This window comes from Bacteroides clarus, from assembly GCF_015555825.1.
GTDB lineage: Bacteria > Bacteroidota > Bacteroidia > Bacteroidales > Bacteroidaceae > Bacteroides > Bacteroides clarus.
In genome coordinates this window covers 173,015-230,685 of the sequence record NZ_JADNLF010000007.1, presented here as the reverse complement: position 1 = coordinate 230,685, position 57,671 = coordinate 173,015, and the positions used below count along the sequence as shown (strand labels likewise).

The 57,671-nt window shown below is 45.5% G+C and carries 44 protein-coding genes (2 of these 44 running past the window's edge); 26 read left to right on the top strand and 18 right to left on the bottom strand.

Annotation, left to right across the window (positions count from 1 at the left end):
* Nucleotides 1-808, top strand: partial view of a chromosomal replication initiator protein DnaA gene (gene dnaA, locus I2F54_RS09980; RefSeq protein WP_022219016.1) — the 3' portion only. It extends 587 nt beyond the left edge of the window; only the last 808 of its 1,395 coding nucleotides appear in the window; its start codon lies off the left edge, out of view; it ends in the stop codon at nucleotides 806-808.
* Between the two features lie 207 nt (nucleotides 809-1,015).
* Here dnaA and I2F54_RS09975 read toward each other — a convergent pair whose 3' ends face one another.
* Nucleotides 1,016-1,750 (bottom strand): NADPH-dependent oxidoreductase, encoded by a 735-nt coding sequence (locus I2F54_RS09975; RefSeq protein ID WP_195501088.1) that lies wholly within the window; start codon nucleotides 1,748-1,750, stop codon nucleotides 1,016-1,018.
* 341 nt (nucleotides 1,751-2,091) lie between these two features.
* On the opposite strand from I2F54_RS09975, the gene I2F54_RS09970 reads away from it, so the two are divergent.
* Together I2F54_RS09970 and I2F54_RS09965 are read left to right on the top strand one after the other, a co-directional pair.
* Nucleotides 2,092-4,629 carry an adenosylcobalamin-dependent ribonucleoside-diphosphate reductase gene (locus I2F54_RS09970; RefSeq protein WP_009123084.1) on the top strand — a complete coding sequence of 846 codons (2,538 nt, stop codon included), beginning with the start codon at nucleotides 2,092-2,094 and terminating at the stop codon, nucleotides 4,627-4,629.
* A 130-nt stretch (nucleotides 4,630-4,759) separates the two neighbouring features.
* Nucleotides 4,760-7,450, top strand: a complete 2,691-nt coding sequence (locus I2F54_RS09965) for a 4-alpha-glucanotransferase (protein WP_195501087.1) — start codon at nucleotides 4,760-4,762, stop codon at nucleotides 7,448-7,450.
* 174 nt (nucleotides 7,451-7,624) lie between these two features.
* On the opposite strand, the gene I2F54_RS09960 is transcribed toward I2F54_RS09965, so the two are convergent.
* The gene (locus I2F54_RS09960; RefSeq protein WP_009123082.1) at nucleotides 7,625-8,401 is read right to left on the bottom strand and encodes a class I SAM-dependent methyltransferase; all 777 of its coding nucleotides are present in this window, start codon (nucleotides 8,399-8,401) and stop codon (nucleotides 7,625-7,627) included.
* A 335-nt stretch (nucleotides 8,402-8,736) separates the two neighbouring features.
* Between I2F54_RS09960 and folB the strand changes: the two genes are divergently transcribed.
* Nucleotides 8,737-9,096, top strand: a complete 360-nt coding sequence (folB, locus tag I2F54_RS09955; protein ID WP_118046236.1) for a dihydroneopterin aldolase — start codon at nucleotides 8,737-8,739, stop codon at nucleotides 9,094-9,096.
* Between the two features lie 8 nt (nucleotides 9,097-9,104).
* Here folB and I2F54_RS09950 read toward each other — a convergent pair whose 3' ends face one another.
* From I2F54_RS09950 to mtaB, 4 genes are read right to left on the bottom strand one after another with little or no spacing between them, the layout of a single operon-like run.
* A complete protein-coding gene (locus I2F54_RS09950) occupies nucleotides 9,105-9,623 on the bottom strand; it encodes a methylglyoxal synthase (RefSeq protein ID WP_009123080.1) in 519 nt (172 codons plus the stop codon).
* A gap of 47 nt (nucleotides 9,624-9,670) precedes the next feature.
* Nucleotides 9,671-10,687, bottom strand: a complete 1,017-nt coding sequence (locus I2F54_RS09945; RefSeq protein ID WP_195501086.1) for a glycosyltransferase family 2 protein — start codon at nucleotides 10,685-10,687, stop codon at nucleotides 9,671-9,673.
* A complete protein-coding gene (locus I2F54_RS09940; RefSeq protein WP_022219025.1) occupies nucleotides 10,680-11,579 on the bottom strand; it encodes a lysophospholipid acyltransferase family protein in 900 nt (299 codons plus the stop codon). Before I2F54_RS09940 ends, I2F54_RS09945 begins: the two co-directional genes overlap by 8 nt.
* A 22-nt stretch (nucleotides 11,580-11,601) precedes the next feature.
* Nucleotides 11,602-12,939: a tRNA (N(6)-L-threonylcarbamoyladenosine(37)-C(2))-methylthiotransferase MtaB gene (gene mtaB / locus I2F54_RS09935; protein WP_195501085.1), complete on the bottom strand. Its 1,338-nt coding sequence runs from the start codon at nucleotides 12,937-12,939 to the stop codon at nucleotides 11,602-11,604.
* Nucleotides 12,940-13,023: 84 nt separating this feature from the next.
* Here mtaB and I2F54_RS09930 point away from each other — a divergent pair, with 84 nt between their 5' ends.
* Nucleotides 13,024-14,697, top strand: a complete 1,674-nt coding sequence (locus I2F54_RS09930) for a long-chain fatty acid--CoA ligase (protein ID WP_148360186.1) — start codon at nucleotides 13,024-13,026, stop codon at nucleotides 14,695-14,697.
* 157 nt (nucleotides 14,698-14,854) lie between these two features.
* Complete coding sequence (locus I2F54_RS09925) at nucleotides 14,855-15,061, top strand: hypothetical protein (RefSeq protein ID WP_009123074.1); 207 nt, start codon at nucleotides 14,855-14,857, stop codon at nucleotides 15,059-15,061.
* A gap of 236 nt (nucleotides 15,062-15,297) precedes the next feature.
* On the opposite strand, the gene rplI is transcribed toward I2F54_RS09925, so the two are convergent.
* Genes rplI through rpsF form a run of 3 tightly spaced genes read right to left on the bottom strand, consistent with a single transcriptional unit; the run spans nucleotide 15,298 to nucleotide 16,382 of the window.
* A complete protein-coding gene (rplI, locus tag I2F54_RS09920) occupies nucleotides 15,298-15,747 on the bottom strand; it encodes a 50S ribosomal protein L9 (RefSeq protein ID WP_009123073.1) in 450 nt (149 codons plus the stop codon).
* Between the two features lie 15 nt (nucleotides 15,748-15,762).
* A complete protein-coding gene (rpsR, locus tag I2F54_RS09915) occupies nucleotides 15,763-16,035 on the bottom strand; it encodes a 30S ribosomal protein S18 (RefSeq protein ID WP_004288442.1) in 273 nt (90 codons plus the stop codon).
* A 2-nt stretch (nucleotides 16,036-16,037) separates the two neighbouring features.
* A complete protein-coding gene (rpsF, locus tag I2F54_RS09910) occupies nucleotides 16,038-16,382 on the bottom strand; it encodes a 30S ribosomal protein S6 (RefSeq protein ID WP_004288441.1) in 345 nt (114 codons plus the stop codon).
* A gap of 148 nt (nucleotides 16,383-16,530) precedes the next feature.
* Between rpsF and I2F54_RS09905 the strand changes: the two genes are divergently transcribed.
* Together I2F54_RS09905 and I2F54_RS09900 are read left to right on the top strand one after the other, a co-directional pair.
* Complete coding sequence (locus I2F54_RS09905) at nucleotides 16,531-16,977, top strand: MarR family winged helix-turn-helix transcriptional regulator (RefSeq protein ID WP_009123072.1); 447 nt, start codon at nucleotides 16,531-16,533, stop codon at nucleotides 16,975-16,977.
* Between the two features lie 247 nt (nucleotides 16,978-17,224).
* A complete protein-coding gene (locus I2F54_RS09900; RefSeq protein WP_005657360.1) occupies nucleotides 17,225-17,401 on the top strand; it encodes a hypothetical protein in 177 nt (58 codons plus the stop codon).
* An 82-nt stretch (nucleotides 17,402-17,483) separates the two neighbouring features.
* On the opposite strand, the gene rprY is transcribed toward I2F54_RS09900, so the two are convergent.
* The 6 genes from rprY to I2F54_RS09870 all read right to left on the bottom strand — a co-directional run bounded on the left by rprY (nucleotide 17,484) and on the right by I2F54_RS09870 (nucleotide 25,832).
* Nucleotides 17,484-18,185, bottom strand: coding sequence for a response regulator transcription factor RprY (gene rprY, locus I2F54_RS09895; RefSeq protein WP_009123069.1), 702 nt, complete (start codon nucleotides 18,183-18,185; stop codon nucleotides 17,484-17,486).
* A gap of 5 nt (nucleotides 18,186-18,190) precedes the next feature.
* The gene (locus tag I2F54_RS09890) at nucleotides 18,191-19,732 is read right to left on the bottom strand and encodes a sensor histidine kinase (RefSeq protein ID WP_009123068.1); all 1,542 of its coding nucleotides are present in this window, start codon (nucleotides 19,730-19,732) and stop codon (nucleotides 18,191-18,193) included.
* A gap of 261 nt (nucleotides 19,733-19,993) precedes the next feature.
* Nucleotides 19,994-22,150: an elongation factor G gene (locus I2F54_RS09885; RefSeq protein ID WP_009123067.1), complete on the bottom strand. Its 2,157-nt coding sequence runs from the start codon at nucleotides 22,148-22,150 to the stop codon at nucleotides 19,994-19,996.
* A 639-nt stretch (nucleotides 22,151-22,789) separates the two neighbouring features.
* Nucleotides 22,790-23,602: a glucosamine-6-phosphate deaminase gene (nagB, locus tag I2F54_RS09880; protein WP_009123066.1), complete on the bottom strand. Its 813-nt coding sequence runs from the start codon at nucleotides 23,600-23,602 to the stop codon at nucleotides 22,790-22,792.
* Between the two features lie 40 nt (nucleotides 23,603-23,642).
* The gene (locus I2F54_RS09875) at nucleotides 23,643-24,842 is read right to left on the bottom strand and encodes an FprA family A-type flavoprotein (RefSeq protein WP_195501084.1); all 1,200 of its coding nucleotides are present in this window, start codon (nucleotides 24,840-24,842) and stop codon (nucleotides 23,643-23,645) included.
* A gap of 63 nt (nucleotides 24,843-24,905) precedes the next feature.
* Entirely contained in the window at nucleotides 24,906-25,832 is a 927-nt protein-coding gene (locus I2F54_RS09870) for a TIGR01212 family radical SAM protein (protein WP_195501083.1), read from the bottom strand.
* Nucleotides 25,833-26,167: 335 nt separating this feature from the next.
* Here I2F54_RS09870 and I2F54_RS09865 point away from each other — a divergent pair, with 335 nt between their 5' ends.
* From I2F54_RS09865 to I2F54_RS09840, 6 genes are all read left to right on the top strand, one after another.
* The gene (locus I2F54_RS09865; RefSeq protein WP_009123062.1) at nucleotides 26,168-27,127 is read left to right on the top strand and encodes an ROK family protein; all 960 of its coding nucleotides are present in this window, start codon (nucleotides 26,168-26,170) and stop codon (nucleotides 27,125-27,127) included.
* Nucleotides 27,120-28,271 carry an MFS transporter gene (locus I2F54_RS09860; protein ID WP_087412320.1) on the top strand — a complete coding sequence of 384 codons (1,152 nt, stop codon included), beginning with the start codon at nucleotides 27,120-27,122 and terminating at the stop codon, nucleotides 28,269-28,271. Before I2F54_RS09865 ends, I2F54_RS09860 begins: the two co-directional genes overlap by 8 nt.
* A 23-nt stretch (nucleotides 28,272-28,294) precedes the next feature.
* Nucleotides 28,295-29,056: a sugar isomerase domain-containing protein gene (locus I2F54_RS09855; protein ID WP_009123060.1), complete on the top strand. Its 762-nt coding sequence runs from the start codon at nucleotides 28,295-28,297 to the stop codon at nucleotides 29,054-29,056.
* A 185-nt stretch (nucleotides 29,057-29,241) separates the two neighbouring features.
* Complete coding sequence (locus I2F54_RS09850) at nucleotides 29,242-31,458, top strand: S9 family peptidase (RefSeq protein WP_022218186.1); 2,217 nt, start codon at nucleotides 29,242-29,244, stop codon at nucleotides 31,456-31,458.
* A complete protein-coding gene (lipA, locus tag I2F54_RS09845; protein ID WP_195501082.1) occupies nucleotides 31,459-32,328 on the top strand; it encodes a lipoyl synthase in 870 nt (289 codons plus the stop codon).
* Between the two features lie 54 nt (nucleotides 32,329-32,382).
* The gene (locus tag I2F54_RS09840; RefSeq protein WP_195501081.1) at nucleotides 32,383-33,501 is read left to right on the top strand and encodes a hypothetical protein; all 1,119 of its coding nucleotides are present in this window, start codon (nucleotides 32,383-32,385) and stop codon (nucleotides 33,499-33,501) included.
* Here the strand turns inward: I2F54_RS09840 and I2F54_RS09835 are convergent.
* A complete protein-coding gene (locus I2F54_RS09835; protein ID WP_087412324.1) occupies nucleotides 33,467-34,171 on the bottom strand; it encodes an SAM-dependent methyltransferase in 705 nt (234 codons plus the stop codon). The genes I2F54_RS09840 and I2F54_RS09835 overlap by 35 nt on opposite strands.
* Nucleotides 34,172-34,308: 137 nt before the next feature.
* Nucleotides 34,309-35,166 carry an enoyl-ACP reductase FabI gene (locus I2F54_RS09830; protein WP_022218190.1) on the bottom strand — a complete coding sequence of 286 codons (858 nt, stop codon included), beginning with the start codon at nucleotides 35,164-35,166 and terminating at the stop codon, nucleotides 34,309-34,311.
* Between the two features lie 334 nt (nucleotides 35,167-35,500).
* On the opposite strand from I2F54_RS09830, the gene I2F54_RS09825 reads away from it, so the two are divergent.
* From I2F54_RS09825 to I2F54_RS09780, 10 genes are all read left to right on the top strand, one after another.
* Entirely contained in the window at nucleotides 35,501-37,102 is a 1,602-nt protein-coding gene (locus tag I2F54_RS09825) for a glycoside hydrolase family 28 protein (RefSeq protein WP_195501080.1), read from the top strand.
* A gap of 108 nt (nucleotides 37,103-37,210) precedes the next feature.
* A complete protein-coding gene (locus I2F54_RS09820; protein ID WP_195501079.1) occupies nucleotides 37,211-38,440 on the top strand; it encodes a DUF4861 domain-containing protein in 1,230 nt (409 codons plus the stop codon).
* A gap of 23 nt (nucleotides 38,441-38,463) precedes the next feature.
* Nucleotides 38,464-40,140 carry a glycoside hydrolase family 43 protein gene (locus I2F54_RS09815; protein WP_195501078.1) on the top strand — a complete coding sequence of 559 codons (1,677 nt, stop codon included), beginning with the start codon at nucleotides 38,464-38,466 and terminating at the stop codon, nucleotides 40,138-40,140.
* 54 nt (nucleotides 40,141-40,194) lie between these two features.
* Nucleotides 40,195-40,845, top strand: coding sequence for an HAD family hydrolase (locus tag I2F54_RS09810; protein ID WP_195501077.1), 651 nt, complete (start codon nucleotides 40,195-40,197; stop codon nucleotides 40,843-40,845).
* A gap of 8 nt (nucleotides 40,846-40,853) precedes the next feature.
* A complete protein-coding gene (locus I2F54_RS09805) occupies nucleotides 40,854-43,334 on the top strand; it encodes a glycoside hydrolase family 95 protein (protein WP_195501076.1) in 2,481 nt (826 codons plus the stop codon).
* 194 nt (nucleotides 43,335-43,528) lie between these two features.
* Complete coding sequence (locus tag I2F54_RS09800) at nucleotides 43,529-45,001, top strand: pectate lyase (RefSeq protein ID WP_410518265.1); 1,473 nt, start codon at nucleotides 43,529-43,531, stop codon at nucleotides 44,999-45,001.
* Nucleotides 45,002-45,035: 34 nt separating this feature from the next.
* The gene (locus tag I2F54_RS09795; RefSeq protein ID WP_229097158.1) at nucleotides 45,036-46,703 is read left to right on the top strand and encodes a pectate lyase; all 1,668 of its coding nucleotides are present in this window, start codon (nucleotides 45,036-45,038) and stop codon (nucleotides 46,701-46,703) included.
* Between the two features lie 270 nt (nucleotides 46,704-46,973).
* Nucleotides 46,974-50,207, top strand: a complete 3,234-nt coding sequence (locus I2F54_RS09790; RefSeq protein ID WP_195501075.1) for a SusC/RagA family TonB-linked outer membrane protein — start codon at nucleotides 46,974-46,976, stop codon at nucleotides 50,205-50,207.
* A gap of 17 nt (nucleotides 50,208-50,224) precedes the next feature.
* Nucleotides 50,225-52,084, top strand: coding sequence for a RagB/SusD family nutrient uptake outer membrane protein (locus I2F54_RS09785; RefSeq protein ID WP_195501074.1), 1,860 nt, complete (start codon nucleotides 50,225-50,227; stop codon nucleotides 52,082-52,084).
* Between the two features lie 20 nt (nucleotides 52,085-52,104).
* Nucleotides 52,105-53,667, top strand: coding sequence for a DUF5123 domain-containing protein (locus I2F54_RS09780; RefSeq protein WP_022218201.1), 1,563 nt, complete (start codon nucleotides 52,105-52,107; stop codon nucleotides 53,665-53,667).
* A gap of 316 nt (nucleotides 53,668-53,983) precedes the next feature.
* Here the strand turns inward: I2F54_RS09780 and I2F54_RS09775 are convergent, their stop codons facing one another.
* Nucleotides 53,984-54,622 carry an HU family DNA-binding protein gene (locus I2F54_RS09775; RefSeq protein WP_022218202.1) on the bottom strand — a complete coding sequence of 213 codons (639 nt, stop codon included), beginning with the start codon at nucleotides 54,620-54,622 and terminating at the stop codon, nucleotides 53,984-53,986.
* Between the two features lie 329 nt (nucleotides 54,623-54,951).
* Between I2F54_RS09775 and I2F54_RS09770 the strand changes: the two genes are divergently transcribed.
* Together I2F54_RS09770 and I2F54_RS09765 are read left to right on the top strand one after the other, a co-directional pair.
* Nucleotides 54,952-56,172: a VapE domain-containing protein gene (locus I2F54_RS09770; protein WP_009123043.1), complete on the top strand. Its 1,221-nt coding sequence runs from the start codon at nucleotides 54,952-54,954 to the stop codon at nucleotides 56,170-56,172.
* Nucleotides 56,173-56,481: 309 nt separating this feature from the next.
* On the top strand, nucleotides 56,482-57,671 hold the beginning of the coding sequence (locus I2F54_RS09765) for a SusC/RagA family TonB-linked outer membrane protein (RefSeq protein WP_229097161.1). The gene runs 1,969 nt beyond the window's last position; the window shows 1,190 of its 3,159 coding nt (coding positions 1-1,190); the start codon lies at nucleotides 56,482-56,484; the stop codon falls past the right edge of the window.

Below are 57,671 nucleotides of genomic sequence, written 5' to 3'. Positions count from 1 at the left end.
ATCTGCGCATCTATTCCAGGTGCAATACACCGATTCCGTACGCAACAACACAACCAACGACTTCATCAACTTCTACCAGACAATCGACATTTTGATTATTGACGATATCCAAGAATTTGCAGGCGTTACCAAAACGCAGAACACGTTCTTTCACATCTTCAATCATCTGCATCAAAACGGCAAACAACTCATCCTTACTTCCGACCGTGCTCCCGTACTGCTTCAAGGTATGGAAGAACGCCTGATTACACGTTTCAAATGGGGAATGGTAGCGGAACTGGAAAAGCCCACGGTGGAATTGCGCAAAAACATTCTGCGGAATAAGATACATCGTGACGGTTTACAATTTCCGCCGGAAGTTATTGACTATATAGCCGAGAATGTAGGCAACAGTGTGCGTGATTTGGAAGGTATCGTCATCTCCATCATGGCTCATTCCACCATATATAACAAGGAAATCGACCTGGAATTGGCGCAACGCATTGTACGCAAAGTCGTGAACAGCGAAAGCAAGGCCATAACCATCGATGATATAATCACCACCGTATGTAAGCACTTCGGTTTGGAAAATGCCGCCATACATACAAAATCGCGCAAACGCGAAGTGGTGCAGGCCCGCCAAATAGCCATGTATTTAGCCAAAAATCATACGGACTTCTCTACTGCAAAAATAGGTACGTTAATCGGGAACAAAGACCATGCTACCGTACTGCACGCTTGCAAAACAATCAAGCAGCTGAAAGAAGTCGATAAATCATTCCGTGCTGAAATCGAAGAGATTCAGACCGCACTGAAAAAAGGAAACTGAAATACTGAAATTAAATATAAGGTATAAACGCATAAGTAAATATTAAAAATTACTATCTGTCATTCAGAGCGAAGCGAAGAATCTCTTCTCTTTATGTATTTAAAAAGGGAGTAGGTTCTTCGCTTCGCTCTGAATGACAGGTAGCATAAGCCGATTATGTGTATTTACTTATGAAAAACGCAACATACGATTATATTTCATACTTCATCAAAACCCTTGCGCTTTCATCGCTTTCCAAAGCGTTTCGGACATGGCTTCGCTGTCTTTCTTCGTATAGCGCACATCTGTAAAGACCTGAGCCAGCGTTTCTTTATTATTTTCGACAATAAACCGTTTATTTTCGGGTAAAGATTCCTTGTATGCATAAAGGCGGTCGATATCCTCGGAAGTATAGTCATGGTAAGTTTCTTCATGGACAATGGCCTCCAAAGGCAGGCGGTCTACTTGCGCAGGCGTTTCCGCAGGCCAGCCCACGGTAACGGTGGTGATAGGAAAAACCAATTCGGGCAATTCCAACGCTTCAATAATCATTTGGGGATTGTAGGTGGTAGTACCCAAATAACAGATGCCCAGACCTTTTTTTTCGGCTGCCACACAGAATGTTTGCGCTGCCAATAAGGCATCCACAGACCCGGTAACAAACCATTCAAAATTGTTATATCCCGGCTCCGCCTTCCGCAGCTCACACCATTTGCTAAAACGACGCAGGTCAATGCAAAAAGTAAGGACTACCGGCGCTGTCTGTACCATAGGCTGATTGAAATGCGCCAGCGCCAACTTGGCCTTACGCTCAGCGTCACGAGTTACAACCACACTATAAACCTGCATGTTTCCAACCGTAGAAGCACGAAAAGAGGTTTCAAGCAAATCATTTAACAAATCAGAAGAAATATCTTTCTGCTGATATTTACGGATTGTTCTCCTTTGTTTTAAGCTTTCCATTCTTTCTTTTTTCTGCAAATATATAAAAAGAAATACAGAATATCATTTAATACCCCCGAATATGTGCACCCATATTTTCTAAAAAGAGCAAGCCACCTACGCAGCAATCATCTGCACAATTTTCTTTTTGGAAAACTTTTTGTTCATTTTAAAAAGTTATTTTTATGTAAATCAAACTATTAACTAATAAAAACGGAAAACTTATACTCCGTTGATAAAAACATCTCTTTTTATTTTGCAATAACAAAAAACATTCATAGATTTGCAATCACATTTGTTAGCTGTAAGTACGACTTCTACACTTTTACTTATTTACAATTAAATCTAAGAGATATTGCATCGTGGAAAAGAAAATTTATTCTTATGACGAAGCCTACGAAGAATCTTTACGATACTTCCAAGGCGACGAACTGGCTGCAAGAGTTTGGGTGAACAAATATGCAGTCAAAGACTCTTTCGGAAATATTTACGAAAAGTCTCCGGAAGACATGCATTGGAGAATAGCCAATGAAGTAGCCCGTATTGAGGCCAAGTACCCTAACGCACTGACTTCCGAAGAGCTCTTCGACCTGCTGAACCACTTTAAATACATCGTTCCGCAAGGAAGTCCGATGACCGGAATCGGAAACAACTATCAGGTAGCTTCCCTCTCCAACTGCTTTGTAATAGGCGTGGATGGTGAAGCCGACTCTTACGGTGCAATCTTCAAAGTAGACGAAGAACAAGTACAGTTAATGAAACGCCGCGGCGGTGTGGGACACGACTTGTCTCATATCCGTCCGAAAGGTTCTCCCGTAAAGAACTCCGCTTTAACTTCAACCGGACTGGTTCCTTTCATGGAACGTTACTCCAACTCTACCCGCGAAGTGGCTCAAGACGGCCGTCGGGGCGCGTTGATGCTAAGCGTATCTATCAAGCATCCGGATTCGGAAGCCTTCATAGACGCAAAGATGACAGAAGGAAAAGTTACGGGCGCCAATGTTTCCGTTAAGCTGACCGACGCATTTATGCAAGCCGCCATCGATGGTACGCCATTCGTACAGCAATATCCCATTGACGCTACGGAGCCTGTATTCAAGAAAGAAATCAGCGCAGCCGATTTGTGGAAGAAAATTGTGCACAACGCATGGAAGTCCGCCGAACCCGGCGTACTCTTTTGGGACACTATCCTGAAAGAATCCGTACCCGATTGCTATGCAGATTTGGGCTACCGTACGGTATCCACCAATCCTTGCGGTGAAATACCGTTGTGCCCCTACGACTCTTGCCGTTTGCTGGCCATCAACCTATATTCATACGTGGTCAATCCGTTCAAGCCGGACGCTTACTTCGACTTCGACCTGTTCAAGAAACACGTTGCACTGGCTCAACGCATCATGGACGACATCATCGACCTGGAGCTGGAGAAGATAGAGCGCATCATGGCCAAGATTGATTCCGACCCGGAAAACGAAGATGTAAAACATACTGAAAGCGTTTTGTGGCAGAAGATATACAAGAAGAGCGGTCAAGGCCGTCGTACCGGTGTGGGCATCACCGCCGAAGGCGATATGCTGGCAGCGTTAGGATTGCGTTACGGCACCGAAGAAGCAACCGAATTTGCTGAAAAAGTACATAAGACGGTAGCGCTGAGCGCCTACCGTTCTTCCGTGGAAATGGCAAAAGAGCGTGGCGCTTTCGAAGTGTACGACAGCGAACGCGAGAAGAACAACCCGTTCATCAACCGCCTGCGTGAAGCCGATCCCGAGTTGTACGAGGAAATGAAGAAATACGGACGTCGCAACATCGCCTGCCTCACCATTGCGCCGACAGGTACGACAAGCCTGATGACGCAGACCACCTCCGGCATCGAGCCCGTATTCCTGCCCGTCTACAAACGCCGCCGCAAAGTCAATCCGAACGACGCCAACGTACATATCGATTTCGTTGACGAAACCGGAGACGCTTTCGAAGAATACATCGTATTCCATCCCAAGTTCGTTACATGGATGGAAGCGGAAGGCTACGATCCCGCCAAACGCTATACACAAGACGAGATAGATGCGCTCGTTGAAAAGTCACCTTATTATAAAGCAACTTCCAACGACGTAGACTGGCTGATGAAAGTCAAGATGCAGGGACGTATCCAGAAATGGGTAGACCACTCTATCAGCGTTACCATCAACCTGCCGAACGATGTGGACGAAGAACTGGTAAACCGCCTGTACATCGAAGCGTGGAAATCCGGTTGCAAGGGCTGTACGGTTTATCGCGACGGTTCGCGTTCCGGCGTGCTGATTTCCGCCAAGAGCGAAAAGAAAGAAGAGCTTCCGCCGTGCAAGCCGCCTACGGTTGTCGAAACCCGTCCTAAGGTATTGGAAGCGGATGTGGTGCGCTTCCAGAACAACAAGGAAAAATGGGTGGCATTCGTCGGTTTGCTGGACGGACATCCTTACGAAATATTCACCGGTCTTCAAGACGACGATGAAGGTATCATCCTTCCGAAGAATGTTTCAACAGGACACATCATCAAGAACGTCGATGAAAACGGAAACAAACGTTACGACTTCCAGTTCGAGAACAAACGCGGCTACAAAGTCACCATCGAGGGACTGTCCGAGAAGTTCAACAAAGAGTACTGGAACTACGCCAAACTCATCTCCGGCGTATTGCGCTACCGCATGCCTATTGAGCAGGTAATGAAGCTGGTAAGCTCACTGCAACTGGACAGCGAGAACATCAATACCTGGAAGAACGGTGTGGAACGCGCACTGAAGAAATACGTAACGGACGGAACGGAAGCCAAAGGCAAGAAATGCCCGAACTGCGGCAACGAAACGCTGGTGTATCAGGAAGGCTGCCTTATCTGTACCACTTGCGGCGCATCCCGTTGCGGATAAGTCTCAGGCAAACACAAACGTTTGCATAGGAATTTAAATGAGATAGCTGACAATAGCTGCATGATTATGAGGAATATTTTTTATACTTGCATAATCATTGCAGCTATTGTTATTTCTAAATCTAATATATATGACTTTATCATTTAATATCGAGTACAGAACCAATTGGGGTGAAGAAGTCAGAGTTTCAGGCTCCATACCTGAACTCGGAAACGAACATCCCGACCAAGCATTACCGTTACAAACCGTAGACGGTATTCACTGGACTGCGGAAGTCGACATCGCATTGCCGGAAAACGGATTTGTCCAATACAGCTACTATATCTTCCGCGACGGCCGGCCTACACGCGCAGAGTGGAACAGCCTGCCCCGCACACTTTACCTTTCCGGCACCTCCAAGAAAGTCTACCGGATACAGGATTGCTGGAAAAACCTGCCGGAACAGCAGTATTTCTATACTTCCGCCTTTACGGAATCTCTCCTGGCACACCGCGAACGCAGCGCGGCACCCAAAGGCCACAAGAAGGGATTGTTGATAAAGGCGTATTCCCCCTGCATCGACAGCGACCACTGTCTGGGCATCTGCGGAAACCAACCGATGTTCGGAGACTGGAATCCGGACAAAGCCGTGCTTATGAGCGACGCCAATTTCCCGGAATGGCAGATAGAGGTAGATGCCGCCAAAATCAGCTTCCCGCTGGAATATAAATTCATTCTGTATAATAAGAAAGAACGCCGTGCCGTTTGCTGGGAAAACAACCCGAACCGCTATATGGCGGATCCGCAAACAGGTGCAAACGAGACGGTTGTCATCGGCGATCGCTACGTATATTTCAACCTTCCCGCCTGGAAAGGCGCAGGCGTTGCCGTACCCGTATTCTCGCTCCGTTCCGAGAAGAGCTTCGGCGTAGGTGACTTCGGCGATCTGAAACGCATGATTGACTGGGCAGTAAGTACCAAGCAGAAAGCCGTACAGATTCTGCCCATCAACGACACCACCATGACGCATACGTGGACGGACTCCTATCCTTATAACAGTATCTCCATCTACGCTTTCCACCCGATGTACACCGATTTGAAACAACTGGGTACATTGAAGGACAAAAAAGCCATGGCGGAATTCAACAAACGGCAGAAAGAGTTGAACGCCCTGCCCGCCGTCGATTACGAGGCAGTCAACAAAACCAAATGGGAATACTTCCACCTCATCTTCAAGCAAGAGGGAGAAAAGGTACTGGCCTCGGCGGCTTTCCGTAAATTCTTTGAAACAAACAAAGAATGGTTACAGCCTTATGCCGTTTTCAGCTACCTGCGCGACGCTTACAAAACGCCCGACTTCCGCGAGTGGCCCAAGTACGGCAGCTACGACGCCGCAGAAATTGAGAAGCTCTGCCAACCGGAATCTGCCGATTACCCGCACATCGCCATCTACTATTACATCCAGTTCAACCTGCATCTGCAATTGCTCGCCGCCACCGGACACGCGCGTGCCAACGGTGTCGTGCTGAAAGGCGATATACCTATCGGCATCAGCCGCAACAGCGTAGAGGCATGGACAGAGCCCCACTATTTCAACCTGAACGGACAAGCCGGCGCTCCGCCCGATGATTTCTCCGTCAACGGACAGAACTGGGGCTTCCCCACCTACAACTGGGATATCATGGAGAAAGACGGCTATGCATGGTGGATGAAGCGTTTCCGCAAAATGGCGGAATACTTCGACGCCTATCGCATCGACCACATCCTCGGTTTCTTCCGTATCTGGGAAATTCCCATGCATGCCGTACATGGCTTGCTGGGACAATTCGTGCCCGCCCTGCCCATGACACGTGAGGAAATAGAGAGCTACGGCCTCTCCTTCCGCGAAGAATTCCTGAAACCGTACATACACGAGTATTTCCTGGGACAGATGTTCGGCCCGCATACCGACTACGTAAAGCAGACCTTCATCGAACCGACGGACACCTGGGAAATCTACCGGATGCGTCCCGAATTCGACACCCAGCGCAAGGTAGAAGCCTACTTTGCCGGTAAGACGGATGAGGACAGCATTTGGATACGCGACGGTTTGTACGCGCTTATCAGCGACGTACTGTTTGTACCCGACCGCAACGACCCGTACAAGTACCACCCGCGCATCGGCGTGCAGCACGACTACATCTACCGTTCCTTGAACGATTGGGAGAAAGCCGCTTTCAACCGCCTGTACGATCAGTATTACTACCACCGCCACAACGAATTCTGGCGTGAGCAGGCCATGAACAAGTTACCGCAACTGACGCAATCCACCCGGATGCTGGTATGCGGTGAAGACCTGGGCATGATTCCCGATTGCGTGGCATGGGTGATGAACGATTTGCGCATCCTTTCTTTGGAGATACAGCGTATGCCCAAAGACCCGGCACAAGAGTTCGGACATCCGGACTGGTATCCGTACCGTTCCGTTTGCACCATATCCACACACGATATGTCCACGCTGCGCGGCTGGTGGGAAGAAGACTTCCTGCAAACGCAACGTTACTACAATACCATGCTCGGACATTACGGCGCCGCTCCGGCGGTGGCCACGCCCGAACTTTGCGAAGAGGTTGTACGCAAACACCTGTACAGCAACTCCATCCTCTGCATACTCTCCTTGCAGGACTGGATGTCGATGGACGGTAAATGGCGCAACCCGAATGTACAGGAAGAGCGCATCAATGTTCCCGCCAACCCGCGTCACTATTGGCGCTGGCGCATGCACCTGACGCTGGAACAACTGATGAAAGCCGAAAGCCTGAACGAAAAGATTAAAGAACTTATCGCGCAAACCGGACGATAAGCCAATCACAACAAGACAAGTAAAATCATCTCGTGAGATAAAATTATTCATCCCGCGAGATGATTTTTTTCGTCTCACGGGATGAATCTATCCGTTTCGCAAGACAAATATATTTGTCTTACGGAACGATTTTGCCCTGTGCCTGCATCCGGTCACGGATATCTCAGGCAATCATCAATCCACTCTCTTTGCGATGAAGAATGTATAGCCGTAGAATCTTTTATATTTTCCGTACAGTTCTTCCTCATCGGCCTGAAGCGCACTGAACTCCTCGGCAATCTTATTCCCGGCATATTTGGAAAGAAAAACTTCCTGAGCCGCACGCTTGGGAATGAAGTAATGTTCCGTCCAGCAATTTTCCGGCAAAACAAACGTAGCGACAGGCAGATACCCTGCTCCGTGCACCTTAGCCACCTGATTAGGAATCGTATCTATTTCGGGATACGCATCCATCCAATAATCGTTAATCTCTGCAGGACGTTCGTCCGTAAACCACGAGCTCTCGGATACGGCGATATAGCCGCCCGGCTTCAGATACTTACGCCACTCGTTCAGCCCACGCTCAAAACCGATATTGTAGATAGCTCCTTCCGACCAAATCAAGTCCAGCTCCCCTTCTTGGAAAGGAAGATTATCCATCGAGCCGACAATCCCTTTCACCCGGTCTTGCAGAGCGGCCTGCCTTGCGTTGCGATTGAAGATATCGACAAAACCGGGGAGAAAATCAAGTCCCGTAATCTTCCCGGGCGCATGCTCTGCCAGTACCATTGTCTGGCCGCCTGTTCCGCAACCGAGGTCGGCAATGAGAGACTTATCCGTAAGATTATCGATAAAGCTCAATGCTTTCAGCGTTACTTCGGGACTTCCGGGCCCCTGACGTTTCATGGTGGAAAAGAAATCGCAGATTAAGTTAAGTTCGAAATCATGAATTGTTTTATTTTCATTACTCATTTTCGTAATATATTTCGCATACACGGAAAGCCTTGCAATGCTCCCGGCACCGTATGCAGATTAAACTTGAATTATAATCATAGGAAAACACTCCCGAAAGGAAATCATCCGAGAGTAAACGAAAGGACAATCCGCATCGATGATACAGATTGTTTACTACACCAAATCCGATTTAAACATTGTTGTCATGCCGCAAAGATACACAATATTCCGGCGTACGGAAATATATAATGGACAAAAAGAAGATTTTCGTAAAGACAGACGGTTATTGCACTTCTGCAATTACAGAAGAAAGATTTTACCTATATTTGCACTCTAAAATATACCCATTGCGCATGACCAGCTACATATTCTTGAATCAGGTACACTTCTTTGCCCATCATGGTGTCGGCGGGCAAGAAACCATAGCAGGCAATGATTTTATCATTGATTTACGATTAAAGACCGACATCGCCCGTGCCGCAGAGACGGACGATGTGGCCAATACGGTGAGTTACGCCGATGTGCATGAAGCGGTAAAGGAAGAGATGGCCATCCCTTCCAAATTATTGGAGCACGTGTGCGGACGCATAGTTAAGCGTTTGTTTCACGACTTTCCTGCCGTTGAAAGTATAGACTTGAAACTATCCAAACGCAATCCGCCTATGGGTGCCGATTTGGACGCGGCAGGCGTGGAAGTGCATTGCGACAGATAGGCTTCCCGTCATTTCTTTTTCTTCCGTCTCTTTGCCGATTCAACAGCTTCGGCAACCACCTGCTTGTTCTCGAACCTCTTGGCGTAGTTGCTGTAATCGGGAACGGTACGTTCGTAAGCAGGATCAAGGAAGAGCGGGCTCGAAATGATATGGTCTGCCGTGCTGCGGTTACAACAGAAAACGATGTTCTCCACACCGGCAAGACGGGTCAAAGCTTTGACGTCCGTGTCGTGCGGCTGCAGAGTCATGGGATCCGTAAAGAAGAAAAGATAATCAATCTCTCCGTCCACAATGCGCGAACCCATCTGCTGGTCGCCACCCAAAGGACCGGACTTGAGGATGGTAAAATCCCATTCCACATCGGGATGCTTCTCTTTCAGCGCCGCAAGAATAAGGGTTCCCGTAGTGCCCGTACAATAGAATTTATGTCCCATAAGCAGTTCCGAATTCCAAAGCACCCACTCGATGAGGTCTTTCTTCATGGCATCATGCGCCACCAAGCCAATCTTTCTAACCAACTTTTCCATAAGCTAATAACTTTAACAAATAAACAATCGGAAACAGATAACAGTTCTTACAATTGAGAGAAACGTTTCTTCCCGCGCAGATAAAACTGTACCAAGATACTGCTTTTTGTCCGTTCGGGAATCACCGGAAGGGATGTTTTTTTCAGGTTCTCCCTACGGGCGTCCGCAAACGAGGGACGAAGCAAACGGAATGCACGGCGTGCGCGAATCACCGCCCACATATTGGGAAACTGCCCTTTCAGCAGAAAACTCAGGGCTGCCACATAATCAAGAACCGCACGCGCACGCATCACAAAGGCCAACTCTTCCTGCGGCAGATTCTTATAGAGCATTACAAGATTGTTACGAAAATTGAGAAAGGTCTTATGAGGGTTCTCTTTCTTCAAGGTTGCACCGCCTACATGATAGACGGTACTTTGGGGCACGCAAACCAGCATCCGTCCGCGGGCGCGAAGCCGCCAGCACAAGTCAATCTCCTCCATGTGGGCAAAGAAACGGCCATCCAGTCCGCCGGCATCCCGATAGTCTTTCTGACGGATAAACAGGGCGGCTCCTGTAACCCAAAACACCGGAATGACAGTATCATACTGCCCGTTGTCCTCCTCCACTACACCCATTATCCGTCCCCGGCAGAAGGGATAACCGTAGCGGTCTATAAATCCGCCGGCTGCTCCTGCATATTCAAACAGTTCTTTTTGACGCCAACTCCGGATTTTAGGTTGGCACGCCGCAACCTCAGGATGGGCGTCCATATAGTTTATGAGTGGCGCCAACCAGTGTTCGGTCACTTCCACATCGGAATTAAGCAACACCACATATTCGGCGGATACTTGTTGCAAGGCAAGATTATATCCCTCAGCAAAACCGAGATTTTCTTTTAATATAATAAGGTGTACGGACGGGAATTCTTGTCGGAGCATATCGACGGAAGCATCCGTCGAACCGTTATCCGCCACATAAATTTCCGCGCCTTCCGTTTTGGAACAGCCTATTACGGAAGGAAGAAACGAACGAAGCATTTCACATCCGTTCCAGTTTAATATGACAACGGCTGTCTTATCCATGTTGTATGGCATCTTCACGCTTTAGTTTCCAACGCTTATGCGACCAGAACCAATAGGGCGGTTCCCTACGAATTGTCTGCTCCAAACGGCGGGCAAAACATTCCGTTATCTCACCGTCGGCAGTTGCCTTCGGCGTTTCGGTTATCAAGTCAAACCGGACACGGCAATAGCCCCTCCCCTGCTTCTTCAATTCGCAATAGAATACGGGGAAATCCATGAGTTTCGCTATACGCTCGGCACCGTCCATAAAACCGGTATCCTGATTCAGGAAGGTTGTCCAATGATGCGCCTCGTTAGGATTGGGAGACTGATCGGTTATCATTCCCACCGCCACACGTTTATTGTCACGACGCAGTTTGATAATTTCACGCGCCGTAGAATGTTTGGGCACATTGTAACCGCCGAAGCGGGCACGGATGCGTTTAAACATCGCATCCATATATTTATTGTGCAGCGGTTTATAGATTTGTACCGGTATATCTCCCTCTTGCATAATACTGCTCATTCCCGTAATCCACTCGAAATTAGCGTAATGCGGTATGAGCAACACAATGCCGCCATGTTTCTCGATCATGGCAAGGTACTCTTCCTTATTGTCATATTCCATGCGCCGGCAGAGTTCCTTGAAAGACATGCGCAGCATCTTCACCTCCTCCAGCATATAATCGCAGATATAACGATAGAACCCGCGTTCTATATCCCGCAGTTCCGTCTCGGACTTTTCGGGAAATGCATGGCGCAAATTAGTGCGTACCACTCTGCGCCGATAGTGCACGACGTGATGCATCAAAAAGCAAAGCCCGTCGGATAGTGCATAAAGCGCCTTAAAAGGCAATAAGGCCAACAGCCACATGCCTGCATAAGTCAACCAATAAATCAATCTCGATTTCACCTTGTCAATTCCTTATTACTGATTACTTATCTGCCAATCCCTTATCGCCAAGCACTCCCAAAAGAGCCGTGCCTTCTTCATTAAAATCACCCATACGCGCCGGAATTACCTGATTATCCAACGCATCATCATGCGGTACTTCCACCCGGATATAATTCGGAGTAAAGCCGTGCATAGGTGTTCCCGGTTTAGAGCGCTCCAACAGAACCGGCATTGTCTGCCCGATATGGCGGGCGTAAAACGCGCGTGTCTTTTCGTCCGACAATTCCAGCAGAAGCTGGCTGCGTCTGTGCTTTTCCTCGGAGGATACCACATGGTCTATCTTCAAGGCCTGCGTGCCCGGACGTTCGGAATAGCTGAACACATGAAGCTGCGTCACATCCAGGCCTTGAATAAACCGGTAGGCCTGTTCAAAGTATTCTTCCGTTTCTCCACGGGTACCCACAATTACGTCCACGCCGATAAAGGCATCAGGCATCACTTCCTTTATCCGCCTCACTTTAGAAGCAAATAAAACCGTATCATATCGCCTGCGCATCAGTTTCAACACTTCATCACTACCCGATTGCAACGGGATATGGAAATGAGGCATGAACCGCTTGGAACGGGATACGAACTCAATGATTTCGTCCGTCAGCAAGTTAGGCTCGATAGAAGATATACGATAGCGTTCGATGCCTTCCACTTCGTCCAGCGCTTTCACCAAATCAAAAAAAGTTTCCCCTGTCGACTTGCCGAAATCACCGATGTTTACTCCTGTCAAGACAATCTCCTTACCGCCTTCGGCCGCCACCTGACGAGCCTGCTCCACAAGAGAGGCAATACTTCCGTTACGACTGCGTCCGCGGGCAAAAGGAATGGTGCAATAAGAGCAGTAATAATCGCAACCGTCTTGCACTTTCAAGAAGAAACGGGTACGGTCGCCGCGCGAGCACGACGGAGCGAACGAACGGATATCTTTCAAAGCGGAGGTATAAGCCTCACCGCTTTCATGCTTTTTCAAGTCACCCAGATATTGAAGCAGGTCTTTCTTCTGCTCCGCCCCCAGCACCACGTCCACGCCTTCTATCTTTGCCACGGCATCCGGCTTCAACTGGGCATAACACCCCGTTACCACCACAAAAGCTCCCGGATGCTGCTTCACCAAACGATGAATGGCCTGGCGGCACTTCTTATCCGCCACCTCGGTAACCGAACAGGTGTTTACCACACATATATCCGCTTTCTCTCCCTTGCGCGCCGTACGCACGCCTGCCTCCCGCAAAATCTTACCGATAGTCGAGGTCTCCGAGAAATTCAGCTTGCACCCCAACGTATAGTAAACCGCTGTCTTATCTTGAAATATATTGGTATCTATCATGAGCCTAAATCACATTTTCACGACAAAGGTACACATTATTATTATATTTTTCCTACTTTTGCACAATTCATCAAAAAACGTGCAATGATACAAGAAAACTTTATCAAGCTATACGAGCATAGTTTCCGCGAGAATTGGGACCTCCCCTGTTATACCGATTATGGAGAAAACGAAAGTTATACCTACGGAGAAGTTGCGCAAGAAATTGCCAAATTACACCTGTTATTCAAGCATTGCAGCCTGCGCCGCGGCGATAAGATAGCGGTTATCGGCAAGAATAATGCCCGCTGGTGCATCGCTTATATGGCGGTTATCACTTATGGCGGTATCGTAGTTCCTATCCTGCAGGATTTCAACCCCAATGATGTACATCACATCGTTAATCATTCCGAATCTGTATTCCTCTTCACCAGCGATGCCATTTGGGAGCATCTGGAAGAAGAACGGCTTACCGGCTTGCGCGGAGTATTCTCTCTCAACGATTTCCGCTGCCTGTATCAGCGTGACGGAGAGACTATCCAACGTTTCCTCAAACATCTGGGTGATAAAATGGAAGAAACCTATCCGAATGGTTTCACACGGGAAAATGTGACTTATACCGACCTTTCCAATGACAAAATAATGTTGTTGAACTATACTTCGGGTACGACGGGTTTCAGCAAAGGCGTTATGCTGACCGGAAACAACCTGGCAGGTAACGTTACTTTCGGCATCCGTACCGAATTGCTGAAGAAAGGTGATAAAGTGCTCTCTTTCCTGCCGTTGGCACATGCTTACGGTTGCGCTTTCGATTTCCTGACCGCTACGGCTGTGGGCACTCATGTCACATTGTTGGGTAAAATTCCTTCTCCCAAAATCCTGATGAAGGCATTTGAAGAAGTAAAACCCAATCTGATTATAACCGTCCCCCTTGTGATTGAAAAGATATACAAGAATGTCATTCAGCCTATTATCAACAAAAAGTCCATGAAATGGGCGCTCAGCATTCCTTTGCTGGACGGACAGATATACGGGCAAATCCGCAAGAAACTGGTAGATGCGCTGGGTGGCCGGTTCAAGGAAGTCATCATCGGCGGCGCCGCCATGAATCCGGAAGTGGAGGAATTCTTTCATCGCATCAAATTCCCTTTCACCATCGGTTACGGCATGACGGAATGTGCCCCGCTTATCAGCTACGCCCCATGGAACGAATTCGTAACGACCTCTTCCGGACGGGTACTCGACATCATGGAAGCCCGCATCTATAAAGAAAATCCGGATGACCGACTGGGCGAGATACAGGTACGCGGTGAAAACGTAATGGTTGGTTATTATAAGAATCCGGAAGCCACCAAAGAAGTTTTTACCGAGGACGGCTGGCTGCGTACCGGTGACTTAGGTACTTTGGACGACAACAACAACCTTTATATCCGCGGACGCAGCAAAACCATGATTCTAAGCTCCAGCGGACAGAATATCTTTCCGGAAGAAATAGAGGCCCGCCTCAACAACATGCCGTTTGTCCTGGAAAGCCTTGTGATTGAACGTAATAAGAAATTGGTAGCTTTGGTTTATGCCGACTACGAAGCATTGGATTCCTTAGGATTGAATAATCCGGAAAACCTGAAGACCATTATGGACGAAAATCTCAAAAGCCTGAATAACAGCGTTGCCGCTTACGAAAAAGTCAGCCAGATACAGCTTTATCCTACAGAATTTGAGAAAACTCCCAAAAGAAGCATCAAAAGGTATTTATATAACAGTATCGCAGAAGATTAATATGTTATAGAACATGCTTAAAGCGGGAAAAACGGGCATTCCTCAAAAAAAATTATAAAAAAAGTTGGGTTTTGGAGAACAACGTATCTAAAAAGTACATACCTTTGCATCGTTTTAATAAAGCAATTGATTGTATTACGTTTTAAAAGTAAAGAAAATGAAAAAATTAGTTTTGATGGCCGTAGCTATCGTAGCAGTATCTTTCGCATCTTGTGGTAACAAAGCAGCTAACGCTGAACAAGCAACAGCTGATTCAATCCGTATCGCTGACTCAATCGCAGCTGTAGAAGCAGCAGCAGCTGAAGCAGCAGCCGCAGTAGCTGACACAACTGCAGCAGATAGCGCAGCAGTTGTAGCTGAATAATTTCAGTACAACATTAGAGAGAATTGAAAGTCTGACGTACGAAAGTACGGACAGACTTTTTTTATATCTACAAGTATCTATTCCCACAAATATGTTTGTCATTCAGAGCGAAACAAAGAATTCCTTTTCTTAAATGCAGAGAGAGGAGATTCTTCGCTCACTCTGAATGACAAGGAATCAAAAAAGCCCGGTTTCTTTTCAGAAACCGGGCTTTCCCTTTATATAGAATTCTATATTTATGCTTCTTCAGCAACTACTTCGAAAGGAATTTCTACAGAAACCTCTTTGTGCAGTTTAACGATAGCTTTGTAGTTACCAACTTCTTTCACTGCGTCTTTAACAACGATAATCTTACGATCGATGTTATGACCCAATTTAGCCAACTCTTCAGCAATCTGGATATTACCAACTGAACCGAAGATAGTGCCGGTTGCGCTAACCTTAGTAGCAATCTTCAAAGATACGCCTTCCAGCTTAGCAGCCAGTTCTTCAGCGTCCTTTTTGATTTTCTCCAACTTGTGAGCGCGTTGTTTCAGCTCTTCAGCCAGCATTTTCTTTGCAGCAGGAGAAGCGATGACAGCTTTTCCTGTCGGGATGAGGTAGTTACGACCATAACCGGATTTTACGGTTACGATATCGTTCTTATAACCCAAGTTTACTATGTCTTCTTTCAATATAATTTCCATACTTTCCTCCTCCTATTATTTCATCATGTCAGTTACATAAGGCAGCAACGCCAAGTGACGTGCTCTCTTCACAGCTTGAGCTACACGACGTTGGAACTTCAAAGAAGTACCTGTAATACGACGCGGAAGGATTTTACCTTGCTCATTCAAGAATTTCTTCAAGAATTCAGGATCTTTGTAGTCGATGTACTTAATACCGCTCTTTTTGAAACGGCAGTATTTTTTCTTCTTAACGTCTACTGAGGGCGGAGTTAAATATCTGATTTCTGATTGAACTTGTTGTGCCATGATTAATCCTCCTTTTTAGTTGATTTAACACTTCTTCTCTTCGCAGCGTATTCAGCAGCGTACTTGTCTTGCTTGAAAGTCAAGAAGCGGATAACGCGCTCGTCACGACGGAAATTTAATTCCAGTTTCTCAATGACAGTAGGTTCTGCATTGAACTCAATCAGCTGATAAAAACCGGTTGACTTCTTCTGGATCGGATAAGCCAGCTTTTTCAGTCCCCAGTTTTCTTCATTCACAATCTCGGCACCTTCAGCAGTAAGGATGCCTTTGAATTTTTCTACCGCTTCCTTCATCTGAACATCAGACAAAACGGGAGTCAAAATGAAAACGGTTTCGTATTGATTCATACTCGTTTAATTAAATAAATAAATTATTCGTTTATTAAATGCGGGTGCAAAGGTAGACATTTTATTTTGAACTGCAAAAATAAGCGGACTTATTTTGTATTGTATCCAACTTATACTATATTTGCAAAGTTGTTTAAACAATAATTTCATGATAGAGCAATTTAACTTTGACATCCGGCTGATATTTGCCATCCTGAACGGCAAAGTATCTGCTGCCATTAACCGCAAATTATCACGTAACTTCAGGCAAAACGGTTTGGAAATCACTCCCGAGCAGTGGACTGTCCTCATCTTTTTATGGGAAAAAGACGGAGTGACGCAACAAGAGTTGTGTAATGCAACTTTTAAAGACAAGCCCAGTATGACCCGCCTCATAGATAACATGGAACGCCAGCATCTTGTTGTACGCATATCCGATAAAAAAGACCGTCGTACCAACCTGATACACCTTACCAAAGACGGTAAGGAGTTGGAGGAGCGCGCCCGCGTCATAGCCAATCAGACGCTAAAGGAAGCATTACAAGATATCACCATTGAAGAGTTAAGCGTCAGCCAGGAAGTACTGAGAAAAATCTTTTTCAATACGAAAGATTAAGAGAATGAAGAACGAAGGATGAAGAATTATTTGATGGGATATTGGCGCGGTGCAGTCATATGACATAGCCAAACTTTCATTCCTCATTCTCCATCCTTCATTCTTCATTTTTCATCCTTTATTCCTCATTCTTCATTAAATTAGGTCGAATAATAGTTTTTTTGCAAAAATAATTTCGCTTGTTAAAGAATTATGCTTTTCTTTGTGACAAGAATATGAAAATAATAATCTATTAAAATACACACACATGAAAGGCTTATTAAAAAATCTGGGATTGATATTAATCTTGGTAGGAGCTGTAATCTTGGTTGCATGTTCTTTTACCGGCAATGTAAATAACAACGCGATTCTGGGTACCAGCGCTGTTTTAATTGTAATAGGATTGATTTCTTACATTCTTATCAACAAGAGAATTGCGGATTAATACCGAGAAAAAGAAATAAAAAAGGCGATTGCACTGCAACCGCCTTTTTTTTATTTTCCGTTGTCCGAAAACCAAGTCCTGTTTAGGACTCGGCTTCCGGAGTAATCAGTTTATATCCCTTTCCGTGAATATTGATAATCTCAATAGATTCATCTTCTTTCAGGTGCTTACGCAGTTTGGTGATATATACGTCCATGCTACGTGCATTGAAGTAGTTATCGTCAATCCAGATAGTCTTCAATGCAAAGTCACGTTGCAAAATCTCATTGGCATGCGCACAAAGCAAGCCCAACAATTCCGATTCTTTTGTAGTCAACTTAGTCTGCTTTTCAGGTGTTGACAGAATCTGCTTCTGGGTATCAAAGGTAAACTTACCAATCTTGTAGATACTGCTTTCCTTGTTCTTCTTGCCACGAACACGTCTCAAGATAGCTTCAATTCTGAAAGTCAGCTCTTCCATGCTGAACGGTTTGGTGATGTAATCGTCCGCACCGATTTTGAAACCTTCCAGAATATCTTCCTTCAAAGTTTTAGCCGTCAAGAAGATAACAGGGATTTCAGCATTTGCGGCACGAACTTCCTGCGCCAATGTAAAACCGTCTTTCTTCGGCATCATTACGTCAAACACACACAAGTCATATTTATTCTTCAGGAAAGCTTTGTATCCTGCTTCTCCATCGGGATATAACTCGGCAGCATAACCTTTGGCCTGTAAATATTCTCTTAAAAGCATGCCAAGATTCTCATCATCTTCGCACAATAAAATACGCAGTTTCTCATCCATATCAATCAATTTTTTAATAAAGGTAATGCAATAATAAATTTAGTTCCGACATTCAGTCCGCTTTCCGCCCGGATAGTTCCCTTATGGTCTTGAATAATCTTTCTTACATAAGCCAAACCAAGTCCGAAGCCTTTAACATCGTGCAGATTACCTGTATGCACGCGATAGAACTTGTCAAATATCTTTTTTAAGTTTTCTTTCTTAATACCTATACCGTTGTCTTGCACGGAAATCATCAGTTTGCCCGGTTCATTCCAGGTCTTCACCATTAATTGCAAGTCCACATCCGGTCTTTTATACTTCACCGCATTATCCATGAGATTGAAAATAACATTCGTGATATGCATTTCATCTGCAAAGATAATCGGGTCGGTCGCCGTCAAATCCGACTCAATTTTTCCATTGTACCGCTCCACTTTTAAAGCGAACGTATTGATTACTCCGGTAATCAGTTCATTGGCATCCAGTTCTTTCATTTTCAATGTCGCCTTCTGTCTGTCGAACATCGACATTTGGAGAACTTTCTCTACCTGGAACCTGAGTCGTTTCGTTTCATCATTAATGACGCCGGATATATGCTGGAACATTGCCGGCGATTTACCTACTGCCGGGTCCTTCAACATCTGCGCCGCCAACGAAATGGTTGAAATCGGCGTCTTGAACTCGTGCGTCATATTATTGATAAAGTCATTCTTCATCTCCGTCAGTTTCTTTTGGCGGAACACGATGTAAATCGTGAAGATGAACGTTATCAACAGAACGAAGGTAAATATCATCGACGGAATCATAAAGCTGACCGAATCGAAGATATAATCCCTTTTCCCCGGGAAATGTATCTTAACGATACTCATACGCGCAGGCGGATCGTTCAGGAATAAAGGCTGCGAGTAAGAACTCTCGCTACCGTCATCACTATAATCCGAACAGCGATAAACTTCCCTGCCGTCCCGGTCTATCACTTTGAAATGATAGTTCAACTCGATACCATTGTCAATCAGTCCCGATTTCAGATACTGGTCTAAATTCTTGAAATTCACCCGCTCCTCTATCGGCTTGTCACTGGCACGGTAAATCATCTGCCAAGCTACCTCATCCAGCAAAGCCCGTTGATACAGATAACGATTCTTGATGGCATCTGCCAGCGAACGTGACGTTTGAGGTATGGTTTTCGTTCCATGTTTACGCGAAATCATTGCCCTGGGCAGTTCCGACGCTTCGTTGGTAAATGTTTTCAGTTCGATAGCCGAATATCTGGTTCCGTCCGGCGATGTAACCGTAAAACGCTGCGTCTGCACCACTCCTTTACCTTGCGAGCTCTGCTCCCACGCTTTCTTCTCCGCTTCGGAGATATCCTCCCGCAACCAACGGTCAACCTCCGCGGACTCCACATCTTTTGAAGCAGCCATTAAAGCACGCTTCACCGATTCATCAAATTGCTCGTTACGCATCTTCACCATTTCCTCAATATAGCTGATCTGCAGATACAGCAAACTGATGAAAGAAAGGCCCATAACGACGCCTAATATCCATATTGTCGACTTTTTCATAGTCACAAAATTAACACTCCCTAATTAACACTCCTAACCAATTAACCTGATTTAACCGGGTGTTCTCGTTAATTAACCGTAGAAGGTTTTTTAAGTTGTATTACGAGCATTATAACAAAATGAGACACCTTTGGTTTGCAAATTTAATAAAAAATTAAATATTAACATTCACATTTCCCCATATTCTTAATCTGTGTTAATAAAAAAGCCGTCATTCCTCACGATGAGCGAACAACGGCTTCAACCATTTATTAAAAAATTCTATTCTTCAGCTTGTTTTGCTTCAAATTCCTTGATAAGTTTATCCTGTACATCACTCGGAACAAGCTCATAACTTGCAAACTTCATAATAAACGAAGCACGACCGCCTGTTAACGAACTCAATGCCGTAGAGTACGAGGACATTTCCTTCAAAGGCACTTTGGCAATCAGTTTTTCATAACCGGCTTCGCTGTTCATACCCATAATCATGGCACGGCGTCCTTGCAGGTCACCCATCACATCACCCATCTTATCGGAAGGAACAAACACCTCTACATCATATATAGGTTCCAAAATCTTCGGACCGGCATTCTTAAACGCTTCACTGAACGCATTGCGTCCCGCCAGCATGAAAGAGATTTCATTGGAATCTACCGGGTGCATCTTACCGTCGTATACGATAACACGTACATCACGGGCATACGAACCGGTCAGCGGACCTTGCTCCATACGCGACATGATACCTTTCAGAATGGCAGGCATAAAACGGGCATCGATGGAACCGCCCACAATACTGTTCACAAATACCAGCTTGCCGCCCCATTCCAATGGCACTTCCTCAACGCCTTTCACGTTCATCTTGAATTCCTGTCCGTTGAACTTATAAGTTTCCGGCATCGGCATACCTTCATAATAAGGTTCCACAATCAAGTGAACTTCACCGAACTGACCGGCTCCACCGGATTGTTTCTTGTGGCGATAGTCGGCACGGGCAGCTTTCGTGATGGTTTCACGATACGGGATTCTCGGCTCTTCAAACTTAATCTGCAATTTCTCATTGTTCTCCAAACGCCACTTCAGTGTGCGCAGGTGGAATTCACCCTGTCCGTGCACAATGGTCTGACGCAACTCCTTAGACTGGTCGATAACCCATGTCGGGTCTTCCTCACGCATACGGTTCAAGATAGCCATCATCTTTTCCGTATCGGCTTCATTCAGCGGTTTGATGGCACGGGAATATTTGGAATTCGGATATTTGATAAAGTTGAAACGATTTTCAGCGCCTTTGGCATTCAGCGTATTGCCCGTATGCACGTCTTTCAGCTTCACCGTACAGCCGATATCGCCGGCCACCATTTCTTCCACCTTGATACGGTTGGCTCCCGCACATGCGTAAATCTGCGCAATGCGTTCTTTCGAACCGCGGTCGGCATTGGTAAAGTCATCTCCTTCGTGTACTTTGCCGCTCATCACCTTGAAATACTGCACGTCACCGATATGCGGCTCAACGGCAGTCTTGAAGAAATACAAGGAAGTAGGTCCGTTGGAGTCGGGTTTCACCACTTCGCCGCGTGTATTGTGCACCGGAGGCATTTCGTCTACAAACGGAACAACATTACCCAGGAACTCCATCAAACGGCGCACACCCATGTCCTTTCCCGCACACACGCAGAATACGGGGAACATACCGCGAGAAGCCAACCCCTTGCGGATACCCTCGCGCATTTCGTCTTCGGTCAGAGAATCCTGTTCGAAGAATTTCTCCATTAAAGTTTCATCGTGCTCGGCAGCAGCCTCTACCAATGCTTTATGCATGGCGGTCGCTTTTTCCATTTCCTCCGCGGGAACATCTTCTATAGTGGGCGCTCCGCCTTCCGGCCCCCACGAATATTTTTTCATCAGAAGTACATCAATCAACGAATTGAAATTCGGTCCGGTAGCCAACGGATATTGAACGGGAACTACCTTAGAACCGTAAATTGACTGCAACTGTTCCAGTACCATATCATAGTCGCACTTCTCATGGTCGAGCTGGTTTACAAGGAAAATAACCGGTTTGCCCAGCTTCTCCGTATAGCGGAAATGATTTTGAGTACCTACTTCAGGACCGTATTGCCCGTTCAGCAGCAGAATAGCCGTATCGGTTACATTGAGAGCCGTCATGGCCGCTCCCACAAAGTCGTCACTACCCGGACAGTCTATAATATTCAGTTTCTTACCGTTCCACTCCACATGATAAACGGTGGAAAACACAGAATAGCCATATTCCTGTTCCACCGGAAAGTAATCGCTGACCGTATTCTTGGCAGTAATTCTGCCGCGACGTTTTATAATACCACTCTCAAAGAGCAGCGCTTCCGTGAGAGTGGTTTTACCCGAGCCGTCATTGCCAAGGAGGGCAATGTTCTTAATTTCATTCGTCTGATATACTTTCATGATATATAAGATTTAAAGTGAATACTCAGCATGCTTCCGTATGCCATTATTTTAGTGAGCCGCAAATTAGAAATTAATCAAAAGAAAAGCAATAAAACGTCTGTGTTACTAAACAATGTTATGTAACACATCAGCCATACGGAGCTTTTTAATGAAGAATGAAGAATTATGAATGAAGAATTGCCATGCGGTGTAATCGCGCAGCTGATTCTTCATTCATAATTCTTCATTCTTCATTAAAAAAGGTTCACTGACATTGGTTGTCTCGGACAGAAGGCGGGATGACTGGTGAAGCAAGGAACCGCAAAGCATGTATAAGGCAGGAGTTTTGTGTGTTCTATCCCGATTGCATAAATGACAATGATTATTCTCCGGGATGAGTCGGGATGAGCCTACGGGGGAGATATCATTAAAAGCCTTTTAATATCCTATTAAAAGGCTTTTAATGATAGTTTAATAGGCTTTTAATGATAGCTCAACTTAGGAAAGAGATAAACAGACTCGGCAGAGGAAGGGGGATAAAGCGTACGATTTATCAATCAAGGGTATAAAGGCGGATAATCACATATATAAAAAGACTGCCCGTTCTTCCCATGGTGAGAGGAACGGGCAGCCGTCTGCCTATATCATATCTCTTTGTTATTTCAGCAAAGAAGCCGGGTCAAGATGCTCCGCTTCGATATCTTTGAAGTAACGATATGTACCTACTTTCAGTTCTGCGGTAGCGGCATCGTCGCAAACGATGATTCCTTTTTCATGCATTTGCAGCGCGCTGATTGTCCACATCTGCATCACAGGTCCTTCCACTGCATGATAAAGAGCGCGAGCCTTGTTGTGACCGTTTACAATAATCATGACTTCTCTTGCGCTGAGCACGGTACCTACACCTACAGTCAAAGACGTTTTGGGAACTTTGTTGACATCGTTGTCAAAGAAGCGGGAGTTGGCGATGATAGTATCGGTAGTCAGAGTTTTCTGACGGGTACGTGACGACAAAGAAGAACCCGGTTCGTTGAAAGCGATGTGTCCGTCGGGACCGATACCACCCATAAAGAGGTCGATACCGCCGTAAGACTTAATCTTTTCCTCATAACGTGCACATTCGGCATCGAGGTCGGCAGCGTTACCGTTCAGGATGTTGGTATTCTCCGGCTTGATATCGATGTGGCTGAAGAAGTTATTCCACATAAAAGAATAGTAGCTTTCGGGATGTTCCTTCGGCAAGCCTACATATTCGTCCATGTTGAAAGTCACCACGTTCTGGAAAGATACGATGCCTTTCTTGTTCAGGTCAATCAAGGCCTTGTACATACCCAGAGGCGAAGAGCCGGTAGGGCATCCCAATACAAACGGTTTTTCAGGTGTCGGATTAGCGGCTTTGATTTTGGCAGCTACATAATGTGCCGCCCACTGTGATACGGATTGATAATCCGGTTGAATGATTAGTCTCATTACGATTATTTTATTAGGTTAATAAATTGGAGGTTTATTATCATTTTCTATCTTTTTTCAAACGCTCCGCCATGGCGTACGCCAGGTTTTCGCATTGTTCATAGGTAATGTCCTTCATGGCCTGCTTCATTTCCACCGGATCGCCTACGATTTCAAATTTGCTCTTCTCGGCAAATTCACCCATACGCTTCACGGCTGCGCCCGCCCAGCAGAACGAACCGAAATAACCCAGATAACGGCCCTTCACCTCGCGCACCAATATCTTGGAGAGCAATGACTCTATCTCCGGATAAATCTGGTTGCTATAAGTGGGGCTTCCGATTATCAGACCCCGGTATTTGAATATATCGGCTATGATGTAAGACGGATTGCTCTTGCTGACGTTGTGCATCACGATGTTTTTGATGCCTTGAGCGGAAAGTTCCGCAGCGATTGCTTCCGCCATCTGTTCGGTATTGCCGTACATAGAGCCGTAGGCTATTACGACACCCTCTTCGGCGGCATAACGGCTCAGGCGGTCGTAAATACCGATAACTTTGGAAATGTTGTCCGTCCACACCGGTCCGTGCGTAGAGCAAATGGTGGAGATAGGCAGCCCGCCCAGCTTTGCCAACGCCTTCTGCACGGGAGAGCCGTACTTGCCTACGATGTTGGAGTAGTAACGCACCATTTCGTCCCAATACTTATCCAGGTTGATGCGCGTATCGAGGAAACCGCCGTCGAGCGTACCGAAACAACCAAATCCGTCGCCGGAGAAGAGCACGCCCTCCGTTTCGTCAAAAGTCATCATCGTTTCGGGCCAGTGCACCATCGGGGTCATATAGAAACGGAGCTTGTGGTGGCCTAAAGCAAGGAAATCCTCATCCTTTACCATATATTGTTCGCCCGTCACGCCGTAGAAACCTTCTATCATGCCAAACGTCTGCTTGTTGCCCACGATGACGATGTCGGGGTAATGCTGCTTGATTAAGCGGATAGAGCCGGAATGGTCCGGTTCCATATGGTTGATGATAAGATACTGGATGGGGCGTTCGCCTATGATGCTTTTTATCTTCCGAAGGTATATCTCAAAGTAGCAGATATCCACGGTATCCACCAGCGCTACCATTTCATCGTCTATCAGGTAGGAGTTGTAAGACACTCCGTAGGGCAAGGGCCACATGCCTTCAAACAAATGCTTGTTACGGTCATTCACTCCCACGTAATGGATTTTTCCTTTTATCGCTGTTTTTGAGTTCATTGTCATTGTCCTCTAATTTAGATTGATTCCATATTTATCAGCGGCAAAAATAAGTTTTTTTTCTCACATTTCATACTTCTTCCCTTGATATGCATCAAGTTCTTTCATTCTTTTTTGAACCCGGTGGTTAAATTCATAATTTTTCAGTCCCCAGTCGGGCGCGATAAGCAGATCTTTGGGAGACTGAGAGACAAAACGTTCCAAAACGATATCCGGACGAAGATGCTCTACATAATCTATCACAAGGTCGATATACTCTTCGACACCGAAAAGATGGAAATCCTCAGGATGCTGCTCATACTCCAAGGCCATACGGGTACCGCGTATCAGTTGCAACTGATGCATTTTCAGCGTAGTAAGCGGCAAGTGTGACAACTCTCGTGCCTGCGCCACAATGGTTGGATGAGTTTCGCCCGGCAGTCCCAGGATTACATGCCCGCCTGTCAATATTCCGCAAGCGGCAGTCCGCTGTACCGCATCAACGGTAGTTTGAAAAGTATGCCCTCGGTTAATGCGGCGGAGCGTTTCGTCACAGGTGCTTTCGATACCGTATTCCACTAAAAGAAAAGTATGCTTATTGATATTTTCCAGATACCGGAGCAGGTCGTCCGGCATACAGTCCGGGCGGGTACCGATAACCAGCCCCACCACACCGTCTACGGACAATGCCTCTTCGTACTTTCGCTTCAATGATTCCAACTCTCCGTACGTGTTGGTATAAGCCTGAAAGTATGCCAGATACCTCATTTCAGGGTATTTGTGGGCAAAGAAACGCTTACCTTCTTCCAGTTGCAGGCTTATCGGCTTTTCCGTACGGCAATAGTCGGGATTAAAAGTCTGGTTATTACAGTAGGTACAGCCGCCATATCCCTTGTTCCCGTCACGGTTGGGACAGGTAAACCCGGCATTCAACGAGATTTTCTGTACCTTATACGGAAAATAACGTTTCAGAAATGAAGGGAATTCATTATAAAGAGGTGTCACACTCATAAGTTTATGTTATTTAGAAACAAAAATAAGACTTTTCTTCGGTTTTTGCTAATGGAAAACGGTTCAGATGTCTTAATAACTGCCATAGGCAAACTTTGCATTTGTTAATAAACACAAACGTATTCATTTTAGGCTGCACTAAAAAATGTTACAGCAGTTGATTTTAAAGTAATTATGATATTAATCATACATTCAACCACCATCAAAGCAAACATATTTTAGTGATTAGTTACACTTTTTACATACAAATTTATAGTTTTAAAAGCATGGAGATTGAAATAAATTCATAGCTTTGCATACGACCTTAGTGAATCAACCTATAAATACTATACGCCATGGCAACAATTGCACTCGACATAGGCGGCACCAAAATAGCCAGCGCCATTTTTCTTTCCGACGGAAGTATGATGTTCAACAGGAAACGTCTTCTAAAAGGCAGAACAGGGCACGAAGTCGGCAAACTCGCAGCAGATATTCTGGCCAAGCTACTCACGGTGGCACGTAAGAGCCGCATACAAATCGACGGTGTGGGCGTATGCATTCCGGGAATCGTCTATTCCCAAACCAACCGCGTATGGGCCCCCAACATACCCGGCTGGGACAATTATCCGCTGTACGAAGAGTTGCGCTGTGTCACTCCCCCTGAAGTAGACATCTATATCGACAGCGACCGTACCTGCTATATGTATGGTGAAATGTGGCAAGGCGCCGCAAAAAACTGTCACAGCGCGGTATTCATCGCCGTAGGTACGGGCATCGGCGCCGGTATCATTATTGACGGTCATGTGCTGCACGGCGCCAGCGATATTATCGGAGCAACGGGCTGGATGGCTCTTCAGCCGCCTTATAAAGAAGATTATAAGGCTTGCGGATGTTTCGAGTATTACGCATCGGGCAACGGAATCGGAGCACGGGTTCGCGATGCCGTACGAGCCAACAAGGCCTATAAAGGAAAATTACGCCAGAAACCTATTTGCCGCATCTCCGCCTATGATGTATTCAGCGCCTATAACGAGGGAGACCCCATTGCCGTATCGGTACTGCAAAAGGCCGTTGAGATGTGGGGTATGGGAGCAGCCAACCTTGTCAGTTTATTGAATCCTCAAAAGGTTATATGGGGTGGCGGCGTATTCGGCCCTGCCGGCATATTCATAGACGACATTTACAAAGAAGCTTGCAAATGGGCGCAGCCCATCAGCATCAGGCAAGCCGAATTTGTACCTTCTCAATTGTCCGGAAACGCCGGATTGATAGGAGCAGCATTTCTTGCCATCAAAAACCATTTGTATGAATAACGGCTATCATAAAAATCTCGTATTCACGGCAGCGTGTATCGGAATGTGTTTCTTCGGCGTTTCAATGATTACGCTGGGTTCGGTACTACCCTCTCTCGTCACCAAGCTGGGATTAAGCGGATTACAAACAACATCACTGGTAACGTTCCTTCCTCTCGGCATGCTGATAGGCTCGCTGATTTTCGGTCCTATTGTCGATCGTTTCGGACACAAGGCCTTGCTGGTACCCAGTTGTATCATTGTATTATCGGGACTGGAAGGATTGATATTTTTTGAGAGCATCCCGCTCCTGCAACTCTCCATAGTAGGTATAGGCCTGGGCGGCGGTATCCTTAATGGAGAAACCAACGCTTTGGTGTCTGATATTTCCGGTGAATCGGAAAAAGGTTCCCGGCTTAGCTTTTTGGGAATGTTCTACGGATTGGGAGCATTGGGTATACCAAGCCTGCTGGGAGTATTGTCCGAACACTATTCTTTTGAAACAATCCTGCAAGGCATAGGTATCATTATGCTGGCAGGCATATTGTTCTGTATTCCCGTACATTTTCCCGCGCCCAAACAAGCGCAAGGCTTTCCCGTAAAAGAGGGATTGGGATTGCTGAAAGAGAGCAGCTTACTATTGCTCAGCTCCATTCTCTTCTTCCAAAGCGGCATCGAAGGAGTATGCAACAACTGGTCTACAAGCTATTTCGGACAGGTGACCGACATCCCCGCCAATCAGGCGTTAATAGCGCTTACCTGTATGGTCGTGGGGCTTACCGCGGCGCGTATGCTGCAAATCGTGATTTTCAAAAAGATAAAACCGGCAACCGTACTTCCCTACAGTCTTATCCTCACTGCGATAGGCTTTGGCCTGCTGACAGCGTCTCCGGGATTTATACGGGCCGCAACGGGTATGGTCTTGGTAGGAATGGGATTGTCATCCACTTATCCGGTCATCTTGAGTATTCTCGGCACCCGCTATCCCGCATTGTCAGGAACGGCATTCAGCATAGCGCTCGCCATAGCTCTTGTAGGACAGGCTGCCATGAACGGGCTTATGGGAATGGTTTCCGTATATGCCGGCGGCATAGTATTTTATCCTTATATGATGATAGGTTCGCTCATTATCATGCTTATATTGTTTAAACGTTCACTCAAATAATTAACCCCCTAAAACAAAACATTATGTTAGCACTTGAATGGTTAAAAAATGCCCACGGCATCATGGAAAAGCTGGAAGCTACTCAGTTGGAGAACATTAAAAAAGCAGCTACCGTTATGGCGGATGCTATTGAAGCAGGCCGTTGGGTTCACACCTTTGGTTGCGGTCACGCCACTATCCCCGTTGAAGAGATGTATCCGCGCATCGGCAGTTTCGTAGGCTTCCACCCGCTTTGCGAACTCCCTTTGACGTTCTTTACGCAAATCATCGGTCAGATGGGTATCCACCAGTTCCTTTTCTTGGAAAGAGCAGAGGGCTACGGACAGGAAATCATGAAGAACTATGACTTTGATTCCAAGGATTGTATCTGGATATTCTCTCATACCGGCATCAACGCCGTGAACATCGACGTAGCGTTGGAAGCCAAGAAGCGTGGAATGAAAGTTATCGTGTACGGTTCGGCAGGTGAAACCGGAGACAAACCCAGCCGCCATTCCGGTGGTAAGAACCTCTTTCAGATTGCCGACATCGTAGTTGACTCCTGCGTGCCTTTGGTAGACGCTTCCGTTCCTTTGAAAAACCATTTTGACAAGGTGGGTCCTTTGTCTACCCTGAGTTTCGTAACAATGGTGTGGATGACTATCACCACCGTTGCCGAGATTCTTGCCGACCGTGGCGTGAAGTTGTATATACATCCTTCGCACAACGTACCCGGTGATACTACCGCACACGAACGCCTTGATGCCGCCATCGCCGAATACCAACGAAAAGTAAAGTGCCTCTAATATGTACTGATTCCAATCATCACCTATTCTAATCATCATCTTTGAATGACAGCAACCCGTTCTGCTCTAAAAAGGCAGAGCGGGTTTTCTTTTTACATCCATGTAAAATGGAATTTATCATTTATTAATTAGATTAGATTTCCGCTTTATCGTATCTTTGCAAAAAACAACCGAATTAAAAAGATATGAAAAAGATAAGTTTTGCACTTCTTTTCTGCCTTTGCACACTGGCAAGTCTTGCCCAAAGCGGCAAACCGCTCGATTTAAAAGAAATCATATCCGGAGAATTTACTCCTCAAAGCATTTCAGGCGTCATCCCTATCCCCGGAGATGGTGAACACTATTCACAAATGAATGCGGATAAGACGCAAATCATCAAGTACTCCTTCAAAACAGGTAAACCGGTAGAAGTGCTGTTCGATGCCGCTACCGCCCGCGAATGCCCGTTCAAGAAATTCGACAGTTACAGTTTTGCTCCGGACGGCAGCAAGCTGCTTATCGCAACAGAAACTACTCCTATCTACCGCCACTCTTATACGGCGGTACATTATATATATAGCTTAAAGCGAAATCTCGACGGTAAGATAAACAATGTAGTAGAGAAACTGTCGGATGGCGGACCACAACAGGTGCCCGTATTCTCACCCGACGGGTATCAGGTGGCGTTCGTGCGTGACAACAACATCTTCCTCGTCAAATTACTTTACGGCAACAGCGAAAGCCAAGTGACCGAAGACGGCAAACGTAATGAAATACTGAACGGAATCCCCGACTGGGTGTACGAAGAGGAATTTTCCTTTAATCGCGCATTGGAGTTCAGTCCCGACAGCAAGATGCTGGCATTCATCCGTTTCGACGAGCGGGAAGTACCCTCTTATACATTTCCTGTATTTGCCGGTGAAGCTCCCCATATTACTCCTTATGAGAAATACCCGGGAGAATATACTTACAAGTATCCCAAGACAGGCGAAAAGAACTCGAAAGTATCCGTACATACTTTTGACATCAAATCCAAAGTAACCCGCAAAATCAATCTTCCGTTGGAAGAGGGGGGATATATTCCGCGTATCCGTTTCACACAAGACCCTGGCAAACTTGCCATAATGACGCTGAACCGTCACCAAAACCGGTTCGACCTGTACTTTGCCGATCCCCGCAGTACCGTCTGCAAGTTAGCGGTACGTGACGAAAGCGACACTTATATCCGTGAGAATGTATTCGATAATATCATTTTCTATCCGGAGAACTTCAGCTTTGTCAGCGAAAAGAGCGGATACAACCACTTGTACTGGTATAGCATCGGCGGAAACCTTATCAAGCAAGTCACTTCCGGCCCTTACGAAATACAAGACTTTTTAGGTTATGACCCCGAAGACGGCAGTTTCTATTACAGCAGTAACGAAGAAAGCCCGCTACGCAGTGCTATCTACAAGATAGACCGTAAAGGCAAAAAGATTAAATTATCATCGCAAGCCGGCACAAACAGCGCGCAGTTCAGTACAAATATGAAGTATTTCATGAACCGCTATTCAAGTTCGGACACTCCGACCGTCATTACTCTGAACGACAATACCGGCAAGGCGCTGACTACGCTCGTTGATAACTCCGCTTTAAAACAGAAATTAAAAGGATATGCTATACCCAAGAAAGAGTTCTTCTCTTTCCAAACCTCTGACGGTATTACGCTGAATGGCTGGATGATGAAACCCGCAGACTTCTCCGCCGGTAAGAAATATCCGGTTTTGATGTATCAGTACAGCGGCCCCGGTTCGCAACAGGTGCTTGACAAATTCGGCGTGAGTTGGGAAACCTACATGGCATCCCAAGGCTATATCGTAGCGTGCGTAGACGGACGAGGCACAGGTGGACGCGGCGCGGAATTCGCCAAAAGCACTTATCTGAATCTCGGCATCAAAGAAGCCAAAGACCAAGTGGAAACCGCTCTGTATTTAGGACGCCAACCTTATGTAGACAAAGACCGCATCGGAATCTGGGGGTGGAGCTATGGCGGATATATGACCATTATGAGTATGAGCGAAGGAACTCCGGTATTCAAAGCAGGAGTTGCCGTTGCCCCGGTTACCGACTGGAACTATTACGATACCGTATACGGCGAACGTTTCATGCGTACTCCGAAAGAAAACGCCGAAGGCTACAAAGCCTCATCAGCCTTTACCCGTGCCAATAATTTGCATGGCAATCTGTTGTTGGTACATGGCATGGCGGATGATAACGTCCACTTTCAGAATTGCGTGGAATATGCCGAACACCTCGTACAACTTGGCAAGCAGTTCGACATGCAGGTCTACACCAATCGCAACCACAGTATATTCGGTGGTAATACCCGCCTGCATCTGTATACCAAATTGACGAATTTCTTTAATCGGGAATTGAAAAAGTAAATGAGTGAAAGAGTACGTAAGCCGGAATGGCTTAAAATAAGTATCGGCGCCAACGAACGTTACACCGAAACAAAACGTATCGTGGAATCCCACTGCCTGCATACCATCTGTAGCAGTGGGCGCTGCCCCAATATGGGAGAATGTTGGGGAAGAGGTACGGCTACCTTTATGATAGGCGGAGACATTTGTACCCGTTGCTGCAAATTCTGCAATACGCAAACAGGCAAGCCCATGCCTTTAGACCCGCAAGAACCTGTACATGTAGCCGAGTCCATCGCTTTAATGAAACTCTCCCACGCCGTTATCACCTCTGTGGACAGGGACGATTTGCCGGATTTGGGCGCTGCCCATTGGGCGCAAACGATTCGCGAAATCAAACGCCTCAATCCGGAAACAACCGTCGAAGTGTTGATTCCCGACTTTCAAGGCAAAAAGAAACTTATAGACATGGTTATCGAAGCCCGGCCGGAAATCATCTCCCACAATATGGAAACGGTGAAACGTATCAGTCCGCTGGTACGAAGCGCCGCCCGTTATGAAACAAGCCTTGAAGTGTTGCGGCAGATAGCCGGAAGCGGTACTACCACCAAATCCGGCATCATGGTCGGCCTTGGAGAAACTCCGGATGAAGTGGCGGAACTAATGGACGACTTACGCAATGCCGGTTGCCAAATACTCACCATCGGACAATATTTACAGCCTACACATAAGCATTATGCTGTGGCCGGATATGTTACTCCCGCCCAATTTGCCGCTTACAAAGAGCTTGGATTGAAGAAAGGGTTCACTCAAGTAGAAAGCGCACCTTTGGTTCGTTCGTCTTATCATGCAGAAAAATCAACCCAGTATCTACAAAAAAGGATGAAATAAAGAACATTTTATACAAGCCGTTTGTTAAAAAGGAAACGGCAAAATAGCGTAGTAATGGGCAAGCAAAGAGTTCTATCATCCAAGTTCAATATGTCGCTGGGATATATCCCCGTCATTATATCCATTATATTATGTGAATTCATAATACAAGACATAGCCATCTACATCGGTACAGGTGTGGGATTATTATCAAGTATTTACATGTGGCGGCGTAAAGGCTCGCATATCCCCCAGATTATACTATACTGTACAACAGGAATGTTATTATTATTAACAATAACCTCTTTATTTTCCACCGATTATTGTCCGAAAGCCATGTTTCCATTCACATTGGAAATCAGTGCGATTATACCGCCGCTCATCATCTTCCTGAATAGAAGACGCTTTTTAAACTACCATACCGCCCAAACCCATAAATGCTGCAAACAATTCTTTGCACAAGGCGCCGAAGCCGCCATTGTATCGGCACGCGTACTATTACTCATCGGCTTTTTACATTTTCTTATCATATCGCTTGCCATATTGCTCAGCCACCCGCTGAGTGATACGATGCGTCATGTCTTATTCCGCGTCATACCGCCTTGCGTATTTATATTGAGCATCTTATTCAATCAATTCGGTATCTACTACTTCAATAAAGTAATGAAACATACCGTATTCGTACCTATCGTGACAAAAAAAGGAGATGTTATCGGAAAAGCAATAGCATCCGAAGCCATCAACCGGAAAAACGAATATATCAACCCGGTTATCCGCGTTACCGTAGCCTCGCACGGCATGTTGTTTTTATTGCCGCGCCCCCAATGCAGCCTGCTCGAAAAAGGAAAGACGGATGTGTTAATGGAGAGCTACTTATTGTATGGAGAAACTCTGGAACAGGGCGTAGAAAGAATTTTACTGAGAACGTTGCCGACAGCACCACTGCAGAATCTTCATTTCAGTTTCATGTACCATTTTGAGAATGAGGCCACCAACCGTTTGATTTATCTCTTTACCCTTGACCTGGATGATGATTCCATCTTATGCAATAAAAAGTTTAAGGGCGGAAAGCTTTGGACATTCCAGCAAATAGAACATAATCTCCATCGAAACTTTTTCAGCAGTTGTTTCGAATGTGAATATGAGCATATAAAGGAGATTATTTATACAAGAGAAAAATACAAGGAATTTTAGACAAATCGGGAACCTTACCCTGCCATTCCTTCACCGTTTTCGTTTTAATATATTCTCCCTCACATGTGATATTGGCAGCAATACAAAGTTTGGTCTGAGGGCGGCAGTTATGCAGAATATCCTCTATCATTTTATTGTTGCGATAAGGAGTTTCTATAAAAAGCTGGGTCTGATGCTCATTATACACACGCTGCTCCAACACTTTCAGTTTCTTGGCACGCTCACCGGGCTCGATCGGCAGATAACCATGAAAAGCAAAACTTTGCCCGTTGAAACCGGAACCCATAACCGATAATATAATGGAAGAAGGTCCGACCAAAGGAATAACCCTCAGGTTCTTACGTTGGGCTATCGCCACTACATCCGCTCCCGGGTCGGCAATAGCCGGACATCCTGCCTCAGAAATCACTCCCATTGAGTTTCCTGCTTCAAGCGGCTTCAAATATCCGGAAATATCTTCCGGTGACGTATGTTTATTGAGCGTATAAAACGTAAGCGAATCGATATCTGTCTCCCTATCCACCTTCTTTAGGAAACGGCGTGCCGAACGCACATCCTCCACTATAAAATGACGGATACCCAAAATCACTTCTTTATTATAAGAAGGTAACACGGTTTCAACAGGAGTATCGCCTAAAGTAACAGGCAATAGATAAAGAGCAGTTTCCATGTGAATCAACTAAAGTGATAAAGCAATAGAGTGGTAAGATTATAAAGGGATAAAATAAAGCGATAAAGTGGTAAGGTGATAAGGCTATGAGCCTAAATTACGATCACCCCATCACTTTACCGCTTCATCATCCTTTTTTATCCGTAGATTATATTTCCGTTTTCGTCTTTGTACTCATCCAGACCTTTTTCATAAGTAGCCATAGCGCGCAAGCTCATACCTACACTGGAGAATCCACCGTCGTGGAACAGGTTCTGCATAGTAACCTTACGGGTTAAGTCGGAGAACATAACGATGCAATAATCCGCACATTCGTCAGCCGAAGCATTACCCAGCGGAGACATACGGTTGGCAAAGTCAAACAGTTTGTCCATTCCCTTTACGCCTGAACCGGCAGTAGTCATTGTAGGAGACTGAGATATTGTATTGACACGTACATTGTGCTCACGTCCGTAAATGTAGCCAAAACTACGTGCAATAGACTCCAACAGCGCTTTTGCATCTGCCATGTCATTGTAACCATAGAACGTGCGTTGCGCTGCTACATAACTCAAAGCCAAGATGGAACCGTATTCTGCGATGGCGTTCATCTTCTTGGCAGCCTGTATCATCTTATGGAAAGAAACCGCCGAAATATCCAGCGTCTTACCCAACATATCGTAATCGAGATCATCGTATGTACGCTTCTTGCGCACATTCGGAGACATACCGATAGAATGAAGAACGAAATCCACCTGGCCGCCCAATACTTCCATAGAACGTTTGAACACATTCTCCAAATCTTCCACACTGGTAGCATCCGCTGCTATGACTTCGCAATTCAGTTTTTCAGCCAATGCCGAAACTTCACCCATACGCACAGCGACAGGTGTATTGGACAAGGTGATCGTCGCACCTTCTTCTACTGCTTTTTCTGCAACTTTCCAGGCAATGGATTGCTCATTCAGAGCACCGAAAATAATGCCTCTTTTTCCTTTCAACAAATTGTAACTCATACCTTTTTTACTAAGTTTTGAGCTGCAAAGATAGTGCAAAAACCCCGAAAGCATGCAAAGAAAAGGCTAAAACCACAAAAAATACACTAAAACCAACAATTAGTACACATATTTTCAGCCAAAGCCCGATACTTTTGCAATTGGTAATTAAGAGGTTTTTTCATAATATTTATTTAAGGTTAGAATTAGGTTAACATGAATCAATTTATTATTTCTTTCGTAGGCCACTCGTGAGAGCAGCTTACGGGGAAGTAATAAAAAGGGAAGTAAAAATTAAGGAATACCGCTTAATCCATAAATCAGAATTCATAAATTCATTAACATAGTATCACGAATGAACACATTATTCAAAAAGCTATTTACGCTTACCGCATTTTCTTTTGCATTACTGCCTGTACAATATGCCGTTCATGCCCAATGCAAAAATTCCATAGATGAAAACATCTATAAAGAGTTGCCTTTCAATATGCCAAAGGTTGAGCAGCCGTCATTTCCGGATTATACAGTCAGTATCCTGCAATTCGGAGCAAAAGGCGACGGAACTACCTTAAACACAAAAGCGATTAATGACGCCATTAAAGCCGTCAACGCAAAAGGCGGCGGTAAAGTAGTCATCCCGGAAGGATTATGGCTGACAGGCCCTATCGAGTTATTAAGCAATGTCAACTTGTATACCGAAAAGAATGCCTTGGTGGTCTTTACAGATGATTTTAATGCCTATCCTATTCTCGAAACATCATTTGAGGGTCTGAACACCCGCCGTTGCCAGTCACCTATCTCCGCACGCAACACAGAAAACATAGCCATCACAGGTCATGGCGTGTTCGACGGTTCGGGTGACAGCTGGCGTCCGGTGAAGAAAAGCAAACTGACCGCCAGTCAATGGGATGCGCTCGTTAAATCAGGCGGTGTGGTAGACAAATCGATATGGTATCCTACAGCCGGTTCGCTAAAGGGAGCATTGGCCTGCAAGAACTTCAATAATCCCGAAGGTATCGAAACAGACGAGGAATGGAATGAAATCCGTCCGTGGTTACGCCCCGTATTGCTCAATATCGTTAAGAGTAAAAAAGTCTTATTAGAAGGAGTCACATTCAAAAACTCACCGAGTTGGTGTCTGCATCCGCTATCATGCGAGCACATCACTATCAACCAAGTAAAGGTATTCAATCCCTGGTATTCTCAAAACGGTGATGCTTTAGATTTGGAATCCTGCAAGAATGCATTGATAATCAATAATATCTTCGATGCCGGTGACGATGCCATCTGTATCAAATCCGGCAAAGACGAGGACGGACGTAAACGCGGTGAACCTTGCCAGAATGTTATCGTAAAGAATAACACAGTATTGCACGGCCATGGCGGCTTCGTTGTAGGCAGTGAAATGTCCGGCGGCGTAAAAAACATCTATGTAACAGACTGTACTTTCCTCGGCACAGACGTAGGCCTGCGCTTCAAGAGCACCAGAGGACGCGGCGGTGTTGTAGAGGGAATCTACATTCACAACATCCACATGATTGATATACCTCACGAACCGTTGCTCTTCGATTTGTTTTATGGTGGCAAAGCTGCCGGCGAAGAAACGGAAGAAGACCTGAAAGGCCGCATGAAGACAACGGTTCCCCAAGTAACCGTTGAAACACCTTCTTTCCGGAATATCCATATCTCCAATATTATTTGTAAGGGTTCGGGACGCGCCATGTTCTTCAACGGACTACCCGAAATGCCCATCAAAAATGTAACCGTAAAGGATGTAATCATCAACGACGCCAAAGAAGGCGTTGTCATCAGCCAGGCGGAAGGTGTAACGTTGGAAAACATACGTATAGAAACCAAGGGACACACATTGAACGTGAAAAACGCTAAAAATCTGAAAGTAGACGGAAAAGTGTATACCACTATCGGCACAGAAGGAAAAGTGTTGGATTTTAAGTAAAATTCGATAAGTTAAGAAGCTCAAAGCAGACAGTCTTTTTGCCAAAAGAAAGAGAGCTGTCTGCTCTTTTTAGTTTAATTTTGCCGCAATTAATTAAACACATTCCTTATGAAAACGACCTTTTTAACCGGTTTCCTGTTATTGTGCGCGTGTACTCTTACCGCACAATCTCAACCAAGTACCAAAACCATTTCGGTAGAAGTGAGCAACTCATGGAGCAAAGACAAAGCCGACGCTCCGGTAGTATTAAAAATCAAAGACCTGCAACCCGGTTTCCGTGTGCGTTCTGCCGTCGTAATGAACGGCAATGAAGAAATCCCTTCGCAGTTGGACGACCTGAACGGTGATTTGAAAGCCGATGAATTGGCCTTTGTCATGGATATTCCTGCCAAAAGCAAGAAAATGCTGACCATTACCTTGTCTTCCGCTAAAACGGATAAGACCTACCCGTCGCGTGTATTTGCCGAAATGCTGATACGCGATACAAAAAAACAGAAGCATGCCCCCATACAGTCGGTCACAGTGCCGGGAACTACCAACTTTTATAGCATGCTACATGGACACGGACCCATGTTTGAATCGGAATTAGTCGCTTACCGCGTCTATTTTAATCAAAAGCAAACCGTTGACCCGTACGGTAAATTCAAAAAGGGACTGGAAATCCAAAAAAGCCGGTTCTATCCTAACGACAAGCAGCTTGCGCGCGGATTCGGCGATGACGTGCTGATGGTTGGCAACAGTTGCGGTATCGGCGCCTTGAAAGGTTGGGACGGGACAAAAGCCACTCATATAGAGCCGATAGCGTTCCGTACAGAAAGCATTCTTGCCTACGGCCCCGTACGCACCATAGCCGATGTGACCGTCAAAGGCTGGGACTATCAGGGAAAAGAGCTGAATATGACCAACCGCTATATCCTTTATGCCGGACATCGTGACCTGTTGGTAGAAACGTTCTTTGACGAACCCCTGCAAGATGAAGTGTTCTGCACCGGCGTACAAAACATTATGGGTAACGAAACACTTTCGGAGTCCGATCATAAAGGCTTGGTAGGTAGTTGGGGAAGACACTGGCCGGTAAACGATACTGTAAAATATGCAAAAGAAACAGTAGGTATCGCCACCTATATTCCACAGAAATACATCCGCAAAGAAGTAAAAGACAAAGATAACTTCCTTTACACTCTTTCCGCACCGGGCAGCGACCGTTTCCACCATTACACCATGTTTACGTCATGTAAGGAAACGTTCGGCTATCCTACTCCCGAAGCATGGTTCGCTTATATGCGCGAGTGGAAAGAAGAACTGCAGCACCCGGTTCAGATAAAAATCAAGAATTAAAAATTAAAGAATTAAATCGTGACATGAAAACCAGAAACGCACTTTTAGGACTCAGCCTGCTGCTTGCATTACCGCTGGCGGCACAAGAAAAGAATTATGTTTCCGAGGTATGGGTAGCCGACCAAGGTAACGGTAAATACAAAAATCCGATACTCTATGCAGACTATTCCGATCCGGATGCCTGCCGTGTAGGAGATGACTTCTATATGACCTCTTCCAGTTTCAACTGCCTGCCGGGGTTACAGATTCTGCACTCCAAAGACCTCGTGAACTGGAGCATCATCGGAGCTGCCGTTCCTTATGCCCTCTCCCCCGTTGAAACACCGGAACGTCCAGAGCATGGCAACCGTGTATGGGCGCCCGCTATCCGCCATCACAACGGTGAATTCTATATTTTCTGGGGCGATCCCGACCAGGGCGCTTTCATGGTAAAAGCCAAAGACCCCAAAGGTCCGTGGACAGAACCCGTACTCGTAAAACCGGGCAAGGGTATTATAGACACCTGTCCTTTCTGGGATGAAGACGGAAAAGTTTATATGGTACACGCCTATGCAGGAAGCCGTGCCGGATTGAAGAGTATCATATCCATTTGCGAGTTGAATGCGGATGCCACCAAAGCCATAACGCAGTCACGCATCATCTTCGACGGTCATGAAGCCCACCAGACTTGTGAAGGTCCCAAACTCTACAAAAGGGGGGAATATTACTATATCTTCCATCCGGCAGGCGGCGTACCCACCGGTTGGCAGGTTGTTCTCCGTTCCAAGAACATATACGGTCCTTACGAATGGAAAAAGGTGCTGGCGCAAGGTGACAGTCCCATCAACGGCCCTCACCAGGGAGCATGGGTAGATACTCCTACCGGTGAAGACTGGTTCCTGCATTTCCAGGATGTGGGCGCATACGGCCGTTTGGTACACTTACAACCCATGAAATGGGTCAACGACTGGCCTGTTATCGGCATCGACAAAGACGGTGACGGTTGTGGCGACCCGGTACTGGTTTATAAAAAGCCGAACGTAGGCAAGACATATCCTATCTGCACTCCGCAAGAAAGTGATGAGTTTGACGGCTATACCCTTTCTCCGCAATGGCAATGGCATGCCAACATCAACGAAAAATGGGCTTATTACGCAGGAGATCAAGGCATCGTACGTCTCTACTCCTATCCTGTTGTCAAAGACTGCAAAAACCTTTGGGACGTAGCCAACCTATTGTTACAGAAAACTCCCGCCGACAATTTTACCGCCACCATGAAACTGACTTTCAAACCGACGGAAAAGTACAAAGGAGAGCGCACCGGACTGGTAGTTATGGGACTCGACTATGCCGGACTTGTTTTGGAAAACACGGAAAAAGGCCTGGTATTGTCCCAGGTATCTTGCCCTAAAGCGGAAAAAGGTACTCCCGAAACAATAAACGGTACAGTCGGTTTAAAAGACAATACCATCTACCTGCGTGCCAAGTTTACCTCTGACGGGAAAAAGATTTCCAAGAGCGAAGGCGGACACGACCTGTTGGTACTGTGCAACTTCAGTTACAGCCTCAACGGAAAGAAATTCCAGCCATTGGGCAAACCGTTCCAAGTGAAAGAAGGCAAATGGATCGGCGCTAAAGTAGGTATGTTCTGTACCCGCCCGGCCATTGTTACCAACGACGGCGGCTGGACAGACGTAGACTGGTTCAGAATTACAAAATAACAAGTTCCCGGCGAATTGTTATATCTTTGTGCCGAAAACCAAAAGAAAAGAACAATGAAGAAGCTTGTTATATTTGACTTAGACGGAACGTTATTAAACACCATTGCCGATTTGGCGCAAAGCACCAATCATGCCTTGAGCGTACTGGGTTATCCCATGCACGAGGAGTCGACCTATAACTTTATGGTAGGCAATGGAATTAACAAACTATTTGAAAGAGCTCTTCCCGAAGGCGAAAAGAGCGAGGAAAATGTACTCCGCGTCCGTAAGGAATTCGTTCCTCACTACGATAGGCACAATGCCGATAAGAGCCGTCCCTATCCCGGCATTCCCGAACTGTTGGAACAATTACAGTTACAGGGGCTACAAATTGCGGTTGCATCCAATAAGTATCAAGCTGCAACTCAAAAACTGATAGCCCACTATTTTCCGAAAATAGATTTCGTCGCCATATTCGGCCAGCGAGAAGGGGTAAACGTAAAACCCGACCCCACCATTGTAGAAGATATTCTATCCATTGCCAAAGTAGATAAAAAAGACGTGCTCTATGTAGGAGATTCCGGTGTGGATATGCAGACTGCAATCAATGCCGGAGTAACTTCCTGCGGGGTTACCTGGGGTTTCCGTCCACGGACTGAGTTAGAGGAATTTAATCCCGACTATATTGTAGATAGAGCAGAAGAAATTTTAAAATTGACAAACTAAAAAAAACGATGATAAAAAAGTGCTTCCTACTGTGCCTTACCATTTGTTGCATCAGCGGTAAGGCCACAGCACAAAGTAATAATAACTTAAAGCTATGGTATGACAAACCCGCCAAACAATGGGTAGAAGCCCTGCCCTTAGGTAACGGACGCATAGGAGCGATGGTTTTCGGCGATCCCGCACACGAACGGTTCCAACTCAATGAAGAAACTGTTTGGGGCGGCTCTCCTCATAACAATACTAATCCCAACGCTAAAAAAGCGTTGCCCCGCATACGCCGGTTGATATTCGAGGGGAAAAATAAAGAAGCGCAAGAATTATGCGGCCCCGCTATCTGCTCACAATCGGCCAACGGAATGCCGTATCAAACTGTCGGTACACTGCATCTTGATTTTGAAGGAATCAATCAATACGATGATTTTTATCGGGATTTGGATATTGAAAAGGCAATAGCTACCACCCGTTTCACAGCCAATGGCATTACATACATACGGGAAGCCTTTACCTCTTTTCCCGACCGGTTGCTCATTATCAAATTAACAGCATCAAAGAAGAAAAGTATTTCTTTCACGGCACATTATACCACACCATATACCGAAAATACAGAATTTTGTATTTCTCCCCGCAAAGAACTGCAACTAAACGGTAAAGCCAACGACCATGAGGGTATTGAAGGAAAGATACGATTCACCGCACTCACCCGGATTGACAATAACGGAGGTACGTTAAAAGTAACTTCGGACAGTACTTTGCAAGTCAAGAATGCCGACAGTGTTACTCTATATGTATCTATCGGTACAAACTTCATAAACTATAAAGACGTGTCGGGAGATGCATTGAAAGCAGCACGGCAATACATGAAACAAGCCGGTAAAAACTACACGAAAAGGAAAGAAGCCCACATTGCCGCCTATCAACAATACTTTAACCGTGTTTCACTGGACTTAGGCAGCAACAACCAAATCAAGAAACCGACAGACCGGCGTGTAAGGGAATTCAGCTCCGTCACCGACCCGCAAATGGCCGCCTTGTACTTCCAATTCGGACGTTACCTGTTAATATGCAGTTCGCAACCCGGCGGACAGGCCGCCAACCTGCAAGGTATTTGGAACTACCAGTTACGAGCTCCCTGGGACGGAAAATACACCACCGATATCAATGTAGAGATGAATTATTGGCCGGCCGAAACAACCGCCCTGTCCGAGATGCACGAACCGTTCCTGCAATTGGTAAAAGAAGTGGCCATACAAGGCCGTGAAAGCGCTTCCATGTATGGCTGCCGCGGATGGACTTTGCATCACAACACCGATATATGGCGTACCACCGGTGCCGTAGACGGCGCTAAATATGGTGTTTGGCCTACTTGTAACGCTTGGTTCTGCCAGCACCTGTGGGATCGGTACCTGTTCTCCGGCAATAAGAATTATTTAGCGGAAGTTTATCCGATTATGCGCGGCGCCTGCGAATTTTATCTGGACTTTTTAGTGCGCGAACCTAAAAATAACTGGCTGGTGGTAGCCCCTTCCTATTCACCGGAAAACAGTCCGTCTGTTAACGGTAAGCGCGGTTTTGTAATTGTCGCCGGTACCACCATGGACAATCAAATGGTCTACGACCTGTTTTACAATACCATTCAAGCCGCCAACTTAATGAATGAAAACACAGCTTTCACAGACAGCCTGCAAACCGTAGCCAACCATTTAGCCCCTATGCAGGTAGGACGCTGGGGGCAACTGCAAGAATGGATGGAAGACTGGGACAATCCTCAAGACCATCATCGACATGTATCCCACCTATGGGGATTATATCCAGGCCGTCAAATCAGCGCTTATCACTCCCCTGTCCTTTTTGAAGCCGCCAAGACATCACTGACCGCCCGCGGCGACCACTCTACCGGTTGGTCTATGGGATGGAAAGTCTGCTTATGGGCACGGCTGCTCGATGGCAATCATGCTTATAAACTGATTACCGAACAGCTTCACCCCACCACCGATGAACGCGGACAAAACGGTGGTACGTATCCTAATCTGTTCGACGCTCACCCGCCTTTCCAAATAGACGGCAACTTCGGCTGTACGGCCGGCATAGCCGAGATGTTTGTACAGAGTCACGACGGTGCTGTCCATCTTCTGCCCGCGTTGCCCGATGTGTGGGAGCGTGGCGTTATAAAAGGAATTCGCTGTCGCGGCGGTTTCCTGCTGGAAGAAATGAAATGGGAAAAGGGGCAAATGCAAACAGCTACCATATGCTCCACCATCGGAGGTACCCTACGCATACGTACCGGCTCTCCCCTATATTTGAATGGAGAAAAACTCTCCCCTACTTCAGAGAAACTCTGCAAAAACCCATTTTTACAACCGCAAGCCATACGTAAACCGCTAATTGTAGCTAATTCATCTTTATCTACATTCGAACATACAATAACCTATGTGTATGATATAGAGACAAAGCCAGGAAAGAAATATATACTTTCAAGCAAAGCTTTATAATATTACTATTACGTATAATAAGTTAAAAAAAATAGGCTTACCAATAACGTTTATAATCAACAAAAAATATGCAAGTAAAAACAAATATTACACAAAACGCTCTTTATTATTAACCTATATTTGCGCCCATCAAATTAACCTTATGTATATCAAAGCATTTTTAGCTAAGGTATGCAATAATAAAAGAGTATAATATGATGAGAACATTTTTCTTTGGACTACTCAGTACATTATTACTACTGTCTTCCTCCATCAGCCAGGCTCAAAACGCCACACCTGCCCCCGACCGTAGCAAAGTACCCGCATTTCCGGGTGCAGACGGTGCAGGTAAATATACTACCGGTGGTGCGGGCGGTACCGTTTATACCGTTACCTCATTGGCAGATGATGAAACGGAAGGGACTTTACGTTGGGCTATCCGCAAAAAAGGTCCTCGTACCATTGTCTTTGCCGTAAGCGGTATCATCGAACTGCAATCCCCGCTGAAAATAAATAACGGCGACCTCACTATTGCCGGACAGACAGCTCCGGGCGATGGTATCTGCCTGAAGAATTACACCATGAGCGTTCAGGCCGACAATGTAATCGTACGCTTCATCCGTTCACGTATGGGTGATGATATCAAGCAAAAAGGTGATGATGCCATGAACGGCTTCAAGCATCACCGCAACATCATCATCGACCATTGCTCCATGAGCTGGAGTACGGATGAATGTGCTTCGTTCTACGACAACAGCGACTTTACGATGCAATGGTGTATCATCAGCGAAAGCCTTGCCAATTCCATACACGAAAAAGGCTCACACGGCTACGGCGGATTATGGGGCGGACAGCCTGCCACTTTCCATCATAACCTGCTTGCCCACCACACCAACCGTACTCCGCGTCTTTGCGGTAGCCGTTATACCGGCAAACCTGAAGAAGAAAAAGTGGAACTGTTCAATAATGTTATCTACAATTACGGCAGCGACGGTGCATACGCCGGTGAAGGCGGTTCATACAACTTCCTTGCCAACTATTACAAACCGGGACCTTTCACCGCTACCAAAGGCTCATACAAACGTCTTTTTACCGCCTATGCCGATGATGGCAAGAATAAGAATGCAGCAGGTACACATGGCGTATTCTACTTCAATGACAACTATGTAGACCCGTCTTGTCCGAAACTCTCCGACAAACAAAAAGCCGATATATACAAAATACAGCGCGATAACAGCTACGGTCTCATCATCAAGAAAGACTTTGCTCCCGAAAAGGAGCTCCTCGCTGAAAAGCCATTCGATATTGCCGAACACACTTCCCTGCAATCGGCACGTAAAGCCTATAAGTCCGTCCTCGACTACGCCGGAGCTTCTCTGAAACGTGATGTCATTGACGCCCGCATCGTAGAAGAAACACGTAAAGGCAATTATACTCATGAAGGTTCGCACGGCAGTACCAACGGTATGATAGACCGTCCGACAGATGTAGGCGGCTGGCCCGTATATAAATCGGAAAAAGCCCCTCAAGATACAGATAAAGACGGTATGCCCGATGAATGGGAAAAAACCAACGGTCTGAATCCGAATGATGCAACCGACGGAGCCAAATACGGTCTGAACTCTCAATACACCAATCTGGAAGTGTATATAAACAGTCTTGTCAACCATTTATTCCCTCAGAACTAACCTTTCTGATGAGCCACTATATAAAAACAAAAAAATGAGATATATCAAAATCATACAAGCTGTTCTGTTCATTAGTCTCCTTACAGGGGTAGCAGCAGCCTGCTCGGACGACACTCCTGCCGGTGAAGATAATTCTACGGAACAAGGGGGAAACGGAACCACCGACAAAGATAATCCGGATGACAATGGGAACTCTGATGCGAACAACTCCGACTCATCCGAATATCCCACTCCTGACCGTTCCGCTATTGCAGCCTTCCCGGGAGCCGAAGGTGCAGGTAAATATACCACCGGCGGCGCGGGCGGTACTGTCTATGTGGTAACATCGCTCGAAGACAGCAACGCACCGGGCACATTACGTCATGCCGTAGAGCAATCCGGAAAACGTACTGTGGTATTCGCCGTAGGCGGAGTTATAAAACTGAGCAAACAATTGGTTATCAGGAATGATGATATCACAATCGCGGGACAAACCGCACCCGGCGCAGGCATTTGCCTGAAAGATTACACCCTGCGGGTCAATGCCAACAATGTAATCATCCGTTTTATTCGTTGCCGGATGGGCGACGAAGCGCAAACCGAAGATGATGCCATGAACGGTTACCAAAAAGAATATCCCGGAAAAAGAAACATTATCATAGACCACTGTTCAATGAGCTGGAGTACGGACGAATGCGCGTCATTCTACGGCAATACAAACTTCACCATGCAATGGTGTATCGTCAGCGAAAGTTTATGGCACTCCGTACACGACAAAGGGAATCACGGCTACGGCGGTTTATGGGGTGGAACGCCCGCTACATTCCATCACAATCTGGTTGCCCACCACAGCAATCGTACCCCGCGTCTTTGCGGCAGCCGCTACTCGAACCGTGCCGATATGGAAAAAGTAGATTTGTGTAACAATGTAATTTACAACTGGACCAGCGAAGGAGCTTATGGCGGGCAGGGCGGTTCGTATAACATTCTGAACAACTACTATAAACTCGGCCCGGCTTCCGTTGCAAACGGAACTCACGCACGTTTCTTCACCGCATACGTAGACAAAGGAAGCGAGGAATATCCGCAGGCAGCCGGAGTTTACGGACATTTTTATCTCAGTGGCAATGTAATAGACAATACCCGGACAGATTTGTCGGGTTCACAACAAGCTGAAGTTGCAGCAGCCAATGCAGACAATACTTCTTCTACCGCCTTTGTTGTAAAGGATGAAAGAAATGCTGCCGATATTGCAACTGAAGTGGAAGCCTCCGACCTGTTAGCCCCTGTCCGTTTCTCCACCCTGCCGGATTACAGTTTTGTCGAATCGGCCGATGCTGCCTACGAATCGGTACTTACATACGCCGGTTCATGGATTTGCGGTTGGACAGCCAATGGATACACCATCCCTAAACGAGACAAAATAGACATGCGCATCGTCAACGACACCCGCATGGGCATATTCTCCACTACCGCCTCCAAAGGTGGTGGTAACGGTTTGATAGATACTCAGAGCGATACACCCGAAAAATGGGATGACTATGTTGCAACGACATCCTCTCTTATCGACAGTGACAACGATGGCATGCCCGATGAATGGGAAAAAGCCAACGGACTTGATCCAAACGATAATAGCGACAGCGGCAAGTACAATCTGAATTCCCAATATACCAATCTGGAAGTGTATATAAACGGATTAGTAAAAACTCTATATCCTTTTTAATCCGGTCATAAAACAGCATATATCATAAGAAGCTTGTTCACTTTCTTTAATGGATAGTAAACAAGCTTTTTTATAAATTTATGTCCCAGAGCGTACTCATGAAGGGAGTTAACCCATTTATGTAAGACAGATAACAAAAATTACTAACCTAAAAACAAAAATTGCACATCTGCTTTTTTATATCAATTTACATTTGCACTCAGGAATTAACAATATGTGAAAACACATACCATAATGGGAAACACTTTTTAATTTATAAATATGCAAAGAATGTCTAAAATGAAAAACATGCGCACTGTGTTACTATTTTTAATAGTAGCAATGATAACGCTTGGCGTATCAGCGCAGACTGTAACCGTAAAAGGTACTGTGACAGACAAAACAGGAGAAACCGTAATCGGAGCCTCCGTAGTTGAAAAAGGAAATACCGGCAATGGTACGATAACCGACATTGACGGAAACTTCTCCTTGAGTGTCCCCACCAATGCAACTTTAGTTTTCTCATACGTAGGTATGACAACACAAGAAATTGCAGTAAAAGGACAGCAAACAATTAATGTTATTTTATCCGATGACGCACAAGCCCTGGAAGAAGTTGTAGTAATCGGATACGGCTCGGTAAAAAAGAAAGACCTGACAGGCTCCGTTGCCACGGTTAATTCCGAAACACTGGCTGCCGTACCCGTTGCTTCCGCTACCGAAGCTTTGCAGGGAAAAATGGCGGGTGTACAAATCACTACAACAGAAGGTTCGCCCGATGCAGAAATGAAAATCCGCGTACGCGGAGGCGGTTCCATCACAGGCGATAACACTCCGCTCTTCATCGTAGATGGTTTCCCGGTAGAATCCATCAGTGACATCCCCGCTTCAGATATCGAAGACATGACTGTGCTGAAAGATGCTTCTTCAACAGCTATCTACGGTTCACGTGGTGCAAACGGCGTTATCTTGGTTACTACAAAAAGCGGTAAAGAAGGCAAAGTCAGCGTTTCGTACAACGCTTATTATTCATGGAAACAAATGACCAAAACCCTAAACACACTAAGCGCCAGTGATTACGTAAAATGGCAACGCGAATACGCCCTATTAAGAGGAAGCGAAGATAAGTATACCACCCTTTTCGGTAATTGGCAAGATGCCGACCTCTATTCTACAGCTCCTACCAACGACTGGCAGGAACAGGTATTTGGCCGCACCGGACACACTTTTAACCATAATATTTCCATTAGTGGAGGTTCTGAGAAGACAAAGTTCAATATGAGTTATGCCCACATGAACGACAAAGCTATCATGTTGGGATCGTCTTTCCGACGCGACAACCTAAGTCTGAAACTTAGCCATAAAGTAAATGACAAAGTAAACCTTGACTTCTCCATGCGCTATGCCGATACAAAAGTAAACGGAGCAGGAGCCAACGAAAGTAAAACAGAAGTATCTTCCGCCGACTCTCGTATGAAGAATGTGATGATTTACCCTATGTTCAACTTTCCCGACTTGAGTGACGGCTATGACCCTGACCTGCAATTAACGAATCCGATTACCTCTGTATATGATACGGACCGTAAACAAAATCGTCAAACTTTCAACATGAACGGTAGCTTCTCATGGGAAATCTTTAAGAACTTCAAGTTTAAGACAGAATTTGGTTTGGATTGGTACTATAATACCGACAAAAAATACTATGGTAACTCTACCTACAATGCACGTACCAACAGTACCAGTACAGATGGTGTTCATCCGATGGCATACTTTGCCGATACCCAACGCAAAACCTTCCGCAACACCAACACGGTGAACTATGACTTCAAGGATATCATCAAGAATAAAGATCACAGTTTGAATTTACTCGTAGGACAAGAAATGCTGAACAAGCAAAGTTTACTGAATGACGACCGTCTGCGTCTGTATCCCACCGACTTTACAGCCGACCAAGCTTGGAATCTCTCCTCGCAGGGTACTCCCTATCAAGTAAATAAATACAATAATGCCGATGATAACCTCTTATCATTCTTTGGTCGCGCAAACTATAACTTCCAGGACAAATACTTGGTAAGTGCCACTTTTCGCGCCGACGGTTCTTCCAAGTTTTCAAAAAACAACCGTTGGGGATACTTCCCTTCAGCAGCAGTAGCATGGCGTATCTCTGCAGAGAATTTCATGCAGAACACACAAAATTGGTTGGATGATTTGAAACTGCGTTTCTCTTATGGTACTGCAGGTAACAATAATATTCCCTCCGACCAGATTTCTCCCGTATGGTCTTCCAACTCTACTACTTGGTTAAACCAATTCAATACTTATTGGACAAGCGGACTAGCTTCAGGGCAAAGTGGACTGTATGCCTCCAACCCCGACCTGACTTGGGAAACAACTATTACCCGAAATTTAGGTTTAGACTTTACACTCCTTGGTGGTAAAGTTTCCGGTAGCGTAGAATATTATTGGAATACAACAAAGGACCTTCTCATTGCCTTCCCTGTATCTGGTTCGGGCTATGACTACCAATATCGTAATCTTGGCGAAACTGAAAATAAAGGTTTGGAAATATCCGTTACATGGAATGCTATCAATACCAAGAACTATGGACTGACTATCAGCGGCAACGTAGGTCTCAACAAAAATAAAGTAAAGAACCTCGGCACATTGAGCGAATATAAAGCATCCTCTGGCTGGGCTTCCACACAAATTCAAGACGACTATGTTGTGAAACCGGGTCGCCCTGTAGGCGAAATCTACGGTTATATAAGCGCAGGCCGATATGAAGTGAGTGATTTTGAAGACTATTATGCATCTGGTGAAAAATGGGTGTTGAAAGAAGGTATAGCAAGTGATGCAAGTGTGATAGGGACCAGCTACCTTAGACCGGGTGCCATGAAGTTGGCAGATATCAGCGGTCCTGACGGTACTCCTGACGGTGTAGTAGATGATAACGACCGTACCGTTATCGGTAATACCAATCCTAAGGCAAGCGGTGGTTTCACCCTTTCCGGTCGCGTATACGGCTTCGACCTGAGTGCAAACTTCACTTACAGTATTGGTAATGATGTATATAATGCTAATAAGATTGAATATACATCGGCATCACAATACTACTACCGCAACATGCTTGATATCATGTCTGAAGGTAATCGCTGGACCAACCTCGACGCCAACGGAAACTTGGTGAATGACGCCGCACTGTTGGCCGAGATGAATGCCAATACCACCATGTGGTCACCTTACACCAACTATGTATTGAGCGATTGGGCTGTTGAAGACGGTTCGTTCCTGCGTCTCTCCACACTGACGCTCGGTTATACATTACCGCAGAACCTCACCAAAAAAGTAGGTATCAACAATCTGCGTTTCTACGCTACCTGTTACAACGTATTCTGCCTGACAGGATACTCGGGTTTCGACCCCGAAGTTTCTACCAGAAACAAAACAGCCCTCACACCAGGTGTGGATTACTCAGCCTATCCTAAGAGTCGCCAATTTGTAATAGGTCTTAACTTGAACTTCTAATAAATACGAAAGATAAAATGAAAAATATATTATTCAAATCCTTAGCAGTAGTAACCCTGATGGGTGCACTGTCTTCCTGCAATGATTTTCTGGAGCAGACTTCTCCATCCTCAATGGATAGTGAAAAGATTTTCAGCAGTCAGGAATTTGCCGAAGGAGCCATCGCTAATATCTACAATGAATTTGGACAACAAAATTACCGTGCACGTAGCGTATGGTACGGTTATAATACAGATATCGAATTGTTTAACGGTTCAAACAAAGGTGACGGAAAAGCAGACTTGGCAACCTATAATGCCAATACCGCCAACGACCAGATGAATGTAACGACCGGCACCGATTTATGGGCAAAGATATACGCCGCCATCGAAAAGGCCAATCTCGCTATTGAAGGTTTAAGAGCTAATGCAGACTTGACTGATGCCAACATGAAACAGTTACTTGGCGAAGCACTCACGCTGCGTGCGTTACACTACATCGATCTCATTAATATGTGGGGCGACGTGCCCGCACGTATGGCTACCTTGAACTCCGAAAACATGTATTCCGGACGGGAAGACCGCGATGTCATCTACAAGCAACTTATCATCGACCTGCAAGAAGCACAGGACCTCTGCGCATGGCCTAACGAATTGACTGCCACACAAACGGTAGAACGTGTAAACAAAGCGTTTGTCAAAGGATTTTTGGCACGCGTCTGCATGCAAGCTGCCGGCTACGCCCAGCGCCTTGACGGAGAAAACCGTCTGAGCACAGACGAGGAACTCACTAAAGAGAAACTTTACCCTATCGCTCTACAAGCTTGCAAAGATGTAATGGCACAAGAAGGAACATACGTAGCTTTGAAACCCAATTTCGAAGATGTATTCAACAACAACGGTATCTCGGGTGACGTGATTAACGCCGGCAGCGAGTCATTATTCGAAATCGGATACAGTAATGACCCGGTGCGTGGACGTATGATGTATACGTTTGGGATTAGACACAGAAATGCAGACAACATGACGACAATGACACAAGGAAGTTCCGTAGGCCCTATGCCGACATTCTATTACGATTACTCCCCAAAAGATAAGCGTCGTGACATTACCTGTTGTCCTTTCCAGTGGGAGAAAGGAAAGCAAAGCCTTCAGGCTTTCAGCAGTTGGAGTTTTGGGAAGTTACGTTTTGAATGGGCAGAACGTATGATTTCCGGTGGTGGTACTGATGATGGTATCAACAAACTTTATATGCGCTATGCTGATATCATATTAATGCGTGCCGAACTGGAAAATGAATTAAATGGCCCCGATGCCGCAGCTCCCTGGCTCACAAAAATCCGCGAACGTGCATTTGCCCCTGCCGATTATGCCACAGAAGTAACCGATTATGTTACCGCAGCATCACAAAGCAGAGCAACAATGTTTCAAGCTATAGTCGATGAAAGAGCACTTGAGTTTGCTGGTGAATTTATACGCAAGGCTGACCTCATTCGTTGGGGAATGTTGAAAAGCAAAATGGACGAAGCAAATGCAAAAATGAAAGCCATCGTTACACTGACAGATTATGATGCTAAGCACCCGTACAGCCAGCTTTCCGGTCGTATATTCTATAAAATGGAAGATTTTAATTGGACGCGTAATGGTATCTTGAATATAGAAACTAATGCCAAACTTATACTTTACGGTCTGAACTATGGCGAAACCGGAAGTGCTCCAGCAGGTTATACTGAATATACCGACAGTAAAGGAGAAGTATCTACTTGGATTAAAGAGAATGTACTGAAAGATATTATCGACTATCTTTATGTGCAAGACCCAGACAAACGCCAATATTGGCCTATCTTCAATGTCAATCTGAATGATAACCCGAATCTGACAAACTACGAGTGGTATTAATTATTAAAAAAGACATAACAATGAGAAAATATATAATCGCAGCACTTGCTTTCGCCACAATACTGGCCGGAGGCTTAACATTCACTGCATGTGATGATGTGGACGATGTGAAAGATTTGACGCTGGACCGACTGCTGTCACCAACAAATGTAACGGCTTTCATCAGAAATAAGACAAATGTTGAGCTAAAATGGGATGCCATAAATGGAGCAACATCTTACACAATCGGAGTTTTTCAAGGTAACCCGAATGATGGTGCTTCCGCACTGATTACAGAAAGTACAGAAGATGTTACTTATACTATTACTGGTTTAGAAGGAGAAACAGAATATACTTTTGGAGTCAAAAGTGTTGCGGAAGGAAAGAATGACTCTAAATGGAGTCTCATTACTCGCTCCACTGATGCAGAACAGATATTCTACGATGTATCAGATGATGATTTACAAGCAACAAGTGTAACACTACGTTGGCCTGCCGGAGAAACTGCAACTACAATCGTCATCACTCCGGGAGAAATCACCCATTCAGTTACTACAGATGAAATTACAGCCGGAGCCGCTACAATCAGCGGCTTGGTTTCCGAAACGACATACACTGCAAAACTGATGAACGGTGAAAAGACACGCGGTACAGTAACATTCAAAACACTAATAGACTTTGGTGACGCAACAGTCGTTCAAGAAGGTGATAACTTAGTGGATATTCTGGATAATGCAGCAGAGAATGCGGCTATAGTCCTTGTTTCCGGTACGTTCGATCTTGGAGAGTATGCATTGACAAAATCTGTAAATATCTCTGGTTATAAATCATCTGACAAGCCAACTATTAACGGACGGTTCACTGTTGGTGCCACTACCATATCCTTGTCATTAACCAATCTGATTGTAGACGGACTCTATGAGCAAGACAATCTTTTGGAATTAAAAGACGCCAATGCTAATGTTTCAAACTTAAATATAATAGGATGTGAAATACGCAATACTAATAAACATCTGATCTATGCAAATAAAATAGGTAAGTTTGGTAATATTACCATTGATAATTGCATTATTGAAAATGTGAAAGACAGTGAAGGTGACGGCATTGATTTACGTGAAGGAAGCGAATTAACCTCCTTAGTCGTTAATAAGTCCACTTTTAGAAATGGTTTTCGTACATTTCTGCGTTGTCAAGTAACAAATACAGCGACAGTATCATTCAATGAATGTACATTCTATAACGTTTGCACATTAGATAACTCAAATAACAGTGGTCTTTTCCAAATGGATAAAACTACTGCATCCAGTCAACTGTCTGTCAAGAAATGCTTCTTCTATGGTGTTGGAATAGAAAATCCCCAAAATACCGCTTCTGGCGTTTGGGCTAAAAAAGGTAAAATGAAGGCAACATGTTCATACATACAAAATTATTATTATAACTGTCCTAATCTTTGGAACACTAGCAACAGTCAATATGCGGACGCTCACGACGACGTGGCAATGGAGACTGTCGACCCGCAATTTATAGATGCCGCCTCCGGTAATTTAACTATAGGAAATCAAACGGTTAAAGATTTGGCAGTCGGAGATCCACGCTGGTATTAAACAAAGAATAAGACTCAATTCTCATATTAAATTATTATTGCAGAAGGGGTTGTCCAGTATTGGGGCACCCCCTTCATCTTTCCGCCGACCAGTCTCACGGGCGAATTCCTCTTCCCAAGTTTGGCAAGCACTACCTATAAATAAATGACTATTTGCCCCCTATCCGGTAAAATAAAAGAATTAAAATAATCAATAGAAACAAAAGCAAAAAGAAAGAACGTAATGAAATCAACAAGCAAACTATCAGTAGCCTATAACCTCATTACTGGAATACAAATGTCTGCATGATGCAAACAGTTCGTAATATAAGAACAATTTATTGCCGCACAATCCTATCCCTGCTCACCCCGTAATACCCCGCTACGGGCACATATACCGGTTGCGTAGGTATTCCGATATTCTGAATCTTCCCTTCCGCCCTCAGCCTGCGAATATGCTCCATCGCTTTCGACTTCATAAATCCGCAAATCTGCTGGAAGTCCGCACGGGTCATTAATTGATGTTCGGTGAAATAAGTTCGCAAACGCATATCTATTTCCACATCCGATAGTTTGCGGGAATGCCCGTTGTGCCTGATATTTTTAAGCTTCACTGCTCCCACTTCGTTCTTCAACGCTTGGTCGGCACGAAACTTGATACCTTTTAAACGGACTTTCGTATTTTTGCGTTTCGTTTCCGCCGTCACCTCTTCTATACATTTCAGCGTAGGATGAAAATAACCTATCCCGTCCAGGTGCACTTGGCGACCGTCACCCAGCTCCTGCCCCAATACATGCGACAGCGCATCGAGTACAGCCGTTACATCCGTTTCCGTCAGCGAGCAACGCTCCTGAATTTTACGCCTCACATAGTCTGTTCCTATCTTTCCATTGTACGTGATGCGTGCATGGAGCTTTTTCTCGTCCGGCTGGTTCGGCGGTACCGGATTCTCATACCATTCAAAATGAATTGCCATAGTGCTGTATTTATTTATACTGTGTAAAGTTAACGCTTTCCCATGAGATAATCTATTTTTCCTACGAGAATAAATGGGTGCCGGCAACTGCCGACAGAGCCGTTGACGATTGTAAACAGAACCGCCGACAGCTATAAACAGACCTGTTGACTACTGTCAACACCCTGTTTCGCTACAAGATAAAACGAATTATCCCGCATTGAAAACGCAATAATGCAAGGACTTGGCACGTTCAACGCCACAAGCGATAATAGTGTGAAAAAGGCTTGCGAAAGGCTGTTTCCCGATAGTAACTTCGCGGCACGAAACTATCAATAAAAACAACGTGTATGATGAAAAAATGTATTATGAAACTTATCTCCTTTTTATTAAGGAACAAGAAACGCAAGAGACAGTCCCGCATAAAGAAATGCAATCCGACAGAACAGGTTAACCACTTCCTGCAAACCGGCTATGCCTTCCGTTACAACCGACTGACAGAGGAAACAGAATACCGCCCCATTGGAATTGCAGACAAAGCGTTCCTCCCTGTCAGCAAACGGGAACTGAATTCCTTATGTCTCGAAGCCCATGCCCGGGGCATCCTATGCTGGGACAAAGATATCAGCCGCTTTCTTTTTTCCAAATACGTACCGGAATATCATCCTTTCCTGCTCTACTTTGAGCAACTTCCCGCTTGGGACGGTATCGACCGGATTGACAATTTGGCACACCGCGTATCGTCCGAACCCTTCTGGATAAGCGGTTTCCACACATGGATGCTCGCTCTTGCAGCCCAATGGACGGGACGGACAGGCAAACATGCCAACAGCGTGGCTCCCCTGCTTGTCAGTTCCCGGCAGGGTTGCCTGAAATCCACCTTCTGCAAAAGTCTGATGCCCGACAGCCTGTCCCGCTACTATTCGGACGAAATAGAGCTCACGTCACGAAGTAATGTCACCCGCAAAATGTCGGAAATGGGACTGCTAAACCTTGATGAGTTCGACAAATACTCCGCCAAGCAAATGCCGCTACTCAAAAGCCTGATGCAAATGGCTGATTTAAATCTTTGCAAAGCATATCAAAAGAACTTCCGTAATCTCCCCCGCATCGCTTCTTTCATCGGCACAAGCAACCGCTTCGACTTGCTTTCCGACACTACGGGCAGCCGGCGTTTCCTATGCGTAGAGGTAAAGGATAAAATTGATTGCAGCCACATCGAACATAAACAAATCTATGCGCAACTGAAACAAGAGCTTGCAGACGGAGCCCGCTACTGGTTTACCGCCGAAGAAGAGCAGGAGCTCCAAGAACACAACCTTGCCTTCCGACACCACAACCCGGCAGATGAAGTGCTGCACAGTTGCTTCCGCCCCGCAACGGCTGAGGACTCAAAAGAAGAGGTAATCCACCTCTCCGCCGCCGACATCTTCAAAGAACTGAAAAGGCAAAATCCCGCTGCCATGAGAGGGACAAATCCAAACAGTTTTTCACAGCGACTCGTGCCCGCCGGCTTCGTGCGGAAGCACGGACGCTATGGAAATTTCTATCCGGTAGTGCCGCTCGCATGAAGAAACAAACAACTTCCCAACTCAAGTTCACAAAACAGGGGTTCACCCGCAAACCCCGATGAATAGGAAGACATGAAGGGAGAAGGGGTGTCATGCACAAAAGAAATTCAGGGGTAAAAACTAATTTTTCCACAAAGAATACCAAAAAATACTATGGTGTTCACAGAGTATCACATATTTTTGTGTTCAATAACGGATGAAACCATCTCATTACAGTTGTCAGCCTTACTATATTTAATAACTATAAAAAACAAACTTATGAATCTAAAAAGACTTGCCAAAAGGGCATTAGCTACTCTATCATTGAGTATGTTGTGTTTAGTCGCTTTTGCACAAGGTCACCAAATCTCAGGTACCGTAATCGACGGTACGGGTGAACCAATTATCGGTGCAAACGTATTGGAAGTAGGCACTACTAACGGTGTAATTACTGACATCGACGGTAATTTTAAACTTAGCGTACAGCCCAACGCAAAAATCCAGGTATCATTTATCGGTTATATCACACAGACCGTTACAGTGGGTAGCCAGAGCAATATCAAGGTAACGCTGAAAGAAGATGCGCAAGCATTGGATGAAGTGGTGGTTGTAGGTTACGGTGTACAGAAGAAGTCGGATGTGACCGGTTCTGTCGGAAGTGTAAACAGCGATAAGATTATGGCTAAAGGTACCACTTCCGTTATGGAATCCTTGCAAGGTTCGGTTGCGGGTGTGGACATTTCGCAAAGCTCAAGCCGTGCCGGTGAAGGATTCAACATCTCTATCCGCGGTAAGAGTTCTATGGCCGGCGGTGAACCACTGTACGTTATCGACGGAGTGGTGTGCGACAACATGAATTTCCTGAACCCTGCCGATATAGAAAAAATCGACATCCTGAAAGACGCTTCTTCTACCGCTATCTATGGTTCGCGCGCAACAAACGGTGTCGTGATGATTACAACCAAGCAAGCCGGAACGAGCATTAAGGACGAAGCTAAGGTTCAAGTAACTTACGACGGATATTACGGTTACAAAACCGTGGCCAACATGCCGGAATTCATGAGTGGCGACGAATGGACCAACTATCGTTTCCAGCGTTATACAACCCTGAAGTCCACAGACGAATTCGGACATCCTACTTATCAGATGAAAGATACGGATTGGAGCGCTTTCTGGGGAAATAACAGCGCCAAAATCAAAGATATTTATGCCACCAAAGGTTATTATGACTGGCCGGATTTGATAACCACGGACGGTCAGCAGCAAAACCATTACCTCAACATCGCCGGTAATACAAAGAATCTTTCTTACCGCGTCGGTTTGGGTTATCAGAAAGACGACGGTATCCTGCACGACTCCTATGAACGTTGGAATGTCAAGGCTGCGATAGACCACAAAATCAACGACCGTTTCTCTATCGGCGCGTTGGTAAACCTTTCTACCTCTCTGAAAGACTACGGCAGCAAGAATTCGGTTATTACCGGTTTCCGTGCAAATCCGTACTGGGTTCCTTACTATTG

Bases quoted from the DNA above. Each gene is read 5' to 3' on its own strand.
- I2F54_RS09975 (WP_195501088.1), bottom strand. From the start codon at position 1,750: ATGGAAAGCTTAAAACAAAGGAGAACAATCCGTAAATATCAGCAGAAA.
- I2F54_RS09965 (WP_195501087.1), top strand. From the start codon at position 4,760: ATGACTTTATCATTTAATATCGAGTACAGAACCAATTGGGGTGAAGAA.
- I2F54_RS09960 (WP_009123082.1), bottom strand. From the start codon at position 8,401: ATGAGTAATGAAAATAAAACAATTCATGATTTCGAACTTAACTTAATC.
- folB (WP_118046236.1), top strand. From the start codon at position 8,737: ATGACCAGCTACATATTCTTGAATCAGGTACACTTCTTTGCCCATCAT.
- I2F54_RS09950 (WP_009123080.1), bottom strand. From the start codon at position 9,623: ATGGAAAAGTTGGTTAGAAAGATTGGCTTGGTGGCGCATGATGCCATG.
- I2F54_RS09945 (WP_195501086.1), bottom strand. From the start codon at position 10,687: ATGGATAAGACAGCCGTTGTCATATTAAACTGGAACGGATGTGAAATG.
- mtaB (WP_195501085.1), bottom strand. From the start codon at position 12,939: ATGATAGATACCAATATATTTCAAGATAAGACAGCGGTTTACTATACG.
- I2F54_RS09930 (WP_148360186.1), top strand. From the start codon at position 13,024: ATGATACAAGAAAACTTTATCAAGCTATACGAGCATAGTTTCCGCGAG.
- I2F54_RS09925 (WP_009123074.1), top strand. From the start codon at position 14,855: ATGAAAAAATTAGTTTTGATGGCCGTAGCTATCGTAGCAGTATCTTTC.
- rplI (WP_009123073.1), bottom strand. From the start codon at position 15,747: ATGGAAATTATATTGAAAGAAGACATAGTAAACTTGGGTTATAAGAAC.
- rpsR (WP_004288442.1), bottom strand. From the start codon at position 16,035: ATGGCACAACAAGTTCAATCAGAAATCAGATATTTAACTCCGCCCTCA.
- rpsF (WP_004288441.1), bottom strand. From the start codon at position 16,382: ATGAATCAATACGAAACCGTTTTCATTTTGACTCCCGTTTTGTCTGAT.
- I2F54_RS09905 (WP_009123072.1), top strand. From the start codon at position 16,531: ATGATAGAGCAATTTAACTTTGACATCCGGCTGATATTTGCCATCCTG.
- I2F54_RS09900 (WP_005657360.1), top strand. From the start codon at position 17,225: ATGAAAGGCTTATTAAAAAATCTGGGATTGATATTAATCTTGGTAGGA.
- rprY (WP_009123069.1), bottom strand. From the start codon at position 18,185: ATGGATGAGAAACTGCGTATTTTATTGTGCGAAGATGATGAGAATCTT.
- I2F54_RS09890 (WP_009123068.1), bottom strand. From the start codon at position 19,732: ATGAAAAAGTCGACAATATGGATATTAGGCGTCGTTATGGGCCTTTCT.
- I2F54_RS09885 (WP_009123067.1), bottom strand. From the start codon at position 22,150: ATGAAAGTATATCAGACGAATGAAATTAAGAACATTGCCCTCCTTGGC.
- nagB (WP_009123066.1), bottom strand. From the start codon at position 23,602: ATGAGACTAATCATTCAACCGGATTATCAATCCGTATCACAGTGGGCG.
- I2F54_RS09875 (WP_195501084.1), bottom strand. From the start codon at position 24,842: ATGAACTCAAAAACAGCGATAAAAGGAAAAATCCATTACGTGGGAGTG.
- I2F54_RS09870 (WP_195501083.1), bottom strand. From the start codon at position 25,832: ATGAGTGTGACACCTCTTTATAATGAATTCCCTTCATTTCTGAAACGT.
- I2F54_RS09865 (WP_009123062.1), top strand. From the start codon at position 26,168: ATGGCAACAATTGCACTCGACATAGGCGGCACCAAAATAGCCAGCGCC.
- I2F54_RS09860 (WP_087412320.1), top strand. From the start codon at position 27,120: ATGAATAACGGCTATCATAAAAATCTCGTATTCACGGCAGCGTGTATC.
- I2F54_RS09855 (WP_009123060.1), top strand. From the start codon at position 28,295: ATGTTAGCACTTGAATGGTTAAAAAATGCCCACGGCATCATGGAAAAG.
- I2F54_RS09850 (WP_022218186.1), top strand. From the start codon at position 29,242: ATGAAAAAGATAAGTTTTGCACTTCTTTTCTGCCTTTGCACACTGGCA.
- lipA (WP_195501082.1), top strand. From the start codon at position 31,459: ATGAGTGAAAGAGTACGTAAGCCGGAATGGCTTAAAATAAGTATCGGC.
- I2F54_RS09840 (WP_195501081.1), top strand. From the start codon at position 32,383: ATGGGCAAGCAAAGAGTTCTATCATCCAAGTTCAATATGTCGCTGGGA.
- I2F54_RS09835 (WP_087412324.1), bottom strand. From the start codon at position 34,171: ATGGAAACTGCTCTTTATCTATTGCCTGTTACTTTAGGCGATACTCCT.
- I2F54_RS09830 (WP_022218190.1), bottom strand. From the start codon at position 35,166: ATGAGTTACAATTTGTTGAAAGGAAAAAGAGGCATTATTTTCGGTGCT.
- I2F54_RS09825 (WP_195501080.1), top strand. From the start codon at position 35,501: ATGAACACATTATTCAAAAAGCTATTTACGCTTACCGCATTTTCTTTT.
- I2F54_RS09820 (WP_195501079.1), top strand. From the start codon at position 37,211: ATGAAAACGACCTTTTTAACCGGTTTCCTGTTATTGTGCGCGTGTACT.
- I2F54_RS09815 (WP_195501078.1), top strand. From the start codon at position 38,464: ATGAAAACCAGAAACGCACTTTTAGGACTCAGCCTGCTGCTTGCATTA.
- I2F54_RS09810 (WP_195501077.1), top strand. From the start codon at position 40,195: ATGAAGAAGCTTGTTATATTTGACTTAGACGGAACGTTATTAAACACC.
- I2F54_RS09805 (WP_195501076.1), top strand. From the start codon at position 40,854: ATGATAAAAAAGTGCTTCCTACTGTGCCTTACCATTTGTTGCATCAGC.
- I2F54_RS09800 (WP_410518265.1), top strand. From the start codon at position 43,529: ATGATGAGAACATTTTTCTTTGGACTACTCAGTACATTATTACTACTG.
- I2F54_RS09795 (WP_229097158.1), top strand. From the start codon at position 45,036: ATGAGATATATCAAAATCATACAAGCTGTTCTGTTCATTAGTCTCCTT.
- I2F54_RS09790 (WP_195501075.1), top strand. From the start codon at position 46,974: ATGTCTAAAATGAAAAACATGCGCACTGTGTTACTATTTTTAATAGTA.
- I2F54_RS09785 (WP_195501074.1), top strand. From the start codon at position 50,225: ATGAAAAATATATTATTCAAATCCTTAGCAGTAGTAACCCTGATGGGT.
- I2F54_RS09780 (WP_022218201.1), top strand. From the start codon at position 52,105: ATGAGAAAATATATAATCGCAGCACTTGCTTTCGCCACAATACTGGCC.
- I2F54_RS09775 (WP_022218202.1), bottom strand. From the start codon at position 54,622: ATGGCAATTCATTTTGAATGGTATGAGAATCCGGTACCGCCGAACCAG.
- I2F54_RS09770 (WP_009123043.1), top strand. From the start codon at position 54,952: ATGATGAAAAAATGTATTATGAAACTTATCTCCTTTTTATTAAGGAAC.